Annotated in this window: 60 protein-coding genes (2 of these 60 only partly in view); 23 read left to right on the top strand and 37 right to left on the bottom strand. The window is 37.4% G+C overall.

Annotated elements, in window-relative coordinates; genetic code table 11:
* Positions 1-568 carry the 5' portion of a glutamic-type intramembrane protease PrsW gene (prsW, locus tag AC1RFD_RS02040; RefSeq protein WP_004232588.1) on the bottom strand. Its footprint begins 107 nt before the window's first position, so only the first 568 of its 675 coding nucleotides appear in the window; the start codon lies at positions 566-568; its stop codon lies beyond the left edge, outside the window.
* 83 nt (positions 569-651) lie between these two features.
* On the opposite strand from prsW, the gene AC1RFD_RS02035 reads away from it, so the two are divergent.
* Entirely contained in the window at positions 652-1,620 is a 969-nt protein-coding gene (locus AC1RFD_RS02035) for an asparaginase (RefSeq protein ID WP_048389794.1), read from the top strand.
* On the opposite strand, the gene AC1RFD_RS02030 is transcribed toward AC1RFD_RS02035, so the two are convergent.
* The 7 genes from AC1RFD_RS02030 to AC1RFD_RS02000 form a co-directional block, all read right to left on the bottom strand.
* On the bottom strand, positions 1,600-3,165 hold the full coding sequence (locus tag AC1RFD_RS02030; RefSeq protein ID WP_115673541.1) for an aminotransferase class V-fold PLP-dependent enzyme: 1,566 nt from the start codon (positions 3,163-3,165) through the stop codon (positions 1,600-1,602). The two genes, AC1RFD_RS02035 and AC1RFD_RS02030, sit on opposite strands and share 21 nt — an antisense overlap.
* Positions 3,166-3,170: 5 nt before the next feature.
* On the bottom strand, positions 3,171-3,731 hold the full coding sequence (locus AC1RFD_RS02025) for a glycerol-3-phosphate acyltransferase (RefSeq protein WP_048389792.1): 561 nt from the start codon (positions 3,729-3,731) through the stop codon (positions 3,171-3,173).
* Positions 3,732-3,789: 58 nt separating this feature from the next.
* A complete protein-coding gene (locus AC1RFD_RS02020) occupies positions 3,790-4,755 on the bottom strand; it encodes a YpdA family putative bacillithiol disulfide reductase (protein ID WP_048389790.1) in 966 nt (321 codons plus the stop codon).
* A 113-nt stretch (positions 4,756-4,868) separates the two neighbouring features.
* A complete protein-coding gene (locus AC1RFD_RS02015) occupies positions 4,869-5,627 on the bottom strand; it encodes a metallophosphoesterase (protein ID WP_048389788.1) in 759 nt (252 codons plus the stop codon).
* A gap of 144 nt (positions 5,628-5,771) precedes the next feature.
* Positions 5,772-6,509, bottom strand: coding sequence for a LysM peptidoglycan-binding domain-containing protein (locus tag AC1RFD_RS02010; protein ID WP_048389785.1), 738 nt, complete (start codon positions 6,507-6,509; stop codon positions 5,772-5,774).
* A gap of 86 nt (positions 6,510-6,595) precedes the next feature.
* A complete protein-coding gene (locus tag AC1RFD_RS02005; protein WP_115673446.1) occupies positions 6,596-8,038 on the bottom strand; it encodes a RecQ family ATP-dependent DNA helicase in 1,443 nt (480 codons plus the stop codon).
* Positions 8,039-9,070, bottom strand: a complete 1,032-nt coding sequence (locus tag AC1RFD_RS02000) for a YpbB family protein (RefSeq protein WP_115673447.1) — start codon at positions 9,068-9,070, stop codon at positions 8,039-8,041.
* Positions 9,071-9,176: 106 nt separating this feature from the next.
* On the opposite strand from AC1RFD_RS02000, the gene AC1RFD_RS01995 reads away from it, so the two are divergent.
* From AC1RFD_RS01995 to fabI, 3 genes are all read left to right on the top strand, one after another.
* The gene (locus tag AC1RFD_RS01995) at positions 9,177-9,425 is read left to right on the top strand and encodes a ferredoxin (protein ID WP_004232564.1); all 249 of its coding nucleotides are present in this window, start codon (positions 9,177-9,179) and stop codon (positions 9,423-9,425) included.
* 137 nt (positions 9,426-9,562) lie between these two features.
* Positions 9,563-10,156 (top strand): hypothetical protein, encoded by a 594-nt coding sequence (locus AC1RFD_RS01990; RefSeq protein ID WP_048389781.1) that lies wholly within the window; start codon positions 9,563-9,565, stop codon positions 10,154-10,156.
* A 164-nt stretch (positions 10,157-10,320) separates the two neighbouring features.
* Positions 10,321-11,103, top strand: coding sequence for an enoyl-ACP reductase FabI (fabI, locus tag AC1RFD_RS01985; RefSeq protein ID WP_004232559.1), 783 nt, complete (start codon positions 10,321-10,323; stop codon positions 11,101-11,103).
* 52 nt (positions 11,104-11,155) lie between these two features.
* Here the strand turns inward: fabI and AC1RFD_RS01980 are convergent, their stop codons facing one another.
* Together AC1RFD_RS01980 and AC1RFD_RS01975 are read right to left on the bottom strand one after the other, a co-directional pair.
* The gene (locus AC1RFD_RS01980) at positions 11,156-11,884 is read right to left on the bottom strand and encodes a sulfite exporter TauE/SafE family protein (RefSeq protein WP_066037604.1); all 729 of its coding nucleotides are present in this window, start codon (positions 11,882-11,884) and stop codon (positions 11,156-11,158) included.
* Positions 11,885-11,898: 14 nt separating this feature from the next.
* Complete coding sequence (locus tag AC1RFD_RS01975; RefSeq protein WP_492474442.1) at positions 11,899-13,098, bottom strand: MFS transporter; 1,200 nt, start codon at positions 13,096-13,098, stop codon at positions 11,899-11,901.
* Positions 13,099-13,397: 299 nt separating this feature from the next.
* Between AC1RFD_RS01975 and AC1RFD_RS01970 the strand changes: the two genes are divergently transcribed.
* On the top strand, positions 13,398-14,222 hold the full coding sequence (locus AC1RFD_RS01970) for a methyl-accepting chemotaxis protein (protein WP_048389774.1): 825 nt from the start codon (positions 13,398-13,400) through the stop codon (positions 14,220-14,222).
* Between the two features lie 17 nt (positions 14,223-14,239).
* Positions 14,240-14,785: a GNAT family N-acetyltransferase gene (locus AC1RFD_RS01965; protein ID WP_131519653.1), complete on the top strand. Its 546-nt coding sequence runs from the start codon at positions 14,240-14,242 to the stop codon at positions 14,783-14,785.
* Positions 14,786-14,821: 36 nt separating this feature from the next.
* Here AC1RFD_RS01965 and floT read toward each other — a convergent pair whose 3' ends face one another.
* Together floT and AC1RFD_RS01955 are read right to left on the bottom strand one after the other, a co-directional pair.
* Positions 14,822-16,366: a flotillin lipid rafts scaffold protein FloT gene (floT, locus tag AC1RFD_RS01960; protein ID WP_004232547.1), complete on the bottom strand. Its 1,545-nt coding sequence runs from the start codon at positions 16,364-16,366 to the stop codon at positions 14,822-14,824.
* A 15-nt stretch (positions 16,367-16,381) separates the two neighbouring features.
* The gene (locus AC1RFD_RS01955; protein ID WP_004232545.1) at positions 16,382-16,912 is read right to left on the bottom strand and encodes an NfeD family membrane protein; all 531 of its coding nucleotides are present in this window, start codon (positions 16,910-16,912) and stop codon (positions 16,382-16,384) included.
* A 154-nt stretch (positions 16,913-17,066) separates the two neighbouring features.
* Here AC1RFD_RS01955 and AC1RFD_RS01950 point away from each other — a divergent pair, with 154 nt between their 5' ends.
* A complete protein-coding gene (locus AC1RFD_RS01950) occupies positions 17,067-17,423 on the top strand; it encodes a hypothetical protein (protein WP_403019601.1) in 357 nt (118 codons plus the stop codon).
* Positions 17,424-17,591: 168 nt separating this feature from the next.
* On the opposite strand, the gene AC1RFD_RS01945 is transcribed toward AC1RFD_RS01950, so the two are convergent.
* The 5 genes from AC1RFD_RS01945 to AC1RFD_RS01925 form a co-directional block, all read right to left on the bottom strand.
* Positions 17,592-18,326, bottom strand: a complete 735-nt coding sequence (locus AC1RFD_RS01945) for a hypothetical protein (protein ID WP_048389726.1) — start codon at positions 18,324-18,326, stop codon at positions 17,592-17,594.
* 351 nt (positions 18,327-18,677) lie between these two features.
* On the bottom strand, positions 18,678-19,469 hold the full coding sequence (locus AC1RFD_RS01940) for a GNAT family N-acetyltransferase (RefSeq protein ID WP_288582169.1): 792 nt from the start codon (positions 19,467-19,469) through the stop codon (positions 18,678-18,680).
* Positions 19,462-21,261, bottom strand: coding sequence for a ribosomal protection-like ABC-F family protein (gene abc-f / locus AC1RFD_RS01935; RefSeq protein ID WP_257961443.1), 1,800 nt, complete (start codon positions 21,259-21,261; stop codon positions 19,462-19,464). The genes AC1RFD_RS01940 and abc-f overlap by 8 nt, the downstream gene beginning before the upstream one ends.
* Positions 21,262-21,365: 104 nt before the next feature.
* Positions 21,366-21,506, bottom strand: a complete 141-nt coding sequence (locus AC1RFD_RS01930; protein ID WP_004232534.1) for an RAxF-45 family protein — start codon at positions 21,504-21,506, stop codon at positions 21,366-21,368.
* 155 nt (positions 21,507-21,661) lie between these two features.
* Positions 21,662-22,690, bottom strand: a complete 1,029-nt coding sequence (locus AC1RFD_RS01925) for an AbrB family transcriptional regulator (RefSeq protein WP_288582172.1) — start codon at positions 22,688-22,690, stop codon at positions 21,662-21,664.
* A gap of 205 nt (positions 22,691-22,895) precedes the next feature.
* Between AC1RFD_RS01925 and AC1RFD_RS01920 the strand changes: the two genes are divergently transcribed.
* From AC1RFD_RS01920 to AC1RFD_RS01895, 6 genes are all read left to right on the top strand, one after another.
* A complete protein-coding gene (locus tag AC1RFD_RS01920) occupies positions 22,896-23,345 on the top strand; it encodes a LytTR family DNA-binding domain-containing protein (protein ID WP_115673452.1) in 450 nt (149 codons plus the stop codon).
* A 1-nt stretch (position 23,346) separates the two neighbouring features.
* Positions 23,347-23,748: a DUF3021 domain-containing protein gene (locus tag AC1RFD_RS01915; RefSeq protein WP_103117705.1), complete on the top strand. Its 402-nt coding sequence runs from the start codon at positions 23,347-23,349 to the stop codon at positions 23,746-23,748.
* Positions 23,749-23,754: 6 nt separating this feature from the next.
* Positions 23,755-24,675, top strand: a complete 921-nt coding sequence (locus tag AC1RFD_RS01910) for an ABC transporter ATP-binding protein (RefSeq protein WP_288582175.1) — start codon at positions 23,755-23,757, stop codon at positions 24,673-24,675.
* A complete protein-coding gene (locus tag AC1RFD_RS01905) occupies positions 24,675-25,550 on the top strand; it encodes an ABC transporter permease (RefSeq protein ID WP_288582177.1) in 876 nt (291 codons plus the stop codon). Before AC1RFD_RS01910 ends, AC1RFD_RS01905 begins: the two co-directional genes overlap by 1 nt.
* A gap of 135 nt (positions 25,551-25,685) precedes the next feature.
* On the top strand, positions 25,686-26,441 hold the full coding sequence (locus tag AC1RFD_RS01900; RefSeq protein ID WP_048389708.1) for a DUF2087 domain-containing protein: 756 nt from the start codon (positions 25,686-25,688) through the stop codon (positions 26,439-26,441).
* A gap of 17 nt (positions 26,442-26,458) precedes the next feature.
* Complete coding sequence (locus AC1RFD_RS01895) at positions 26,459-26,800, top strand: GIY-YIG nuclease family protein (protein WP_054550689.1); 342 nt, start codon at positions 26,459-26,461, stop codon at positions 26,798-26,800.
* A 39-nt stretch (positions 26,801-26,839) separates the two neighbouring features.
* Here AC1RFD_RS01895 and AC1RFD_RS01890 read toward each other — a convergent pair whose 3' ends face one another.
* The 8 genes from AC1RFD_RS01890 to AC1RFD_RS01855 form a co-directional block, all read right to left on the bottom strand.
* Positions 26,840-27,220 carry an MmcQ/YjbR family DNA-binding protein gene (locus AC1RFD_RS01890; RefSeq protein WP_048389704.1) on the bottom strand — a complete coding sequence of 127 codons (381 nt, stop codon included), beginning with the start codon at positions 27,218-27,220 and terminating at the stop codon, positions 26,840-26,842.
* 80 nt (positions 27,221-27,300) lie between these two features.
* On the bottom strand, positions 27,301-28,119 hold the full coding sequence (locus AC1RFD_RS01885; RefSeq protein ID WP_004232517.1) for a YitT family protein: 819 nt from the start codon (positions 28,117-28,119) through the stop codon (positions 27,301-27,303).
* An 87-nt stretch (positions 28,120-28,206) separates the two neighbouring features.
* Positions 28,207-29,505, bottom strand: coding sequence for a M48 family metallopeptidase (locus AC1RFD_RS01880; protein ID WP_054550688.1), 1,299 nt, complete (start codon positions 29,503-29,505; stop codon positions 28,207-28,209).
* A 157-nt stretch (positions 29,506-29,662) separates the two neighbouring features.
* The gene (locus AC1RFD_RS01875) at positions 29,663-30,469 is read right to left on the bottom strand and encodes a hypothetical protein (protein WP_054550687.1); all 807 of its coding nucleotides are present in this window, start codon (positions 30,467-30,469) and stop codon (positions 29,663-29,665) included.
* Positions 30,462-31,532 (bottom strand): MBL fold metallo-hydrolase, encoded by a 1,071-nt coding sequence (locus AC1RFD_RS01870; protein WP_492474441.1) that lies wholly within the window; start codon positions 31,530-31,532, stop codon positions 30,462-30,464. The genes AC1RFD_RS01875 and AC1RFD_RS01870 overlap by 8 nt, the downstream gene beginning before the upstream one ends.
* On the bottom strand, positions 31,525-33,186 hold the full coding sequence (locus AC1RFD_RS01865; RefSeq protein WP_281216757.1) for an ABC transporter permease: 1,662 nt from the start codon (positions 33,184-33,186) through the stop codon (positions 31,525-31,527). Before AC1RFD_RS01865 ends, AC1RFD_RS01870 begins: the two co-directional genes overlap by 8 nt.
* A gap of 56 nt (positions 33,187-33,242) precedes the next feature.
* Positions 33,243-34,268: an ABC transporter substrate-binding protein gene (locus AC1RFD_RS01860; protein WP_279494386.1), complete on the bottom strand. Its 1,026-nt coding sequence runs from the start codon at positions 34,266-34,268 to the stop codon at positions 33,243-33,245.
* A complete protein-coding gene (locus tag AC1RFD_RS01855) occupies positions 34,265-35,230 on the bottom strand; it encodes an ABC transporter ATP-binding protein (protein WP_054550684.1) in 966 nt (321 codons plus the stop codon). The genes AC1RFD_RS01860 and AC1RFD_RS01855 overlap by 4 nt, the downstream gene beginning before the upstream one ends.
* A gap of 138 nt (positions 35,231-35,368) precedes the next feature.
* Here AC1RFD_RS01855 and AC1RFD_RS01850 point away from each other — a divergent pair, with 138 nt between their 5' ends.
* The 6 genes from AC1RFD_RS01850 to AC1RFD_RS01825 all read left to right on the top strand — a co-directional run bounded on the left by AC1RFD_RS01850 (position 35,369) and on the right by AC1RFD_RS01825 (position 41,259).
* Positions 35,369-36,280 carry a LysR family transcriptional regulator gene (locus tag AC1RFD_RS01850; RefSeq protein ID WP_054550683.1) on the top strand — a complete coding sequence of 304 codons (912 nt, stop codon included), beginning with the start codon at positions 35,369-35,371 and terminating at the stop codon, positions 36,278-36,280.
* Between the two features lie 61 nt (positions 36,281-36,341).
* A complete protein-coding gene (locus tag AC1RFD_RS01845; protein ID WP_054550682.1) occupies positions 36,342-36,800 on the top strand; it encodes a PTS sugar transporter subunit IIA in 459 nt (152 codons plus the stop codon).
* Positions 36,797-37,060 carry a PTS sugar transporter subunit IIB gene (locus AC1RFD_RS01840; RefSeq protein WP_004232490.1) on the top strand — a complete coding sequence of 88 codons (264 nt, stop codon included), beginning with the start codon at positions 36,797-36,799 and terminating at the stop codon, positions 37,058-37,060. Before AC1RFD_RS01845 ends, AC1RFD_RS01840 begins: the two co-directional genes overlap by 4 nt.
* Positions 37,061-37,093: 33 nt before the next feature.
* The gene (gene ulaA / locus AC1RFD_RS01835; RefSeq protein ID WP_054550681.1) at positions 37,094-38,362 is read left to right on the top strand and encodes a PTS ascorbate transporter subunit IIC; all 1,269 of its coding nucleotides are present in this window, start codon (positions 37,094-37,096) and stop codon (positions 38,360-38,362) included.
* Positions 38,363-38,614: 252 nt separating this feature from the next.
* Positions 38,615-39,601 (top strand): BMP family lipoprotein, encoded by a 987-nt coding sequence (locus AC1RFD_RS01830; protein ID WP_115673461.1) that lies wholly within the window; start codon positions 38,615-38,617, stop codon positions 39,599-39,601.
* The gene (locus AC1RFD_RS01825; protein ID WP_054550679.1) at positions 39,598-41,259 is read left to right on the top strand and encodes a methyl-accepting chemotaxis protein; all 1,662 of its coding nucleotides are present in this window, start codon (positions 39,598-39,600) and stop codon (positions 41,257-41,259) included. The genes AC1RFD_RS01830 and AC1RFD_RS01825 overlap by 4 nt, the downstream gene beginning before the upstream one ends.
* 59 nt (positions 41,260-41,318) lie before the next feature.
* Here the strand turns inward: AC1RFD_RS01825 and AC1RFD_RS01820 are convergent, their stop codons facing one another.
* Entirely contained in the window at positions 41,319-42,077 is a 759-nt protein-coding gene (locus tag AC1RFD_RS01820) for an SDR family NAD(P)-dependent oxidoreductase (protein ID WP_054550678.1), read from the bottom strand.
* A 164-nt stretch (positions 42,078-42,241) separates the two neighbouring features.
* Here AC1RFD_RS01820 and AC1RFD_RS01815 point away from each other — a divergent pair, with 164 nt between their 5' ends.
* The 3 genes from AC1RFD_RS01815 to AC1RFD_RS01805 all read left to right on the top strand — a co-directional run bounded on the left by AC1RFD_RS01815 (position 42,242) and on the right by AC1RFD_RS01805 (position 45,494).
* A complete protein-coding gene (locus AC1RFD_RS01815; RefSeq protein ID WP_492474440.1) occupies positions 42,242-43,423 on the top strand; it encodes an AraC family transcriptional regulator in 1,182 nt (393 codons plus the stop codon).
* A gap of 134 nt (positions 43,424-43,557) precedes the next feature.
* Complete coding sequence (locus AC1RFD_RS01810) at positions 43,558-44,556, top strand: permease (protein WP_326140480.1); 999 nt, start codon at positions 43,558-43,560, stop codon at positions 44,554-44,556.
* Between the two features lie 11 nt (positions 44,557-44,567).
* The gene (locus tag AC1RFD_RS01805) at positions 44,568-45,494 is read left to right on the top strand and encodes a TIGR03943 family putative permease subunit (RefSeq protein WP_492474439.1); all 927 of its coding nucleotides are present in this window, start codon (positions 44,568-44,570) and stop codon (positions 45,492-45,494) included.
* 34 nt (positions 45,495-45,528) lie between these two features.
* Here the strand turns inward: AC1RFD_RS01805 and AC1RFD_RS01800 are convergent, their stop codons facing one another.
* On the bottom strand, positions 45,529-46,791 hold the full coding sequence (locus tag AC1RFD_RS01800; protein WP_492474868.1) for an NtaA/DmoA family FMN-dependent monooxygenase: 1,263 nt from the start codon (positions 46,789-46,791) through the stop codon (positions 45,529-45,531).
* A 220-nt stretch (positions 46,792-47,011) separates the two neighbouring features.
* Between AC1RFD_RS01800 and AC1RFD_RS01795 the strand changes: the two genes are divergently transcribed.
* Complete coding sequence (locus AC1RFD_RS01795; protein WP_054550673.1) at positions 47,012-47,482, top strand: hypothetical protein; 471 nt, start codon at positions 47,012-47,014, stop codon at positions 47,480-47,482.
* A 31-nt stretch (positions 47,483-47,513) separates the two neighbouring features.
* Here the strand turns inward: AC1RFD_RS01795 and AC1RFD_RS01790 are convergent, their stop codons facing one another.
* The 10 genes from AC1RFD_RS01790 to AC1RFD_RS01745 form a co-directional block, all read right to left on the bottom strand.
* Positions 47,514-48,644, bottom strand: coding sequence for a CamS family sex pheromone protein (locus tag AC1RFD_RS01790; protein WP_288582199.1), 1,131 nt, complete (start codon positions 48,642-48,644; stop codon positions 47,514-47,516).
* A 260-nt stretch (positions 48,645-48,904) separates the two neighbouring features.
* Entirely contained in the window at positions 48,905-49,300 is a 396-nt protein-coding gene (locus tag AC1RFD_RS01785; protein WP_048389675.1) for a VOC family protein, read from the bottom strand.
* Between the two features lie 220 nt (positions 49,301-49,520).
* Positions 49,521-50,438, bottom strand: a complete 918-nt coding sequence (locus tag AC1RFD_RS01780) for a D-alanyl-D-alanine carboxypeptidase family protein (RefSeq protein WP_054550670.1) — start codon at positions 50,436-50,438, stop codon at positions 49,521-49,523.
* Positions 50,439-50,526: 88 nt separating this feature from the next.
* Entirely contained in the window at positions 50,527-51,708 is a 1,182-nt protein-coding gene (locus tag AC1RFD_RS01775; RefSeq protein ID WP_054550669.1) for a sensor histidine kinase, read from the bottom strand.
* Positions 51,644-52,336, bottom strand: a complete 693-nt coding sequence (gene vanR / locus AC1RFD_RS01770; RefSeq protein ID WP_199768326.1) for a VanR-ABDEGLN family response regulator transcription factor — start codon at positions 52,334-52,336, stop codon at positions 51,644-51,646. Before vanR ends, AC1RFD_RS01775 begins: the two co-directional genes overlap by 65 nt.
* A gap of 220 nt (positions 52,337-52,556) precedes the next feature.
* Positions 52,557-53,144, bottom strand: a complete 588-nt coding sequence (locus tag AC1RFD_RS01765) for a pyridoxamine 5'-phosphate oxidase family protein (RefSeq protein ID WP_066038246.1) — start codon at positions 53,142-53,144, stop codon at positions 52,557-52,559.
* A gap of 159 nt (positions 53,145-53,303) precedes the next feature.
* Positions 53,304-54,104 (bottom strand): DUF817 domain-containing protein, encoded by an 801-nt coding sequence (locus tag AC1RFD_RS01760; RefSeq protein WP_288582202.1) that lies wholly within the window; start codon positions 54,102-54,104, stop codon positions 53,304-53,306.
* A gap of 203 nt (positions 54,105-54,307) precedes the next feature.
* Entirely contained in the window at positions 54,308-55,735 is a 1,428-nt protein-coding gene (locus AC1RFD_RS01755; protein ID WP_004232450.1) for an amino acid permease, read from the bottom strand.
* Between the two features lie 268 nt (positions 55,736-56,003).
* On the bottom strand, positions 56,004-56,909 hold the full coding sequence (rocF, locus tag AC1RFD_RS01750) for an arginase (RefSeq protein ID WP_054550666.1): 906 nt from the start codon (positions 56,907-56,909) through the stop codon (positions 56,004-56,006).
* A gap of 375 nt (positions 56,910-57,284) precedes the next feature.
* A protein-coding gene (locus AC1RFD_RS01745) for a TetR/AcrR family transcriptional regulator (protein ID WP_054550665.1) crosses the window boundary here: on the bottom strand, positions 57,285-57,671 show its 3' portion. Its footprint extends 201 nt past the window's final position; only the last 387 of its 588 coding nucleotides appear in the window; its start codon lies off the right edge, out of view — the gene reads right to left on this strand; the stop codon is at positions 57,285-57,287.

The raw sequence follows: 57,671 nt of genomic DNA, 5'->3' as shown, positions 1-57,671 counted from the left end.
AAACCCAGTGACCTTTGAATGATAATATTGTATTGTATAGAATGTGAAGTACGACTGGTGCACAAAGCGCCATAGCAATCATCTCTTTTGTCTTAACAAGTTTCGAAAACTTAGCCCGTCCATAATAATAGCCCATTACGACACCGAACAAAGCATGACTCGATACTGGTAATAAGGCTCGCATAAATGCCGTGTCTAAGCCAAATGAAAGTAAATAAAGAACATTTTCAATCGTAGCAAAGCCAAGTGAAATGCTTGCCCCGTACAATATACCATCGTAAGGGTCATCAAATTCTATATGATTATAGATGGCAATTAATAGCACAAACCATTTAAAAAATTCTTCAATGACACTTGAAAATAGTACGTCTTGAAGATAAAGATATCGAAAAACCCCTTCCTCTGTTAATACATACTGTAAAAACATGATTGGGAACGTTAAAAATGCGCCGTATAAAAACGTTTGTAGTAAAGTTCTTCTTGGCTCCGTAGCCATCTGATTGCGCAAATAGAAATAACTAAAAAGCGCTAGACCGGGAGCAATGGCAGCAGATAATAAAATGATCATGATGCCGGCTCCTTTCAACAATAGACTGCTATTATTATACCATGTAATGACAAAAAAACTTTTTAAAAGGAGATTTATTTTTTATGAAAAAAACAATTTTATTAATTCATACTGGCGGCACAATCTCCATGGCGATGAGTGCTGAAGGAGCGGTCATGCCTAATAAGGAAAATCCTCTAATGAAGGAAAGTAATAAACTGGCTTCACTAGCAAGCATTATCGAAATAGAAGCTTTTAACCTTCCTTCTCCACATATTACACCGAAAGAGATGCTTTTATTGCGTAACTTGATTTTGGAACAAATTGACGCACAGCCAATTGACGGTGTGGTCATCACACACGGTACGGATACATTGGAAGAAACCGCCTATTTCTTAGAGCTAACTACGAACTTAGCCATTCCGATTGTGCTAACAGGAGCAATGCGTTCATCTAACGAACTTGGAGCAGATGGGATTTATAATTTAGTAGAAGCAGTCCGAGTAGCTGTTGATGAAGAAGCACGTGATAAAGGTGTGCTTGTTGTGATGAATGATGAGGTTCATCTTGCTGTAAATACAACAAAAACAAGCACAAGTTCAGTAAATACTTTCCAATCTCCACAATATGGACCGATTGGCCTTATTACAAAATCCCGAATCTTATTCCATCACGCACCAATTCGTCGACAATATGTAGATGTTAACAATTTACCTAAGCGTGTCGCAATGCTAAAAGTGTACGCTGGAATGGAAGAAGATTTATTGGATGTCGTGCTTGCATGTAAATATGATGGTGTTGTGCTAGAAGGACTAGGTCAAGGGAATGTCCCGCCATCTGTTGTAAAGGGAATTGAAAGCCTTATACAACGAGACATCCCAGTTGTACTTGTTTCCCGCTGCTTTAATGGAATTGCAGAAGGTGTTTATGGCTATATGGGCGGCGGTAAAATGCTAGAAGACTTAGGCGCCATATTCGCCACAGGTATTAATGGTCAAAAGGCACGCTTAAAATTATTAATAGGCCTTAACACAACTGGCTCGCCTTTAAATTTAAAGGACTTTTTCTTGTAACGCTAAAGTCTCGATCACCTGTTCATAATAGCCCAGTATTTCGCTAAGTCGAGCCAAAGCTTCATCAAAATCTGGCTGTATCACAGAAAATTGAATGAAATTCTTTTGGCGTAAATACTGGCTTTCACCATGAACGAATAGCCCGTTTAATGCTAAATCAATAAGTAGGTTGGCATAATTATTAGGCAATTGAACCGTTATCAACATCGGATATTGAGTAGTTGGATATTGAAATTGCATGATTGGTAGCTGCAGCAGTGATTGAAAGCGTTGCTGTAGCTGCTCATAACGTGCTGGATAGGCTTGCAATGCAGTCTCCACATTGCTCAGTAATACAGCAGGTAATGTAAATGGTATGACACCTTGCTGATAATTTGCTAAATCAAGATAAGCGGGTAGATCGGCAGATGGGGGTGCAAGTGATTGCGAAAATACAAATGCTAGCCCACTTAACGCACCAATGGCCTTACCACTCACAGCCGTAGCTAAATAGCAGTCCTGTAAAGAGAACGGCATGGCACCGAACGAACTAATACAATCTATACATAACTTTACATTGTATTGTTTAGCAAGCTTTTTAAGAATATCTAAGTTATTACAAGTTCCCGTGGAAGTCTCACCATGTACTGCCAACATCCACTGATAAGACCCCGTCTCAAGCTGTGAAGCCAGTTCTTTGTCATCAAATACTGTTCCCCATTCTTTTTCTACCACATCATAATGTAATGACCAACGAGCGGCTTGCTTCTGTAAACGTTCACCGAATTCTCCATTTGTGAGAATAAGCCCTTTTCCTAATTGCTGTGCCTTTAGTTGTGCAAGCATTACTTCATTTGCTAGCGTTCCCGTTCCTACGATTACACCAACATGATTGGACTTCGATAAATGCAGTAACCTCTTCTGCACTCGTTCATAAAGCGCATAAAAAGGTAATGAACGATGTGATAAATCTGAATGAGCAATTGTCTCTAATTGCCTCACCGGCCCAGGATAAAATGTAGAGGGTTCCGTCGTTAGTCTATGTTGTAATGATTGTTCAAATTCATGTCTAGTGAGCACCATCGGTAAAAACATCGCACCCTCTTCCCCGACAGCTGGTGCAAACTGCTTAAAACCCATCTGCTTATATAGTTTTTCCTCTCTCGTTGTACCTGAAATCACTGCAGCAGAATAGCCTTTTTCGTAGGCAAATGTAGTTAAGGCCTGAGTAAGCTTCAATAGAACTCGACCCGTTCGATAACCTTTCTTCACGGAAAGCAAACGAATTTCACAAAGCTTCTCACAATTTTCCTTCGATAAATACTGCTCGACCTTACCAATCTTTTCATCAATAGAAAATGGTCGTTGATCTCTAAACGCCACCATGCCAATTAATTCTGTTTGCTTATAAACAACGACATAGGTATTCTCCTGATGAAATCGATCTACTTTTTTTCGCGATGCATTTACCTCATGCTGAGGAATTTCTTCTACAAATGTTTCATAATTCAATCGAGCAATCGCCTCAAATTCTTCATTTGTCTTGGCAATTTTACACCAATACATTTCCTTCACTTCCCTCTTTTCAATGATTCCTGAATATTAGACATATGCTTAATAAGCATACACACGATTGCCATGATTAAAAGTCCATATGGCTCTAATTTCCCTGCTTGTATAATTGCGGCTATATAAAAAGCAAAGCCCCCAACCATGCCAAGTGTCAGACTTCTAGTAAATGCAGATATAAGTGCTGTACCAATAATCATCCATAAAAAAAGACTTGGCGATAAGGCGAGACCCACACCAATAAAAGTAGCTACACCTTTCCCTCCATTCCATTTCAGCCAAATCGGAAATAGATGCCCTATTATCACCCATGCAGCTCCGCCAATAAGGACCCATTCATCCAATTGCCACATGCGTCCTAATCCGACAACAAGTACACCTTTTAATGTATCGCCAAGAAGAGTCAAAATAAACGCTGTTTTCCCAATCACACTTCCCGCATTACGCGCGCCTAAATTTTTACTACGCTCTTCCTGCAAATTTACACCGTATATCTTACCAACGAAATAAGCCGTCAAGATGTTTCCTATTAAATAACTCAAGAGCCAATACAAGCCAATCATTGAGCTGCCTCCTTGCTAAAAAGGCTGTATAAGCTACATGCCTATACAGCCTCGATCGTTATTTTTTTCTCTGCTCAATAGTTCGAGCGATACATTCGCCATGGAAACGACCATTTTCAATAAAAATTTCATTGGCATTATTTCCTGCTGCAATAACACCTGCAATGAATAGTCCTTCAACATTGGTTTCCATCGTTTCAGGCGTAACATAAGGACGACCCGTTTCTTCCTCTATGTCCACTCCCATCGCTTTAATAAAGGAGTGATCAGGATGATAGCCAGTCATAGCAAAAACGAAATCATTTTTTACTATTTTCTCTTGGCCCTCTACTTCTAAAACAACTTCGTGCTCACGTATTTCCAATACATTTGTATTAAAAAGCATGTCAACTTCTCCAGTTTTGACTACCCCTTCAAATTCGGGTAATACCCATGGCTTGATGCTTGGAGAGTATTCGCTGCCACGATAGGCTACGGTTACACGAGCCCCGGCTTTATTTAATTCTAACGCGGCATCTATCGCTGAATTTTTGCCGCCTATAACTAGAACATCCGTATCAAAAAATTCATGGCCCTCTTTAAAGTAATGGAAAACTTTAGGTAACTGCTCACCATGGATATTTAAATAATTCGGATGATCATAATAACCTGTTGCAATGACAACATAGGGCGTTTCATATATTTCCTTATCGGAGGTAACCGTGAACAAATCATTATTTTTTACAACACTTTGTACTTTTTCGAAGCGATTAACTTGTATATTTTTTAAACGGACGACCTCTCGATAGTAGACAAGGGCTTGATTGCGTTTCGGCTTACGTCCTTCAATAATAAATGGTACATCACCAATAGCTAACCGTTCACTCGTACTAAAAAATGTTTGATGTGTAGGGTAATGATAGATGGCATTGACGATATTTCCTTTTTCAATCACAATAGGTTGTAAACCAATATTTTGCAAAGCTATTGCTGCTGCTAAGCCGCATGGGCCTCCTCCAACAATAATTGCATCTGCTTGCTGCATTTCTTGACACTCCAATCGAATTTGAACAGCAAAAATTGCTGCTCCATGCTTTCACATTATCATAGAATAGACGATACCTTTTTATTATACGCCTTCTCACACGATTTGGTTGTTTATTTACTCGAAATATCAATGTCAATTATATGACATTGGGGCTTTGCACCAAATCGAAAAGGTACTAATGTCGTCCCATAGCCATTGCTTACTAAAGTCATGACACCATCACGCTGACGATAGGAACCATTTGGATGAACACCATATGGACCGAATCTGATTTGCCCTCCGTGTAAATGTCCCCCCATCATTAAATCCGCACGATATTTAGCCCGAACTTTCGCAAAAACCTCTGGATTATGGGCGATAAAAACAACTAAATCCTGATCTCCTATCTTTGCAAAAGCTTTTTCAAAACTATATTCTTTAACAGTTGTATCCTCAATAGCACTTAACCAAAAGCTATTTTTAAGCGGAAGCTGTACGGCATCATTGACAATAATTTGAACATGGTATGCCTGTAAAATGTCCTTCAGTCTTTCTTCCCCAATTTCTCTGTCATTATTGCCCCAAATAAAATAGGTTGGTCCAAGGGACGTTAATAATGATAAATTTTCATGAATACGATCAATCGGTGTACGGCTATCCGCAAAATCACCGCCAATAATTACTGCATCAAAATGATGTCCCTGTAACTGTGCAATCATTTTCTTACTTATTTTACGTAAATGAACATCTGAAATAAAAAATAATCGTACCTTCTCCTGTTCACCCTGTAATGAAAGCTGGTGAGACAATACATTATTTTCATGTGCCACCTTCCACATATAAAGTGGAGGGGCGATGACTACCAAAAGAAATAGCCCTAAATATAGCATTTTCTCACTTCTCCTTACGACAGCAAAAAGGCGATTCTTCTTAAAAAACGAATCGCCTTTTTGCTAAATCAGACGTACGTTTTGGTGTGAACGTTTGTCTGTAATTTTATACTAGAAAACCTATATAACGATAAAAAAATTCTATTAAGGTAACTTAATGACTTGCCCAACCATTACAGTATTAGAGGACATCCCATTAGCAGCACGAATTTTAGCTAAAGTCGCTTCACTGCCATCGCCATAGTGATTTAATGCAATTCGGTATAAGTTCTCATTTGCTTTTACAGTATGTGTCGTTGCTTTAGCATTTTGTTTTGCTTCTTCCGCTTTTCTAGCCTCTTCTGCTTTTCTTGCTGCCTCTGCTTGTTGTTGAGCTATTCTTGCTTCTTCAGCTTTTCGAGCTTCTTCGGCTTTTTTTGCTGCCTCTGCCTTTTTCGCTTCTTGAGCCTTTTTCGCTTCTTCAGCAGCTTTTTGCTCCGCTGCTAACTTATCAGCATCTTTTTGAGATTGCTCTTGAGCCTTCTTATCTCCCTGAGCGTCTTGACCCTTATCATCTTTTTCCTTATCTTTATCTGACGCAGATGCTTCTGAAGGATCTAATTCGACAACCTGTTCAGCTGTATCCTTTTCGGCTTGTTCAATCGTTTTTCCTGGTTCATAAAATTTCCAAAAATAAATAAGAATTGTTAATGGTATCAAGATAAAAATAACAAACAGAATCGTCATTAACGGTGTCTTACGTTTCGAATTTTTTGGCTTTTTGTTTTTATTACCGTTTTTATTCATTCTGGAAACTCTTGATAAGGATTGCTGTTCTTTTTGCTCATCTTCAAACGATTGACGATGCTCTTCTATTTTATCGCGATAATCTTCTTTATTCATTCGCCTTTCCCCCAACCTTACTACGCTTTCTATCATCTCTATTATGACGAATTTTACGAAAAAAGTAAATGACCGTCAGTTTTAGTCTAATTACCCATTAATAGTTGTTGCAATCGACTTTCCCACGTTGCCATTTCTACTTTCTTTTTCTCTTTTAAGCGTACTTTCTTGATTACATCATAATGGATTCCACAATTTTCACAACAGTTTTCCGGCTTTTTCTGCAATTTTTGCCCAAAATACCCGACTAAATGTTCACGAATACAGTCTTTTGTCTGTATGATTTGAAGCATTTCATTCACTGCATTGTATTTCTCTAGTGCTAAATGATTTAATCGGACCTTCACTTGTTCCGAAGACTCTCGTTGCAGCCAATAGTCTAACACACGGAAGGCTGTCTCACTTAACTCCCCATTTTTCAGCATTTGGATGGGCTGTATTTGCTGAGATAGCAGCTCCTGGTAGCGGTCAACATGATGTAAAGTTGGTAAATCGCCTGTCACAACAAATTTAGCCAGCTCCTCATCACCTTCAGCATACAGTAATATAGCAAGTGCAGAGTGACCATCCCGCCCTGCACGTCCAATCTCCTGCATATAATTCGCTATATTGGCAGGCATTGATTCATGAATGACCTGCCGTATATCAAGCTTATTAATGCCCATACCAAAAGCGTTTGTTGCAACAATCCAATCAAGTTCACCAGCTATAAATTGCTGTTGAATAAATTGCCGGTCCTCCACCCCATAGCCAGCATGATATGCAGCAACACGAACGCCCTCTTGTAATAAGGCTTCGCTATATTGTTGCGCACGTTTACGTGAGGAAACATATAAAATACCAGGTCCTGCCGTTTCCGTAACATGGTGCATGAGCCATCTAGCTTTATCAGCCTTATCCTCCACTACTACACGACCTAAATGAATATTCGGGCGGTCAACATTATACATAAACTCGAATGGTGCTTTGAGAGATAAAGTTTCCCGTATATCTCGAACAACCTTCTTTGTTGCCGTAGCAGATAATGCCAAAATTGGCGGACGATTTTCTCTCGATAGCCAGTCACCTATTCGTAAATAATCTGGTCGAAAATCAAAGCCCCATTGTGAGATACAATGTGCCTCATCTACTACGATTAAACCTAGCTTCATCTGCGCCAGTTTCTCTTGTACCTGTTGCTGGAGCAGCATCTCTGGGGAAGTAAAAATAAAACGATATTGCTCTAAAAAATGTAATACATAACGTTTCTCTGTTAGTGATAAAAAGGAATTTAAAGCTACCACCCTCTTTTCCCCAAAACGCTTCAGCTCTTCTACTTGATCCTGCATTAATGACAGTAAGGGTGAAACAATTAGTACAGGTTTCTCTAATGTATAGGCTGGTAGCTGGTAGCAGAGTGATTTTCCCATTCCTGTTGGCAATAAGGCAATAACATCTTGTTCTTGTAGTAATGCCTCAATGACTTCTTTCTGTCCTGGCCGAAATGATGAATAACCAAAATGCTTATGCAATAATTGTTCAAGTTCCATTTATACTTCTCCTTTCGCAAGGACAAGCCTTAATTGAAAATAACTCATATCGTTTAAAGCTTCATGTAATATTTTCAATTTTTTTGTTTGATACTGCTTCGATGCCTGCCACACTTTTTGGGCTTCATCATAGGAGACGAATGGGCCAATAGAAAAGTTCGGTTCATACATAGCTAATTCCACAAAATGATCCTCAATTGTACTTTGTTTTAGTTTTCTCATTTGAACAATTTGCTCCATCGAATAACCTTGTTCATATAATTGTGCGGTTTGTTTTGCAGAATCTGTTAGCAATATTTTAACTTTTAATCCTTCTGCCACATGCCCTAGCAATGGGTAATCATCTATTTTTTGATGCACTTCATTTAATAATATATGTAGGGTTTCAATAAAAGCTAATTGACTATCCAGTACAGTTTCCTTCCGTTCATCTGCAAGCTGTTGCCACGTCCATCCTGGTAATTGATAACCACTTAAACGATACAGAACAAGCTGTTTGCTTGCATCTGACACAGGGAGAATAGTTAGCACATGATTACATTCTGTCAATAATTGCTGCTGTAAATGACCTTCCTTATAATGATGTGCCTGTAAAAAAGTTCGCACCCACGCTTGAATCATTGTATCTCTACTAATCGGTGAAAAGGTACGAACGGCTGCGGCTTGATGTGACAAACTTTGTACAATGAGAGAGAGCCTCGCAAAAAACACATGCTCATTTCCCCGATAGTGCCAACCATCAAAGAAAAAGGTTGGCGTTTGTTGTGCACGTTGTAATCCTAGCGTTTCCATGTAAAAATGACCAGATTCCTGCACATTTAACCAACTATTCTGCATAAATAAGTTTACAGCCTCATCAAATGTAGTACGAGATAGTTTTGGCAAGAGGCCAAAATATTGATGCAGTTGAAAAAGACCAATATCTTGAATTGTCTGGCCTGAACGCTTCCCTCTTAGGACATGATAGGCAGCCGAAATCGTCCGCTCTTTATTGAGTTTTTGAAAGATTTGCAATAAAATTTGATGAAACATTGACGCAAATTCCTCCAATTTAATAGTATTTAAGTTGAAATGTAAGATAAACATCTTTAAAATGAGTATGAAGCTTTGTAGGAACATCGTTAAAGGAGAGAATAAAATGGCTAAATACACAATAGTTGATAAAGATACATGCATCGCTTGTGGCGCATGTGGAGCCGCAGCGCCAGACATTTATGATTATGATGATGAAGGCATTGCCTTCGTTATTTTAGATGATAACATGGGAACTGCTGAAGTTCCAGAGGATCTATTGGAAGATATGCAAGACGCTTTTGAAGGTTGTCCAACAGACTCTATCAAAGTAGCAGATGAAACATTCGATGGTGACTCATTAAAATTTGAATAGTCTTCCGTTGATGTATATCTTAAAAGGCATCCTTCAGGGGATGCCTTCTTATTGATTAAAATATTGGCTATCTTTTGCATCAAGATAATAGGCATATGGTCCATTGCTATACATACCAATCTATTGGAGGAATGTGAATGTTTGAGCAGTTACAAGTTGAGCATAGTTTATTTTATATTGATCAAGACCATATGAATAGATTTAAAAATCTTGCTGCAAAGTGGCAATCAATATTTCCAGATGTTTGTGCGAAATGTTTGAATACTGTGGACGCATGGGCAAACGTGTTAAATAACTGGGTTTTCTTAAAATCGCAGCAGACCGATGAGCTCATTCTAAATCCTTCTAAAGCCATCTATTATTCCATCAATACATTCTTATTAGATGAGCTCCAAAAAATTCAAATAATTCAGAAAGTAAAAGAATGTGAGAATGATGATTTTCAGTATTTTGCGGCCTTCCACTTAGGAAATGCCATCGATTTATGGGTGTACGATACACTTGAAAAAAGTGCAGAATCTGATTTGTTAAAACCACAAAATCGAATACCTTATTATCTTGCCTTTTTAGACGATGATTTTCAAACAGACAATGCTTTATTCCATAAAAATCAAACAAGAGCAATCAAAATATTGGCACAGGTCATTCGGTCACAAAATTGCTTTAGAATCACTGTCAGTAGTGCTGTTAATCGAGCAGTAGATATGTATGATCATTATGTAACAAAATAAAATAGCACACTTTTTAATTCGTCTCTACTGTAAAGAGATGAATTTTTTTTGCTCTCTCAACTACTTCTCTTTTCATCTTGTTATTGCAACGTTATTTTATGTATGATAAGATTTTAGTAGTTGGTACTAATAACAGATATTATCTCACAAAGGAGTTCTTCATAATGATGGATAATTTATTACAATTAAAAGATAAGAACATTGTTGTCATGGGCGTAGCAAATGATCGCAGTATTGCTTGGGGCATTGCTAAACGTTTATTTGACGTTGGTGCAAATGTCATCTTCACGTATCGTCAAGAACGTTCATTAAAAAAATTACAAAAACAATTAGAAAATATCGGACAATCCGATTCTCTTGTTGTTCAATGTGATGTGAATAGTGACGACAGCACAAAAGCAGCTTTTGAAGAAATCGGCTCAAAGGTTGGTGTTATTCATGGGATTGTACATTCAGTGGCTTTTGCGCATGCAGAAGATTTACACAACCGCTTCCTTGAAACAACTCGAGAAGGCTATGCATTCGCACAAGATACAAGTGCCTATTCACTTATTTCCACTGCAAAAGCAGCTCATCCATACATGACAGAGGGTGGCTCTATCGTTACAATGAGTTACTTAGGTGCAGAACGAGTACTTGATGGCTACAATGTGATGGGCGTTGCAAAAGCTGCGTTAGAGGCTTCTATGCGCTATCTTGCTGCTGATATTGGCCAAGATAATATTCGCGTCAATGCTATCTCAGCTGGTGCTATTCGTACACTCGCTGCAAAAGGTGTTCCTTCTTTTAACACAATCTTACACAAAATTGAAGAAACAGCTCCTTTAAAACGTAATGTTCAACAAGACGAAGTAGCAGATATGACGATTGTTATGCTATCTCACCTATCACGTGGTGTGACTGGTGAGACGATCTACATCGACGCTGGCTACAATATTATGGGTTAACAATAAAGAAGTATGGGAGGATGTATTATCCTTCCATACTTCTTTTTGTTGTTTATAGCATTGTCCATAAACTTTGGATCAACAAAATTAAGCCTGCTGCTACTAATAGAAAATAAATTAAGATTTTAAACAATTTTTGATTTAATCGAGTAAATAGCATTTGTCCAAAAATAAGTCCTAAGAAAACAATTGGCAAAGCATACATACTATATATCCAAACCATTTTACTTGTACCCTCAAAAATGACTTGAGAAAGTAAGCTAATTAGATAGATAAATATATAGTAGGCTAGTGAAACAGCTCTAATGGTTTCTTTATTTCTATGTGTGCTCGCAAAATAGAGCAACAGTGGTGGTCCAGCCATCCCAATACTTGTTGTGAACATACCTGATATAAAACCAACGCCATAATCTCTACTCCTTGTTTGTTGAATAGAGAGATTTTTAATCAATAGAATCGTAAGCCCTATAAGAAGGATAGCGATGAGCAGCTTAAATGTCGTCACATCGACTAAGGCAAATAGTATACTACCAAAAGGAGCACCTGCAACACTACCGATCATCACCTTTTTAAGCAACGCTACATCAATATCATGTCTCACCTTCCATATGAGAGAAAACGAAATAACAAGGGACAGTATTATATTTATTTGCATCGCCTCTTGTGGTGTAAAAAGCAACAGTAAAAAAGGCGTAGCCATAACGGAAAAACCAAAACCTGTACTGGTTTGTAAAATAGAAGCTGCTAGGATAATGAAAAAATAGAAAAGTAATTCCTGCAAAATGACACCTCACATCATGTTGTGATACGTTGTCTAACAATGAATCTTTTTAATAAAAATGATAGGACACAAGCAATGAATAAAAACAGAGCGATCATCACTATAACACCCATCCACCCATATTTCATCCAAAAAACGCCTCCTACTGTTCCTCCAACACTTGAACCAAAATAATAGAAAAATAAATAGAGAGAAGATGCTTGTGCTTTATCGTGGGATGCTCGTTTGCTCACCCAGCCACTTGCGATTGAATGAGCTGCAAAAAAGCCAAAGGTAAAAACTGTTATCCCTATAATCTTTAAAGTAAGGAGCCCATTGAGCGTTACTATAGCTCCAGCTAACATAATAGCAATGGCCAGTAAGAGCATTCGTTGGCGACCATAACGATCGGCTAAACTGCCAAACCATGCCGAGCTAAATGTCCCAACTAAATAAATGACAAATATCCAACCTACAATTGTGGCACTTAAATTATAGGGAGGTGCCATTAGTTTAAAGCCAATATAATTATAAAGTGTGACAAAGCTTCCCATTAAAAGAAACCCCATCCCATAAAGACACAGCATAGAAGGATCTCTTAAATGTTGCAGTAGGGTTTTGGTCAATGCTTTTAATTGTAAAGGTCGCGCGCTGAAATGTTTGGAGCTTGGTAACATCCAGACAAACAATAAACTAACTAGCAGGCTGATTCCTCCTAGTACCATCATGCCTGTATGCCAGTTATAATGGTCCGTTAAGGTACCAATAATAACTCGTCCACTAAGTCCCCCTACTGAATTACCGCTAATATATAAGCCCATGGCAAACCCTAAGCTTGCTGGTTCCATCTCTTCTCCCAAATAAGCCATAGCGATTGCTGGTAAACCTGCAAAAACGATGCCTTGTACAACACGTAAAACTAAAATTGTTTCAAAGTTAGGTGAAAATGCAAGAGCTAGTGTCAGGACAGAAGCTGCAAAAATAGAAATCGTCATCAATGATTTTCTTCCCCATGCTTCTGATAACGAACTGACAATTATTAAACTCACCGCTAATGCAAAGGTAGTTACTGAAAGAGATAAACTTGCTACAGCTGGTGAGACGTGAAATGCTTCTGAAAATGTTGGTAGTAATGGCTGCGTTACATATAGGTTAGCAAACGTAATAAAGCCTGCTAAAAATAAGGCCCAATTCGCTTTATGAAACGCCCTCGTACCCTTTTGTATATAGTCCATGAAACTCTCTCCTTAACTTCTTCCACATGCTACTATTATTCTAATACAATATTTCGCAAAACACACGTCTCCTTGTCAAAAAATAGACAAAAAGGCCTTCATTTTCACCGCTGCAAAAAAATAATAATTGACAAATAAAAGCACTTCGGATTTGTATGTTCTTCTTTTAATAAAAAATATAAATAGCTATTTTGACTTGGCAAATATTGTGCTACAGTAAAAGTAATCATCTAGAACCATTGTCACAATGAAGACAGATGACACAACCATTTTCATTGACGAGACTTGGAGGAATTTTTATGAAAATTATTGAAGCTTTAGCCCTCGCAACACCTTATATTCATCTAGCATTAAAACAAGAAGCCATTGTAGCTGTTGTTGAAAAGGAAAATGAAACAGTCGTTAAATACTTAGCAGGTAAACGTGTGGATTCCGGCTACCATGATGGACAAAAAGTTAACGCCAATGACCAAAATGTTTTCATCGCCTTTAATGGACAAAATGCAGATGTGGTGATACCAGAGGATGTTTACGGTGTAGCAATCAATGCTTTTTCATTCCCCATTCGTGAAAATGGTCAAGTAGTAGGTGCATTAGCTTTTGGCTTACCAATAGATAATGAGCTCAAACTTGAAGATTATATGGCTACGATGGATAAGATCGTCAACAGTCTACAGGATAAAGTACATACAATCGCTTCCCATTCTGAGGAATTAGCGGCCACTAGTGAGGAAATTAATAAGCAGGCACAGCATGCCCTAGAGGACTCTGAAAAAACAAATGCCGTGACAGATTTAATTAAAAGTATATCTCGCCAAACTAATTTACTAGGTTTAAACGCATCCATCGAGGCTGCACGTGCTGGACAGCACGGCGCTGGCTTTAATATTGTGGCACAGGAAGTTCGAAAGCTGTCCTTTGAGACGTCTAGTGCTACCGAAAATATAGAATCATCATTACGGAATATCAATAGAAATCTAGATAATCTAAAGCAAAATATGGGACAAATCAATGATGCAACAAATGAGCAAGCACAGCTCGTACAGGATTTCAGCGAAATTATAGAAGAATTAACTTTACTTAGCCGAGAAATGAAAGGCTTTATGCACAATGCGTTAAAATAATAATGAGGTGAACAATAATGCAAATTACCATTAACCAAGATTTAGCTTTACGGATGATCGCACCTGAAGATGCAGAGAAGGTTTTTGCATTAACGGATGCCTCGAGGGAATATCTGAAAGAATGGCTACCATGGCTAGATTTTACAAAAGAACTGGCGGATACAAAAGCCTATATTGAGGGCTGTATTAAGGGACATGAAGCGAACAGTAGCCTCTCCCTAGTCATTCTCTTTAAAAATGAAATTGTTGGCATCGCAGGCTTTAACGCAATTAACCCGAGCAATAAAATCGGCACTATTGGCTATTGGTTGAGCGAAGGAGCACAAGGACATGGCATCATGACGAAAACGGTAAAAGCTTTACTGCAATATGCCTTTGAAACATTGAAGCTTCATAAAGTTGAAATTCGTGTTGCTGAAGCGAATCACAAAAGTCGCGCAATCCCAGAACGTATTGGATTCATGCAAGAAGGAACCATTCGAGCTGCAGAATGGCTCTACGATCATTATGTAAATCACGTTATTTATGGCATGCTTGTAAGTGAATGGCAGCAACAACTATAAAAAAACGACCTGATGAGATCATCAGGTCGTTTTTTGTTAGGATTGTTCTACCGCTTCTTTCGTTTCTTCAGGTGCTTGCTTTTTTTCAAGTCCTAAAGCAATCTGCTCTAATTCTGGACGCAATGTGTGCTTCCCAGCATAGCTCTCGATCAGCTCTTTTACATCGAGACCAGAAGTTTCTTTTAATGTTTCTTGAAGTGTAGACATTAAATTGGTTGCGTAAGATGTCACCTTATTCGCACCACTTCCCTCTCCACCACCAGTATCGACCACTGTAATCTTATCGATATTGCCAAGTGGACTTGCAAGCTCTTTTGCATACTCTGGCATCATGCGTACAACCATATCCAGTACAGCTGCTTGACCATAGTATTCAAAGGCTTCGGCAATCTTACGTTTAGCTTCAGCTTCAGCCAGACCACGTAGACGAATGATATCAGCCTCCGTCTCCCCTTGTGCTCGCTCTGCATCAGCTTTGGCAAGACCATCCAAACGAATTTTCTCTGCCTCTGCTTTTGCTAATGATTCAATACGATATTTTTCCGCATCAGCCTGTGCAAGCTCACGCATTTTTTCGGCTGCGGCATTTTGCTCCACTGCATAGCGATCTGCATCTGCTTTCTTTTTAACCTCAGAGTCATATTGCTTTTCTCTACGTAAAATCTCTTTTTCTTCTAATTCAATTTGCTTTTGACGCTCGATAATGCGAATTTGCATTTCTTGCTCCGTTACTTCCTGCTTAGCACGAGCAGTTTCAAGCTCATACGCTTGGTCAGCACGCGCTTTGGCAATATCCTGCTCACGTCGGAACTCAGCTACTTTTAATTGATTTTCTTTTTCTGCTTCTGCAATTTCCGTCGCACGCTCTAGTTCTGCCTTTTGTGCTTCCTTAGACGCTTCTGCACGTTTAATACGTGTTTCTTTTTCTGCATCTGCTGTCGCAATATCAGCATCTCGCTTTACCTGTGCGATTCTCGGTTTCCCTAGTGAGTCTAAATAGCCATTTTTATCTCGTACATCCTTGATCGTGAAGGATACAATGACAAGACCCATCTTTGCTAAATCTTGTGAAGCAACACGTTGAACTTCCTGTGAGAATTTATCGCGGTTTTTGTAGATTTCTTCAACCGTCATAGATCCTAAAATGGAACGTAAATGACCTTCTAATACTTCACGTGCTTCCCCTTCGCGCTCTGCTTTTTGCTTGCCTAAAAACTGCTCTGCTGCTGTCGCAATTTCTGAAATGGAACCGCCAATTTTAATAATGGCTGTACCATCTGCCATAACAGGAACACCTTGCTCTGTATACACCTCAGGCGTTGTCACTTCTAGTTTACTAGAAAGTAAGCTTAACGGCTGTGCTTGTTGGAAAATAGGGAATACAAATGTACCGCCCCCACGAATGATTTTAATGCGATTCCCCGACTCATCCTTATGTACATTTTTAGAGCCGAGATAGCTACCTGTCACAATCAGTGCTTCATCAGGACCCGCCGTACGATACTTTGTCACATATAAGCCGACTAGGGCAATTAATACAAATGCTACAATTCCTAAAACAATTAAGATATCGGTTGACATAGACATATCTCTCCTTTAAACAAATTTTTTCTCGTACGTTCTAACAAAAAGTGTTCCGTCCTTCACATCCACAACAAGTACGGTTTCATCATAGTCAATGGCTTCATTATCATAGCCCGTTGCCCGTTTTGAAATCATGCCACTAGTCGTTTCGATAACAACCTCGCCAAAACCATCTACTGGAATTGGCACAATAACTCTTCCTAATTGCCCGCCTAGCGATTCCTCTGTATAAGCTAAAGAAACATCAGCGGAACGTAGCGGAACGAGAACAAATAAATAAAAGATGGAACTTAAAATAGCACCGATGATACATGCAGCAATGATGTTCCAAACGCTAGAGAACCAGGCTAGTTTTTCTAAAATAAAACCTGCTGCTGACATCAACGTAATGAAAGATAGAATGACACTCGGATTAAAAATGGGTAGTCCTTCCCCAATACCTTCGACTGCATCACCAAAAAACATAACCAATACTGTGGCAAGGCCAGCGAAAATCAAAACCACCAAAAAGATCTGCTCGAGTGAATAGCCAAATAGCGTCAAGTTGCTCACCCCTTTTCATCATATTACCTACTATACGGATGTACCTCAGGAAAAGTTTCAAAATTTTTCAAACTCTTCTTTAAAGTATTATTTTTTGCTTTCATTAGAACCATGTTACAATAGAAAAGTATTCTGACAACTAAGGAGAAATGGCATGAAGCTTTCGACAATCTTAAATTTTGTAATTTTAATATTTTTCACGTTATTATTCGTTAATGATTTCTTCCCTGATACAGCTATTGCTGCGATGCTGACTAAAAAAATAATATTGCTTATATTAGTTGGGCTTGTCATCATTCAGCTAGCCTTCGACAAGGGTAGATATAAAAGATTATCAAAAAAGGCTTATATCGGATTAACATTGTATACAGTTGGATTATGGATTGTTTTAACATTACTTGGCGGTCAATCACAAATTGGCTTATCGTTCACAAGTCCTCTATTCTATATCATTGTTGTGCTTCTTGGATTGGATTTAATCCGCCTTTCACGCCAAACTAAGCGGGATTAAACAGAGGAGAAAGCGAAGTAAAGCACAGCTATCCGTCAATCTTACGAAGCTATCCACCACTTTCGCACTGCTAACCGCTACATTCACAGCACTAACCGTCACTTTTGTCCTTCTATCCGACGACAACATAAAAAGCATGTCTCTGATTTTGACAGAGACATGCTTTTCTTATGATTCTAATACATTTAAAATGGCATCCAGTTCATGGACAGCTAGATCTAAACGTTCCTTCGCTTCGATATTTTGCTGTTTTAAGTGACTAAACTCTAGTAAATTTTTCTCATGCTTTAACTTAATAGATGATAAACGTTCGATTCGTGCTTCTACTTTTTCTATTGCTTGCTCACAGACAGTTGTCCAGAGCTTTTCTGATTGCTGCATTTCCGTTGTTGATGGGTTGTGCTGACGCATAATTCGTGCGTAAACCATTTCAATTTGTTCAATTAGCTCCGAATAAAAATGGCGCTCAACGCGTGTTGTTTGGAATGTTGGATGTTCTACCTCTTTGGCATATGGCGTTATTTGACGAAGTAGCTTGCCAGCATTTTCTCCAAAAGCATGGGATAAATTCAAGACATTCATTAATTGCAATAATAAGCGTATTTCTTCTAGATTAATAAGTTGGGAATCGATGCTTTCCTTTAACTTTAATGACTCCATGTAGCGTCGATCAAAATGTTCAATTTCACCGTTGCGCTGCTCTACTAAATGGACACTTGCATTGTCTTTCAAGCTTTTAATATAGCGAATGGCATGGTTTTTTAGCTCTTCTTTTGACAGCAAGTTATCATTGTCTTGTTGTGGTTTTTCTCGTTGAACATACGCAAATGCATCCATTTTTTTGGGCCATTGTGCTGCTTGGGTTTCATCTGAGACATTATAGCGTATATAAATTCCGTGCATTTCATATCCTCCAAGTCCATTAAACAAGTATCTCTAAAGACAATAAATCGAATACGACATTTTTTCAAGTAAAAAACTTTTAATAATTGAAAATCCTTCTTTTTAACAATAAAACAAAAATCCCGAATAGTCGATACTATTCAGGATTTTACTAGTTTTCATTCTGAGGAATTCGATGTCGTAATGAGCAGCTATCGTGCTACAGGAGCAGGAAATAATTTTTGCTGATTATATTTTAAAGCATCCCTTCATTAAAGCAACCTGTAATCAAAATTGACAAGTACAGTTCTAAAAAATCGCCAAATTCCTTGTAAGCACTACAGGAATTTGGCGATTTTTATGTGTAGCTATTTAAGCCTGTTGGCGGATATCTTGAATGCTCTTCCCTTCAGTAAACGCATGAATCGATGCAATGGAGCCCACCGATTTAAAATTTGCCTTCTCATAGACTTTGGCAACCTGTTCACTAATTGGTAATATCCAAAGATCGTCCAATCCCAGCTTGACTGATTGCTGTTGGATATGCTGCAGCATATAGCCGATTAAACCTCGACCACGATAGCTTTCAGTTGTTGCAACACTTTCAATCCTACCTTGATTTTCTGACACAAAAATATTTGCTGAGCAGCACGCCACCCCATCTAGTCTTAGTAGATAATACGTAAAATGTGAAGAATGATAGGTTTGTTCAAATGCCTTTTTTATTAATGAAGGCTCCCCAAATGCAGAAATGCTCATTTCTACTGCTAATGCTTCCTCCATATTTGCATCCGTTACACGCTCAATTTGAATAGCAGGATTAGGTGGAAGTATCGCATATTCACCATCCCAGTACTGAATTTCATTAACAAAATGCTCATATTGAAAGCCATGCGTCTCTAATGCTTCTATACATAACTGATTTTCTTCCAGATTATATAAATAAATCCGCGGAATCAGGGACTTTGATTGGTAGAAATCTTTGATGTCTTGTAAAAATAAATCAGGTTGTTCAATCTTTCTCCAAATCTGTGCATGATTTGCATCGTAATAGGTTGGGATAGCCTGATTGTAAAATAAGACCCCCTCCTTACAAACCTCCACTTCACTGAAACTCTTCACATACTCTATATCAAGCTGCATAATGCGTTCTAAATTAAACATGCTCTGTGCCCCCCTCTAACCATCTTTCATATAAATTTTCTAATTGAAGTTCAAGCTTCTGCCGTTGTTCTTTAGCAAGCGATGGTTGTTGTAGTTTTGTCTCTAATTTTTCAATTTGCTGTTCAATCGGTAATTCTTTTTTTGGTGGCTGCGTTTTATTTACTGGTTGTTTTTCAACCATTTTCATTGCAAGTTCCTGTCGTTTTTCTCTAGCCCACTCATAATCTCCCTCAAAAACTTGAATAGTCTGGTTTTCAATCCACGCCGTTTTCGTAAAAATTTTCTGTAAGAAATAGCGGTCATGTGACACCCCAATAATCGTGCCTTCAAAGGATTCTAGTGTCTCTTCCAATACTTCTCTTGCTTCAATATCTAAATGATTCGTTGGCTCATCTAAGATTAAGACATTGATATCCTCATGCATTAATTGTGCTAAACGAAGACGCATTTTTTCTCCACCACTTAAGTCCTTCACTTTTTTAAAGACATCATAGCCATAGAACAAAAATCGTGCGAGTATATGGCGAGCTTCCGCCTCTGACACGGCGACACTTTCACGAAAGGCATCAATTAATCGTATAGCAGGATTTGGATGTTCAAATTGCTGGGAAAGGTATCCAAATTTCACATTACTTCCAATCTGACACACTCCCTGATTAGGAATGATTTCCCCTAACATCATTTTTAATAATGTTGATTTTCCACTACCATTGCTCCCAACAATCGCTAATCTTTCGCCAAAATAAATAGCTAGATTGCTTTCCTTCAATAAAGGCTTATCAAAGCCATGATCAATGGCTTGCAAAAGCACTACCTCTTTACCACTGCGTTCAGCCATCGTTAACGCTAAATTCATTTTCTTTTTAGTGAGGGGCTTCTTTACTCGCTCGATACGTGCTAATGCTTTTTCCATACTTTTTGCACGTCGATGCATCGAGGCGTTTGGTGGATTCGCCTCATTCGCCCACTGCTTTAATCGTTTAATTGTTTCTTGCATCTTTTTAATTTTCTTTTGTTGCTCTTCATAATTTGCAAACTGTTGTTCAATTTTTGCTTCTTTTTGTGCTATAAAGGCATCATAATGGCCGTTATACGTAAAAGCCTCTCCATCCTCAATTTCGATAATCTTCTGGGCTATTTGATTCATGAATTGACGATCATGGGATACGACAATGACAATCCCCTCAAAGTTTCGCACATAATGTTCAAGCCACTCAATAGCTTGCATATCCAGATGGTTCGTTGGTTCATCCAATAACAAAATAGAGGGCTTTTTCAATAAAATTTGTCCAAGCATAACCTTTGTTTTTTCACCACCACTTAAACTACTAAATGGCTGCTCTAGCATATCTGAAATACCCAGTCCATTTGCAATCATTGCTAGCTGTGCATCTACTTCATAGCCCCCTAATAGCATAAATTGCTCCTGCAATTGCCCATATTGCAGTAATATTTTATCCGTGACCGTCGACTGCATCTCTTGCTCAAGTGCTGTCATTTTTGCCTTTATTGCATAAATATCCGCAAATGCTTCCTCCAGCACTTCTTTCACAGCATGGAGTGGATAATGTGGAATCTGATGTAAATAGCCAATCGTCGCTTCTTTACTTTTAATTATTCGTCCCTTGTCAGGTATCTCTACCCCTGCAAGCAGTTGTAATAAAGTCGTTTTTCCACTGCCATTTACACCAACAATCGCCACATGTTCACCACTATTTACCTCTAGCTGTAAGTTCTCGAATAATATATTGCCACCCATAATTTTTTGAATTTGTTCAGCTTTCATTTGCATCGTTTTTTCCTCCAATGAAACGTGCGAAAACATCTTTAGAACACAAAAAAGACTGCTCATTAACAAGCAGTCCTCTTCTCAATTAAATGTGTGAAAAAGAATGGTTAATTCGCTACGTTTGTTATTTGATTTTGCTTAAAAATGGACAGACCTATCCCGTTGTTCGCAAAATCGAAAGTAATCACACGTGCAAAATACATAGCCGTATCCACTTTTACACATGTTTTCGTAGCGTTTTTATTCATTCCTTCTCACCTCCGTTCATAGTAGTTATGGCTATCATAACATTATTCGGATTATTTGGAAAGGGAAAATTTAACGTTCATTTATCATCATTCAAAAGTTCTATTTGATCGAAATTCGCACAAAGAAAAACATGAGTGGTTGATTCATAGCCCCCTCATGTTTTCACTTTTTTTACAAATACTTTTACCACAGGCACCAGAAAAATCGAGACAACTAGTACACGAAAAAGCTGAAAGGCCGTGACAATCGTGACATTTGCATGGACCGAAGCGGCAATAATCCCCATTTGATCAAGACCACCAGGAACAATACTTAAAAAGCTTGTCCTAAAATCAAGGCTGTACAACGCTGCCATCACAAATGTTAAACCATAGGCTGCCCCAATAAAAATGCCTGCCGAAACAAACGCATAAAAGATATGCTTCTTCGATAAATGTAAATCCTCTTTTTTTAATAATAATCCAATATAAATTCCTAGCATGAGTTGGGCAATATGCAGAAGCGATAATGGTAATTTTGGTACTTCTATCCCTGCCATATTAACGCCCATTAGTAAAAACACCGGGCCTAGCATATAGCCTGTTGGAATTTTTAGCTTTTGTGCTAGCCACCCTGCGCCACCACATACCACAAGTATGCCAACAAGGTTCCATGTGTATGTTCCATCAATCATAGAACTATTGCCACCTGCCCCTGCCACCATTAAAGGAACAAAGCCAACGATTAAAAGAACGCGAAGGATTTGAAAGAATGTGATGACCACCATATCCATCTCTTGTTGCTCTTCCGCAAATGCCACAACCTGCGACATGCCCCCAGGAACACAACAAGTTAAGGCAGTCGCAAAATCTAAATCTGTACGCTTGGCAACAAGGAAACTTACCGCAAAAAACAACAAAATAAATATGATATTTAACAGGACCATGCTTCCTAAAAAAAGCTTGATGTCCTGTACAGCTTCTGGTGTAAAGGCATAGCCGATAGAATAACCTGCTACGACTAAACCAAAATTGCGGAAAGAATGATGCCATTTTAATTGGACATTGGTGGATAGCTGCACGATGAGGACCGCTGTAATCGCTCCTAACAGCCAAGGCATCGGTATATGGAAAAATTGAAAAACTACAGCACCTATTAAACCAATGCATAATGTGATGAACATATGCTTATCAAAAATAAACATGGTAGCAACCCCTTCAACTCGATAAGCCTATTATGACCTTTATAAACCGCTTTTTCTACTGGACCGACTTTTGAACTGTTTGCTATCGTTGAAAAAGAACCTGTTATCCAACAAATAAAACCTCTTATCGAACAATTTATCCTTGCTAAAATTTTCTATGCTACATTAGTAATACCTGATTCAGCGTTTTTAAAGGAGGCCTCCTATGAAAATTCATTTAACCATCAATCATGAGCTCGAGGAAACTGAGATTCATATTCATGCCAAGGAATATAATGAGCAAATTGAAAGATTGATGAGACAGCTTCAAACATCCCAAAGTACGATGCTAGATGGATATGACCAACAAGAAATTCATCTCTTAAAAATTTCCGATATTTATTCCATTTACGCAGAGGATGCCAAAGTATTTTTACAGACAGATGAGCAAGAGTTTGAGTCCAAGCGAAAATTATATGAGCTTGAGGCTCAGCTCGCCAAAGATTTTGTACGCGTGAGTAAGTCTACACTCGTCAATATCCATAAAATATCCTCTATTCAAATGGGCAAAATCGGCACTACACAGCTATTACTTGAAAATGACGTAGCCATTCATGTCAGCCGAAAATATTTAAAAGAATTAAAGAGACACTTAGGTATTGGGAGGGATTCATAGCATGAAGTATTTACGCATGATGATTATCGGTCTACTCATTTCCCTTAGCTCCTCTTATGTCTTAGTGACACTTAGCGTCCTATCAAATAATGCGGTGGCCACAGGAACAGAATTATTGGAGCAAATTGTGATCGCGGCCATCCTTGGCATTGCCATTGGTTTGCTATCCGTCATTTTTGATATGGAGCAATTGCCTTTTACAGTTCAGCTTCTTCTCCATTTAGTAGCGGTGACAGCATGTGTACTAACCGCAGGCTATTTTGGTAGTTGGTTTGATTCAGGTGTATGGTATGTACTTATTGCGGAAGCCATTATTTACTTGATTGTTTGGTGTATTCTATATGTTCTTCAATTAAATGATATTGAAAAAATCAATAAAGAAATTCAAAAGAGAAGGGATTAACCACTTATGACGTTTGCGATAAAAGTTGAAAATTTATGTAAACAGTATGGAGATCAGCAAGCTGTCAAAGGTATTTCTTTTACAGTCGAACAAGGCACCCTATTCGCTTTTTTAGGTGAAAACGGTGCAGGTAAATCTACAACGATTGAAATACTTTGTACTTTACTAAAAAAATCGAGTGGTCAAGTAACTATTAATGGTTTCACACTCGACGCAAGCAATGGTAATGCGGATATCCGTAAATCTATTGGTGTCGTTTTCCAGCAAAGTCTATTAGATGAGCGATTAACTGTACGTGAAAATATCCTCCATCGAGGGAAAACATATGGTTTATCGAAAGCACAGCTTACCGATAACTATCAATTTGTTTCCACCTATTTGCATTTAGAGGATATTGAAAAGAAAAAATATGGAACATTATCAGGGGGACAAAAAAGGCGAGCAGATATTGCTCGTGCACTGATTCATCGTCCAAGTATTTTATTTCTGGATGAACCTACAACGGGTTTAGATCCACAAACACGTCAATTTGTTTGGCAGGCGATTAAACAACTTCAACTGGAAACCAATATGACTGTTTTTTTAACGACCCACTATATGGAGGAAGCGGCAGTCGCTCACCAAGTCACTGTCTTAAAGCAAGGTAAAATTGTCGCACAGGGAACGCCCGATGCACTAAAAACAAAATATGCCTATGATTCAATGGCTCTCGTTTTTCAAAATGCACAGGAGGGTGTGAAGTTTCTTGAGGAAAATGCGATCTCCTACACAGAGAATCAAGGGATATACACCATCCGTTTAACGTCTACCTTACAAGCACTTCCCCTTTTAAAAAAAGCTGAGCCACTTATCGCCTCCTTCGAAGTCATTAAAGGATCAATGGATGATGTCTTTCTTCATATTATGGCAGAGGAGGAGGTTGCGTAGTGGAAGCATTAATTAGTTTAGTTCTGCGTAATAACAAAATTTTTAGACGGGATAAAACACAGGTGTTCTTCTCCCTACTGTCAGTCATTATTGTCATTGTGTTGTACGCTGTCTTTCTCCAAAAAATGCAGGTAGATGCCATTGAACAACTAACAGAAGCTACACCTGAATTGATCACCATGGTCAATGAGTGGCTAGTAGCAGGTTTACTATCCATGATTGCTGTTTCGACTACACTTGGTGCCTATGGTATCGCTGTTAAAGACCAAGAATCCAAAGTACAAGCCGACTTTTTAACAGCTCCCCTTTCTCGTGCAACTATTCAGTTGAGCTATGTGCTCAATGCATTTATTATCGGCTGTATTTTTTCCTTTATTGCGCTCCTTGGCTGTGAAATCTTTATTTTCACAACGGGAGGTAAAATTCTAAGTTTTGGGGATTTTATTCAGGTATTGAGCATACTGTTTTTATCTGTCTTGCTTGCGAGTGTTTTTAATTTATTTCTTTCGTTATTTGTGTCGACCCAAAATGCTTTCTCAACACTCGGCACAATTGTTGGTACATTACTTGGATTTTTATGTGGTGTTTATGTACCTCTTGGAGCTCTACCAAGCTTTGCACAACATATAATCATGTACTTTCCAATTAGCCATACAACACTATTATTACGCAATGCATTTATGGAGAGCTCTATTGCAAATGTTTTTGATGGTGTGCCCGTTTCTTATGTGGAAGATTATAAAATGAATTATGGCATTGTTTATGAACTAAATGGACATATACTTAGCTCCACAACAAGTCTAATTGTGATTGTCTGTACAATTGTAGTTCTTTCTCTAGCATCTATGATCTTATTTAAGAGAAAGTATAACTAAATATGAGCCAACCATTTTACACATCGTTTAGAATACGATGTGTTTTTTATTGCTTTAATACAAACATTTTGTTATTTTAATTATTAAATAACAAACAAATTTATAATTCGTTTGTTTTATCAAGGAGGAATTGCAATGGATGTAAATGAATTATTTTGGCAAGCTCCTATCGATGATCTAAAAAAGGGATATATCGATCAAGCGACACACTTCACCTGCCTACTATGCGGTGAAAAAGTAGAAAAAGGCATTATTTATCCTCAAGAGGGCTTATTATATGAAGCAGAGAAAATGATGCAACACCATATTACATTGGCTCACCATTCTGTTTTTCATTATTTAAACGGTCTCAATAAAAAAATGACAGGCTTAACAGAACATCAAAGTCATATTTTACGCTTATTTTATGAGGGAAAATCAGATCAGGAGATAAAAGAAGAATTAGAGATTGGCAGTGCCACAACGATTCGCCATCACCGTTTTGCTTTAAAAGAAAAGGAACGCCAAGCCAAAACATTGATGGTGATGATGGAGTTACTAAAAGAACAAGATCAGAAGGAGGAACCATTTGTGCCTATTCATAAAACAGCTACTATGGTCGACGATCGCTATAACGTAACCCTCACGGAAGAACAGCAATTATTAGAGAAGCTATTTCCAAACGGTGTTGGCAAGGAACTGGTTCGCTTTCCAAAGCGCGAAAAACAGAAAATTGTAGTGCTGCGTGCAATTGCAAATCTTTTTGACCAAGAAAAGCATTATACTGAAAAAGAATTAAATGAAGTGATTAAACCGATGTATGAAGACTATGTACACATACGTCGTTACTTAATTGAATACGGTTTTCTTGACCGGAAAGCAGATGGCAGTGCCTATTGGGTAAAAAAATAAGAAAGTAGGTTATAAAAATGGATCATAAAAAAGAGTTAAAAGAAATGTATAAAGAGATGAAAATTGAAGCTGGCGTTTTTACAATGACCAATACACAAACAGGCAAATTATTTGTGGGGAGCTTTAATAATTTAAAGCGTTTAAATGGCTTTCAATTTATGCTAAAAACCAATACACATACGAACAAGGTGCTTCAGGCAGATTACAATTTATATGGTCAAGAAGCTTTTGAGGTGGAAATCGTTGAGTATTTAAAGAAAAAAGAAGAAGGCTATTTCGATGAAAAAAAAGAGCTCGAAAAGCTGGAGCAAAAATGGCTTGAGACACTAAAGCCTTATGGTGAGCGTGGTTATAATTAGTCATTAGCGCATTTGCCAAAAAGGTAAATGCGCTATTCATTACTTGTTTGATGGGTTGCCAATCAATTGAATTTCCTGCTGTGCTTTCTTCGTTAATTTATTGAAAACAAGCTCATAGGAATGCTTAATAAGATTCTCTACCAAATCCATCGGGACATCCTCAGCATCCATATAAATGGAATTCCAATGGGTTTTATTCATATAGTAACCAGGTATAATGCTTGCATAGGCTTCTCGTAATTCCTCCGCTCGAGAAGGCTCACATTTCAATGTAAGAACAGGCTTACCTGTTCTATTTCCTCCAAGCATGGCATACATTTTTCCACCGATATGATAGCGATCTGCTTGCCACTCCTCTTGATAGTCATACGTTGTTCCATGAAGCTGTATACAGTAAGCATGAATTATTTCTTTTTCCATCTTTACAATCCCGTCCCCTCAAATAAAAACACACGTTCGATTATGGTAAGTATAACCTAAAACGTGTGTAGAGAATAGCATTATTTAGTTGTACCACGATCAAACATTCCGATTACTTCCGTCGTCTGTAAAATATTCACAAACGACTTTGGATCAGTCTCCTTAATCGTGCTTTTCACATCAGCTAGTTGGTAACGCGTAATAACAGTAATTAATACTTTCCGACCCTCGCCTGAATACGCTCCCTTTGCATCGATAATCGTTACTCCACGATGTAGCTTTTCTAATAGTTGCTGTTTGACCTCGTCCCCTTTACTCGTAATAATCATCAGCGTTAATTTAATATGGCTTGTATGAATTGTATCCACTACTTTTCCAGTTGCATAAATGGACACAAGGGTTAACAACGCCGCATCCCAGCTAAAGACAAAGCCAGAAGCAGCCACTACGATTCCATTCATAGCGGCAATTAACGTTCCGAGCGGAAAATCACGTTTCCGGCTAAGTAGCATAGCAATTATATCAAAGCCCCCTGAGGAGCCAGCTGCTCGGAAAATCATGCCCATTGCAAACCCTACAATAACACCACCAAATAAGGACGCGAGGATTGGCTCTTGTGTCGCTTTGTGTATTGGAATAATATATAAACTCACTGACAACACAGCCACCGAAAGAATGGTGTAGCTAATAAATCGCTTGCCGAGCTTCATCACACCTAAAATCAGTAAAGGCAGGTTAAGCAGTAAATTTAACACGCCTGTATTTAAAGGGGTAATAATCCCAAGCATGATGGCAATACCACTCAACCCACCACTCAAGATTTCATGGGGAATCAATAAATAATTATAGGCAAAGGCCACTAAAATGGAAGAAAGTGTAATTATAATCACATTTCGCATAATGCTATCCCCTATCAATCAACGACCAATTTTTGATACATCTTTGTCATAGACTACCCAATTTACACTCCTGAAAAACCTATCCTCTTACTTTTTCTTCTGTTCTTCCTTTAAAGGCATATTTTGTTTATGTTCCCCTGTATCCGCAACTTTATAGATTCGCTCAAGCATCGGTGGATGTGTATAACGGAACCACTTCACTAAGAGCGGCGGGTTCACTTCACTTAAGCCTGAAATCGTTAGCTTTTGAAATGCTGTTACAGCCGCTTCTCGATCATTCATAAGGTTAATAGCATATTGATCGGCTCTCGTTTCTTGATATCTCGATATAAAATTGGATACTGGATTGGAAGCAAATAGTAAAATAGAAGTAATGAGTAAAAATAATGGATAGGAACGAATGCAACTGATTTTATTAATTTTTAAAACCTGTCCATATCGTGAAATCAAGCGACGCATAATTTTCGCTGTTAGCCATAGCCCTATTAACATTAAGAATAAATAGCCTGCAATGCCAAAATAAATATGCTTTTCAACATAATGTCCCATTTCATGTGCCATGATAAATAAAATTTCATTGTCCGTTAGTCTATTTAATGTAGTATCCCATAGCACAATTCTCGAATTGCTCCCAATTCCTGTCACATAAGCATTTAAAGCATTTGTCTTTTCTGCCATGTTGACCTCATAAACATGCTCTGCTGGAATATTGGCCTGTGTAGCAAGTGAAAGTATCTTTGTTTCCAGTTCTTTATTTTTTAGTGGATAAAAATCATTGTACAAAGGATCAATGACAACTGGCTGAATGAACATCACAAAGATTGTAAAGGGGATAGTTAAAAGCCAAGCATAGAGCCACCATCTTTTTTCGCTCTTTTTAATGAGCCAATAAATCACCGTAACAATAATCAAGCTAGTGCCAAAATTCACCCAAAAATCAATGACACCATCCTTCATCCAAGATGCAAATGCTTGTGTACTGATGCCATAGCTTTTGCTTAGATGATAGCGATAATAATCAAGCGGGAATAGCACTATATAGAGCAATAAAGATAATAGGAATAAGTAACCCGCATTTTGCAATAGCTTCCACTTCGTTTGGGAGGTCGTCACTTTTTCGAAATAACGAGATACACCCAATAGTAAAATCAAGAAGTAAATAAGCCATTCTAAAGGTGTGGCTACAAAGAATACAAAGTTCCGTATTTTTGAATATTCACCACTTAAAAAAAGCTCCTTGCCAGACATAAACATCACTGGATCTGCCGCCGTTCCTTGTAAGGCACTTGGTATTTTACCACCACCGCTGTGGAAAATATACCAGTACATACAAAGCACGTAAACACCGAAAAGTAGTAGTGTAACAATGCCCATTTTTTTCGCTATGTTATTTCCCCCTCATATCACCCAAAGTTCGTCCTATAGTAAGTGTAAGCGAAATTATCAAAGTTAGAACAAACATGGACCTACTTTTTTAATCTCTCTGTTGCCAAAGAAAAATTTCGCCTCATTTCTATATGAGGCGAAATCATTATCGTCCTATTCATTTATCCATAACAAATGCCGTTTTACCACGTTGATCCCCGCTTAGATAGCCAGTGGATAATAGTTGCTCATACCATTGCTTTTCTATAGTAGCTGCTTGAGCCGCATCATCTACCTTCGTAGAAAGTTCAACCATAATATCGCCTTTGTACTGCCATACCTCTATATCCGCTTCATGTCCTAAAAAGCTTCCTTTATAGGTCGTAGCATTAGCAGGCCCATATACGACAACTTGAGACAACGTATTTTTATACCATGCTTCGGAGTTCCAATTTACAATTTTCTTTGGCGCATTTTCAAGAATGAATTTTTTCGCAACATTTGTAGCAACTGAATCATAAGAGACATCAGCAGAAGTCTTCAAAGATTCCTTTCGGCTTATCGTAAATGTACGATGATCTCCCTTAATATCTAGCTCAAACTTATAATTTGACTCAGAACCAGTAAAACCATGATTCATTGTTTCTGCCATTGCTTCACTTAAAGGTGTGTTTAAAAAACGCTTTTTGTAGGTTATATCCATTTTATTACTACCCTTATATACACGTAAGCGGTGTATATAGTCATGACGTAGAAACAATTGGTCAAGCGTATCATAAAAATAAACTTTTACGTCATCTTTTTTAGTTGCTTGAAAAGCCTGGACAATAGTTGATTCATTAAAAATCTCAGGTTTAATATTGAATTTAATTTCATGTCCTGGCTCAATGGCTGCTTTCGCTTGTGTTGTATTCACACCCATCATACTAATCACTATCAAGCCCAAGACACACAGATAAAATGCCCATTTTTTTAGTTTAGTCACGCTTTAATTCCTCCTTCGGAAATGTTGTTGTTAAATTTGTATGTGTACTGTGAAAATAGATCGTTTGTCGTGCCCGAAGTCTCTGTGACAGTGCCACTAAATCCCAATAGTCTGGATGTGTTTTATAGAAGAACTCCTCAGAGATATGCTTTAAGCTAGCTGGATTGTAAGCATGACGAGAATAGCCTGTATGAACAAAAATTGCCGTCGGATAATCCTTTGCAAGCTCCTCCACTTGAGCCACATCCTGCTCTGAGACAAAATACAGTACATGGTGACTGTCCTGTTTTTGCTTGAGTCGTTCTAAAAGCATCACTTTATTCGGCCAAATATTTTCATGTTCTTCATCATAATGCCCCAATAAAGGTTGTAGCTTGGCATCTACCCTAATCGCTCGAGTTGTATGTTCGGAAAGATACGTCATAATATCGACTGTTTTGCCCGAAAAAGAGGAGGGGAATATAAATGAATGATTGGGATGAGCCTTTACGTACATAGCCATCTGCTCTAACACCTCAAGATTTCGAATGCATTTTTCCGCATGTCCACTATCAATAAACGCTACATCATAAACCGTTCCATCCTCCTCTGGCAAGGTCGCCTTTAATAAATACGAATCGACTACATAATCACCAGAGAAAAAAATCATTTCATCAAAGAAACGAATTTTGTACCACACGCTTCCAATTAAATGCCCGCTATATCCCCATTGAAAGGCAAGATATTCATTGACCTCTATCCATTTTCCAATCGTATCTGGATAGAAAGTTCTGACTTGTGGGATAAGCAGTGGAAGCTGCTGAGCAGTTGTATGACTCATTAGTATCGGTCCCGTATAGCCCATGTTCTGTAGTATTGGCAATGCCCCTACATGATCAATATGCGAATGAGAAATAAAGACAGCAGCTAGCTTTTCAATATGATTAAATGTAATATTTGGTGGCGTTTTTTGTGTATTTTTCATAATGCCACAATCCAATAAAATGGCCTGCCTCTGATTTTCTATATAAAAACAATTGCGCCCATATTCGCCTACACCACCTAAAATTTCAACACTAAGCATTGGCCTGCCCTCCTCGTTTTTGCAGCCAACCCAATAGGAACATAAAAATAACAGTCATAAGGACGGTTATAACAGCTACTGCCATTCCAACCCCTACATTACCTTGCTCAAATTGGCTATAGATAAAGGTTGCCCCTGTCTCTACGGATGGTGGCAAAATTAAAAGGCCAGCTACAAGCTCTCGCATTGAAATAATAAAAGTCATCATCATTCCTGTTAAAATACCCTGCATCAAAAGTGGTAGGATAATGCGACGATAAACCGCAATGTTACTACGACCAAAAATAGCAGCTGATTGAAAAATAGAGGCATCCAATTGTGAAAAAGAAGACTTTATATACTGCACCGAATAAGGTAAAAACAGTACACAGTATGTGACTATTACCATTGCCTTTGTGTTATAAATTGTTGCGGGAAGCCAAGGAGCATTCCAAAACATAATTAAACCTACAACAAAGACAATTCCCGGAATAATATTAGGCATTAAACTAAAGAAGTCTAATATTTGCTGCTTTCTGGTTTCTCCTTTTTTAATATAAAGAGCGATGAATAAACCTATTATGGCGGTTATCAAGGCCGTCATGATAGAAAAAACAATGCTATTTAAAAATGCTGTCAATCCTGCACTTCCACTAGTGAAGACCTCTTGATAAGAAGCCAAACTGAAATTCCCTGCCTGTAAACCATCTCCCCGTACCTTTTGCAAAGAGGTCACGATAATAGAGAAATAAGGAATGCCGATAGATAGCAATAGAACAAGCCCTACAAAAGTCCACGAAGCTGTTCTTATATACCACTTGTCCTTGATCTCACGTCTAGCAGGTGTTTTTCCTGATAGCACACCATATGTATATTTGCGTCCAATGAGATTTTGGAAATACCAAATGACTAAGCAAACTGACAATAAGAATAAGGATAGCGAGGTTGCCATGCGAATATCAACTGGCCATCTTGATAAATAGGCATGAATTTCGGTTGTAAACACTTGAAACCCAATCCGACTGCCGAATGTAGCTGGCGTTCCAAATTCAGCAAGCGTCTTAATAAAAATAAGGAGACTTCCCAAAACATAGCTCGAAAGTAAAAGAGGTAACACAACTTTTAGCCAATTTTGCAAAGAACTTCGCCCAAAAATCAGCGCTGCATCTAAAAATGAGCCATTTATGCGAAGCAATGTATTTTTCAGCATTAAATACAAAAATGGAAATAGGTGTAGGCTCATGATCACTACCATGCCAAATAAGGAAAAGAAGGAATCTGTCATCCAAGCAGCACTTGGAATAAGCTGCTGTAAAAAACCATTGTGCTGCATAAACAAAATCCAGCCCATCGAACCAATATAGGGAGGTGTCATAAATGGAATCGTTAACACTATATCGAGCCATTCATATTGATATAAACGTGTTTTCGTGCGAATGAAAGCCATAGGTAATGCGATAATTGTTGTCCCAATAATTACGAAAATCCCTAAAACCATCGAATTTCCAAGCGTTTTCCATATTCTATCGTGTGCAAACATTCGACTAAACTGTGATATATCAACATGACCCTCTTTTATAAAGGTATAAAATAAAATGGCCATCAACGGTGCGATAGCAAATATGATGACAATTGTCAGTAAAAATCCAAAAGCTCGTCTTCCTTCCATTATCATGGCATGTCAACCCTTCTCTATGAAAACTAGAAGGAGGTAAATTAACCTCCCTTTATTTAACGAAATATATCCGTAAACTTTGTTAGTACTTCCAGCTGTTTCGCTTCCGCACCCATCCAATCAACTGTTAACTGTGGAATTTCATCTAATGCTGCACGATTTTTCACAGCAATATCTTTATTCCCTGGTAATAAGTAAGCATCTGCTACTAGCTTTTGCCCTTCATCTGACAATAAAAAATCAACATAGGCTTGTGCAGATTCTACATGTTGTGCATCCTTTAAAATACCTACTGCTCTTGGACTAACTACTGTCCCACTCGTCGGATAGATAATTTCCACTGGCTCACCGTCTGCTTTTGCTTTATAAGCCATATAATCTACACCTGCAATCGTGGCATTTTTCTCGCCTGTTATAACCGCATCCAAGGCTTCTTTATTCGCACCATTGACTTGTAAGCCATTTTTCTTCCAACTATCAATCGTACTCCAAGCTGTTTTTTCTGCTGCTGTGTAGCCAAATAAGAAATCAACAGCAGAGCCTGACAGACTTGGATCTGGTATATTCATTTTATTTTGCCAATCAGCTTTTGCTAAATCAGACCAATCCGTAGGCGCCTGTGTCGTATTTTTCGTATTATAGGCAATACCTAAAGCAGAGGCACTGTAGCCATAAAAATATCCATCTTGATCCGACCAATCACTGTTAATTTTGTCCTTGTTTTTAGCCGCTTCGTAGCTTTGCAATTGATCTGTTGCTTTTAACCCATCCATTGAGGCAACAGAGGCAAGTACAACAATGTCAGCTACAGGATTATTTTTTTCCGCTTCTAAACGAGAGAGAATTTTACCCGTAGTTCCTTGAAACATTTCCACTTTAATCCCTGTTTTTTCTTCAAATGCTTGCTGAATATTTGCAGCTAAACCATCTGGCCCAGCAGAATACACTGTCAGAACTTTCTCCTCCTGTGTCTTTGCACTTGCTTCATTCGTCTCTTTTGCCTCTTTATTACCACAGCCAGCTAATGCTAAGGCCAATAAAATGCCAGCAGTTGCCCAAAATTTAAAATGTCGTTTCTTCAATGTAAACCCTCCAATTGATAGATTTGTTTTTCATCAATAAAAACTTGCAACCTTTTTCCATGCTCTAATGGCTGCTTCTCATAAAAGTTCCAATACTGTCCTTCTACCTGTGCTTGTACTAGATAACGATCGCCAACAAATGTACTTTTCACAATCTGCGCTTGTTTGGCAATCGTACCAGGACGCGATATTCTCGAAACACCCTCAGGTCGCACAATTGATTGTCGATTGTGAAGCCAATTCACTTTGCCAATAAAATCTGCCACATAGGGCGTTGCTGGTGCACGATAAATTTCCTCAGGCGAGCCAATTTGAGCAATCCTCCCTGCCTCCATAACGATAATTTGATCAGACATTGTCATGGCCTCTGTTTGATCATGTGTTACGAAAATGGCTTGGCAATTAAGCTCATGAATGAGGTGCATGATTTCATCTTGCATTTGCTCTCTTAAAACAGCATCGAGAGCGGATAAAGGTTCATCAAATAAAATTAATTGCGGTTTGGTCGCTAAAGCTCTAGCTAATGCCACTCGCTGCTGTTGTCCACCCGATAATTCACCTGGCTTTCGTTTCTCATAGCCTTGCATTTTTACCAATCGCATCACATGCTCGACTCGTTCAGGAATAGCTGATTTCGGAATAATGCCCTTTAAGCCAAAGGCAATATTTTGGAAGATGGTCATATGTGGCCATAGAGCAAAATCTTGAAAAACCATGGCAATATTACGCTTATTTGGTTTGACATTTTTACGAGACCCCGAAGAATAAATGACGGTGTCATCAAATCGTATTTCTCCTTTTGATGGCTGTTCAAGGCCAGCTATCAACTTTAATAAGGTTGTTTTGCCACAGCCTGATTGTCCGAGAATCGTAATAAATTGCTGATCTAACTCCACATCAATCGGCCACAATGCTTGAGACTGCCCATATTTTTTCTCGATATTTTTTAATGAGATTTTCATAAGTATCCTCCTCGTTACTTACAACTATAAATTCCAGATATTTAGAAAATATTAATCTACTATTAATAACACGTTAAAAAAAATCTAATAAACTAAAGCAAATACAAGATTTTTTCTAATTTCCTTTAGGAGGATAAAATGAACAATAGTAAATTACAGGCATTTTGCTTACTTGTAGAATTAAAAAAATTAGCCCCTGTCGCCAAAGCACTTGGCATTACAGCCCCCACCGTATCATTTCATATTCGCTCTATAGAGGAGGAATACGGTATTCATTTATTTCGAACAAATGCTGGAGGATACCGTTTAACAGAAGCGGGCGAAGGTGTGTATCATTACGCTCGTCAAATGGTTCAACTTCAAAAGGATATGGATCGTTTTATTGAAAATCTTTTAGCAGGCCATATCGGTTCATTACGACTAGGGGCGAGTGGCTTACCTGCCCATATTTTTATGCCAGATTTAATTCATCAAGTTTCAACGACCTGTCCTGAGATTCGCATTTCATTAGAAGTAAAAACAGCACCTGAAATTGAAAAAAAGGTAGCACTACAAGAATTAGATTTCGGGCTCATCATGGAGACTAAGCAGGAAAATCCTTTACTTCATTACGAAACAATCGGTGAAGATGCACTTGTATTGGCATTCAGCCCATCTCACGAGCTAGCAGCACAAAAAGACATCACCAAAGAAGATATTCTTAAATACAAGCTATTGTTGCATACATCATCTAGCTCCACGAATCACTTCATTGAAAAGTGGATGGACCCATTTCAGCCTTCTATTTACACAATTGAGTTGGATTCTGTGAGCACGATTAAAAAGATGCTGACCTTTGGCAAAAACTTGGCGTTTCTATCTGTTTCCTTAATAGAAGAAGAATTAAAATCAGGTGTACTGCTGAAGAAAGATCTACATGATGTAACACTAAATAGAAAAATTCAATTGATTTATCCGAAAACGCGCTTAGATCATAAAATGGATGAATTTGTCAAAACGTCGGTTTATGAAATAGCAAAGCAATTAAAAATGTCTTCTACGATGACATAATTCCACATACAGTCGTAATAACATGGAATGGGAAGATATTTTTATGAAAGGAGGGTTGTCCTTGCTAACCAAGCTGTTGACAAAAGATTGTATACAGCTTGCAAACTTTGTCCGATCATGGCAAGAAGCAATTCATTTAGCGGCTAGCCCATTAGTACAACAACACAAAATTGAACAGCGCTATGTCGAAGCCATGATTCGATCTATTGAACACTATGGTCCTTACGTTGTCATCACACCCAAAGTAGCCATTCCTCATGCACGGCCATCTGATGGGGTTCTTGAACTAGCCATAAGCTTGCTACGATTACAAAAGCCTGTTTTTTTTAGCCCTAATCAGCCTGTCTACCTACTAATTGTGCTAGCTGCCATTGACAATGCTTCACATCTACAGGTGTTGGCTGATTTGGCATTAGTCTTACAAGAACCCGATCAGATTGATGACCTAATCGCCTGTCAACATGCGGACATGATATGGGAGAAAATCAAACAATATACGACAAAGGAGTCAACAGAATGAAAATTTTAGTCGTGTGTGGGAGCGGTTTAGGAAGTAGCTTTATTTTAGAATTGAATGTTAAAAAAGCATTAGAAGTATTGGGGAAAGATGCAGAGGTAACGCATACAGATTTAGCGTCTGCCAAGGCGGAGAAAGCAGATATTTATTTAGGGGCAGCAGATATCGTGAATGAATTAGCGAAAGACAAAGGAATCATTGTGAGCATCGTAAATATGATGAGTATTTCAGAAATAAAAGAAAAGCTTGAACCGTTGCTTTAAGCATTAAAAATTTGGATAGGATGAGGTGTTGGTATGTTAGATGTTATCATGCATGACATTTTAGGAACACCAGCTATATTAGTCGGCCTATTCGCTTTTATTGGTTTACTTATTCAAAAAAAATCAAATTCCACTGTTCTGTCAGGTACATTAAAAACGATAATGGGCTTTGTCATCCTCGGAGCTGGTGCCACTGTCTTAATTGGCTCTTTAGATCATTTTAGTAAAATGTTCGATCATGCCTTTCAAGTACAGGGAGTCATTCCCAACAATGAGGCCATCGTGGCAGCTGCTCAGACTAATTTTGGTACAGCTACTGCACTAATCATGGTATTTGGTATGATTATGAATCTACTATTTGCGCGATTTACGCCATTAAAATATATCTTTTTAACTGGACATCATACATTATTTATGGCTTGTTTAATCGCCGCTTCATTATCAGTTGGAGGGATGAGTGGTACACCTCTTATTCTTGTTGGGTCTATCATTCTTGGACTTTGTATGGTCGTGTTCCCTGCCATTTTACAGCCGACAGTTCGACAAATAACAGGGAGTAATGACTTTGCTGTTGGTCACTTTGGCAGTGTTGGCTATTATGTTTCTGCAAAGATTGGTAAGCTCTTTGGTAATAAAATGAAATCCACAGAAGATATACAGGTTCCGAAAGCATTAGGCTTTTTACGAGATACCTCAGTTGCTATTTCTTTAACAATGAGTGTGTTCTTTGTAATTGTTGCCCTTTTTGCTGGCCCTTCCTATATTGAGTCACAATTATCAGCTGGCTCAAATTTTATTATTTTCGCTATTATGCAAGCGATTACATTTGCAGCGGGTGTTTATATTATTTTAGCAGGTGTACGGATGTTAATTGCTGAAATTATTCCAGCCTTCAAAGGCATTGCAGATAAACTTGTACCAAACACAAAACCAGCACTTGATTGTCCAACCATCTTTCCTTTTGCACCAAATGCCGTTATTATTGGTTTCATTTTTAGTTTTATAGCAGGGCTGGTTTCCATGTTTATACTCCCCTTCATCGGACTAAAAGTCATCGTACCAGGTCTTGTTCCACATTTCTTCACAGGTGCGGCGGCGGGTGTCTTTGGAAATGCTACTGGCGGTAGAATTGGTGCGATGTCCGGAGCCTTTGCCAATGGTTTATTAATTAGCTTTATTCCAGCCATACTCCTTATCTTTATGGGAGACATTGGCTATGAGGGCACAACCTTCGGTGATTCAGACTTTGGGGTAATCGGCATTATTATTATTAATTTATTAAAATTATTCGGCGCTGTTTAGAACATATAAAGCCTGACGCTATTTGCGTTAGGCTTTTATAGTGCTGTACATACAAGAAGTGCTACGAAAACCTTTATAAATCAATTACTTTATTAGTAATCTAGCTTTATATTATTAACTTATTATGTATATAGAAATGATTCATTATTCTTAGACATCCTAAAAATTTTTTGCACGGATGTCTGACATCAGACTAAAAATATTAAGTTTTTGCCGATATATATTTTATACACAACAGGAGGTACACAAAATTTGAAGAAATTATTCACTAGTTTTCTTTTGATCACTCTGTTGATAGCAGGCTGTTCCTCAGCACCGACAGAAACATCAACTGAAGGATATAAGATAGGAATTTTACTATCAGATGCAGGACTAGGCGATGAATCATTTAATGATTCCGCTTTTAAAGGCTTAGAAAAAGCGCGCGACGAGCTAGGCATTTTGTTTGATTACAAAGAGGCTCCTGATGGTAAATACGAGGAAAAGCTGAATGAACTTGTAGCAGAAAAATATGATATCATCATTGGTCTCGGGTTCTCTGTACAAGAAGCACTAGAAAAGACTGCAAAACAAAATCCCTCTCAGCAATTTATACTGATTGACGGGCAATCTGATATTAACAACATCATTTCGATTACCTTTAAAGAACAAGAAGGTAGCTTTTTAGTTGGCATGATTGCCGCTATGACAAGTAAAACAGGAAAAGTTGGCTTTATTGGTGGAGCAGATGCTCCTGTTATCCATCACTTTGAAAATGGTTTTATCGAAGGAGCACGTTATGTACAGCCATCGATTGAAATTATGAGTGACTATGCTGGTACCTTTGACGATACCCAGGCTGGTGCAGCAATAGCAGAAAGGTATATCAAAAATAACGTTGATTTTATTTACCATGCAGCAGGCTTTACTGGCTTTGGGGCGATAAAAAAGGCAGAGGAAATGGGGATCTATGCAGCAGGTGTTGATATCGATCAGTTTTTTGTTGCCGAAAAAACAGTTGTCACATCCATGCTTAAAAATGTTGATCTAGCCGTCTATCAACTCGCTAAGACATTAGTAGAAAATGGTAAAATTACAGAAAAATCCTTTGCATTAGGTTTAGCGGATCAGGGTGTGGGACTAGCAGATATTCGTGTAATTCAACTGACAGCTGAGCAACAGACTGCTATCGAAAAAGCCAAAGAAGCCATTATTTCAGGTACGATAAAAGTTACTGCGGAAAAGAGGAATGACCAGTGACACTACGTAAGAAATTATTTATGAACACATTGATTCCAATCGTATTGGCTATGGCTATGATTGGCTTTATTATCCTACAAACATTCACGATCCAAACAACAGCACAGGATGATACGAAACTTTTACTTGCAGTGAAAGAACTAGAGCAAAGTTTAGTTGTTGCCAGCCAATCTTTAAATAATTTTACCTACCTGGATAGTGAAGCCAATAAAAACGAAGCGCTCGCTATTTTACAAGAAACAAAAAGTAATTTAGAGGCATTAGCCTCTCTAACGAGAATACCTGAACATCAGACAATCGTCGAAAAAATAGCTAGTAAATTTGAAAATCTAGAAAAAGCGACTGAAAGCGGGTTTCAAGAAAACAATCGCTCTGAAATTAAAAAGCAGTCCATCAGAATTAAAGGAATTTTAAACGATATGTATTTGCTCAAAAAAGAAACGAACGAATGGTATCAAGAAATGATCCAAGTAACGAAGCAAAAAATAGGTTTCATTACAACCTCTACCATCATAGGTAGTGTGCTATTAATTATTGCTACGATACTTTATTCCTATGTAGCTGCGAAAAGAATTACCAAACCCATTAATCAGATTGTAGATTGTGCACAGGCTGCAGCAACAGGAAACTTAACAATGGATACTTCTACCCTCTCCTATCAAGCAAACAGTCGATATGAGATTGATCAATTAACAAAAAGCTTTGCAGACATGATGAATAATTTAAAAAATACTGTACAATCCATTGATAATATTGGAAAGGATGTTAATTTGTTTACACAAGAAGTGACGAGCCATATGAACAATATTCATGAAAGTAGTAATCAAGTCGCTACCTCAACCGACGAATTAGCAAAAGGCAGCTATACGATGTCAGAAGACATTCAATCAGTGGCACTCCAAATGAATAATATGGCAGATCAATTTAGGGATGTTATGCGTACGAGTGAGCAATCGGCTGACACTGGTAAACAAGCTCTGGAGGCTGTTCAAAATGGTCAATATTCATTAGAAAAACAATCTTCCATTGCAAAGGATATATCAACCACATCACTTGATATTAAGGAAGCTGTAACTCAATTTTCTCAATTCACTTCGGAAATTGAAGGCGCAGCCAATGCTGTCCATACGATTGCTAGCCAAACAAATTTATTAGCACTAAATGCTGCCATCGAGGCTGCAAGAGCTGGAGAAGCAGGCAAAGGGTTTGCCATTGTTGCCGAGGAGGTTAAAAAGCTCTCTTCTGAAACGGAGAATGCTACGAATTTAATCACTTCAATGGTCTCGCATATTCAAGATGGCATTACGCACATCCTTACTACGGCTGAACGAGGTTATCTGCTGTCAAATGAGCAATCTCAATCCATGGTAGAGACAGAACAATCATTCTCTGTTATTACCATGCACATAACAAATATCCATCGCGATTTACAAAACCTCACAAGAGAAATGGCACAAACGAATGAAATGAGCCAGCAAGTAAATAGTACCATTGAAAATATTTCTGCTATTACAGAAGAAACGGCTGCTGGCACAGAAGAAATATCGGCATCAACGCAAGAACAGCTACTTTCCTTCCAAAAAATTAGTGCTAAGATAGACGATCTTGAAGCTATGACTAATACGTTGATGAATGAGCTCAAAAAATTCACCCTATAGCGATTCGATTCATTACCGCAAAAAATCCAGTGAAATGATTCACTGGATTTCTTCTTTCATTATAAAGTTAAACCACCATCTACTAACACAATAGAGCCTGTCATATAGCTTGCTTTGTCTGATGCTAGGAATACTACCATTTCTGCTAATTCCTCTGGTTTTGCATAGCGTCCCATTCTCATATTTGGAATCTCCTCTGGCACATAGCCACCTGTTTCAAACATCGCAGTTACACTGTTTGTTAATGCCGTTTCTACTCCCCCTGGACAGATACCATTGATCCGAATACCTTTTTTTACATACTCCAAAGAAGCTGATTTTGTTAAACCCACTACTGCATGCTTACTTGCAGAATAGACAGCCATACTGTGCTCACTGCGAACTCCTGCTGTAGAAGCTGTATTTATAATTGAACCGCTTCCTTGTCCCTCCATTACTTTTAAAACATATTTTAAGCCAAGGAATACACCCTTCACATTGATTGACATAATACGGTCATATTCTTCATCTTCAATCTCTGTTAGTGGAGAAATTTTCTGAATAACCCCAGCATTATTGAAAAATACATCAATACGTCCGTACGTATCAACAGCAGTATTGACATATTTCTGAACGTCTTCACTTTTTGAAACGTCTGCCTGAACGAAAATACCTTCCCCGCCTTGTTCTCTAATCAAGCTTACTGTTTCTTCCCCTGTTTCTTTGTTGAAATCCACTACCACCACTTTTGCACCATTGCTAGCAAGTTTCAAGCTGCTAGCTCTTCCAATTCCGCTTCCTGCGCCTGTTACAACTGCAATTTTATTCAAAAGATCCATCTTCTATTCCTCCCTAACATTTTAAAGTCACTGTCTATTTTATTGCTACTTCTCCTTTATTTATTGTATTATTCTACACAAAATAGTACTTTCTCAATGTCTATCCAATAAAAATGTAAATGCTTTCATTTTAATAGAATTATTACGAACTGGAGTGTAGGAACATGAAAATTAACACTATTGATCTTCAATACATCAGCCAATTAATCTATGAAACACATCATCTTCCAGTCACTTATATTAATTCATTAGGAAAAATAATCTTTGACTATTCATCAACAAATAATCCATCTTACATTTCTTTAAAGGAACAATTGAAAACATATCCTTACCATAAAGATTCTAATGCCTATCCAATTTTTTTCTCTTATGCTGAGTTTAATTTTTTCTATATTAATGTGCAGCAAGAGGATCAATATTTAGGTGCAATTGTAGTTGGCCCTTCCCTTTCTCCAGAAGTGGAAGACATAAAGACAAGTGTTAATCAAGAGCTGATTCCTATTCTTCATTATCAACAAAGTTTAGCCATTAGTTTATTTGTGTATTACGCCATCTATCAAAGGAAATTAAATAAATCTGCTGTCATTTATCACAACCAAGCATTAAGACCTCTCATTCGTCATGAGGAAAATACTACGCTTGAGCTCTCCTATGCAAGAAGAAATGATATTGTTCATACAAATCTTTACTATGAAAAAATATTGTTAGACAATGTGAAAAATGGGCGTATAGAGAAACTAAATGAAGTTTTGAATTATTCCATTGTTGAGCAAGCAGAACTTGGAATACTATCAAAACGCAATAATTTAAGAAGTGTTCAATATTTGATGATTACAGGCATTGCACTTATTTGCCGTGCAGCAATTGAGGGTGGTTTAAATGAAGAAACAGCCTTTACATTAAATGATTTTTACATTCAAAAGCTAGAGGATCAAAACAGTTTAATCGAAATTCTTTCGTTAATGGAGGAAGCTATTTACGACTATACAAGCCGTGTATCACAGGCAAATACAAGGAAGTATTCTGGACCCATTACTACCTGTATCCATTTTATTGAAAATGAGTTGTATGGGGATCTAACACTCGACCAACTTTCAGCAATTTGCCACCTAAGCCCCAATTATCTTTCCTCCTTATTTAAAAAGGAAGTAGGTACTTCCTTTAGTGAATATATTCAGCAGCAAAGGATTGATGAGGCGAAAAAACTCTTAACATTTACCAACTATCCAATCCTAGACATCGGTTCATTACTTAATTTCACAGATCAAAGCTATTTCATTAAAGTTTTCAAAAAATTTACGGGAATTACCCCTAAACAATATAGAACTAAGTATTCTCATAAATAATTCGATATAGAGGGAAAGTAAAAAGATGGTAGAAATCAATTTTTACTTTCTCTTTCCTTTTTTGAAGTACTAACAATATCATCTATGTCATATCTTGAATTAAAACGTAACCATTACACTTTAAGGAGGTATATGTGGAACGTCTCCATTTTTCTAAATATGTATTGAATTTTTGGTTGCTCTTCATTTTATTCCTAGGCATGCTACCACTACTGTTATACAACGTCTCAGCTTTAAACGACCTTAGTTCCTCTCTACTCAATTTAAATACGATATTTTTAAGTATTTTAATTGAAGCATTACCATTTGTCTTAATTGGAATACTGATTGCTGGCTTTATTCAGATTTTTATAACAGAGGAACATATCCAAAGGTGGATTCCTCGAAACCCTGTGATGGCAGTTATCATGAGTTGTCTTGTAGGTGCATTATTTCCAGCCTGTGAATGTGGGATTGTTCCGATTGTTAGAAGATTGATTGTCAAAGGCGTACCTATACATGCAGCTATAGGCTTTATGTTAACTGGTCCACTTATTAATCCCGTTGTTATTCTTTCTACTTATATGGCATTTGGAAATGATTTAAGAATAGCGAGCCTTCGAATGCTTGTTGGCTTTGTCATCGCTATTGTAGTAGCATTACTTATCAGCTTATTTTTTAAAGGCTCCCAATTTAAGAGCTCTTTACAGCCCTACTCATTAACATTCCCTAGTCAACAAACATCCTTCTTCACCAAATTATTAAATATGGTCAAACATGCCATCGATGAATTTTTTGATATGGGTAAATACTTAATTATCGGGGCATTTTTAGCTGCCTTTGTACAAACCTATATATCTACCAAAACACTCGTAGCCATTGGAGAAGGTGAACCCTCCTCCATTCTAGTTATGATGGGCTTAGCCTTCATTCTGTCACTTTGCTCTGAGGCAGATGCCTTTATTGGCGCATCCTTTAGTGCTATTTTCTCCACTCCATCCATTCTAGCCTTTCTTATTTTTGGCCCTATGATCGATTTGAAAAATACCATTATGTTGATGAGCGTATTTCGTTTAAAATTTGTTTTTTGGTTAATCGCCTTAGTGGCTACAGTTGTCTACATTAGTATATGGATTCTTTCAGCGTATCTCTAAGGGGGAAAACTATGAAATTTCACGTTCAACAAGCGCTAAGAGCCTTCATGTTACTCGCCTTTTCGGCTATGATTGCCAACCTGCATTGGACCGGAGAACTAACAAAATTTATCAACCCTAAATATGAAGGGCTGAGTAAAACAGCCGCCATTTTATTTTTTATACTATTTCTTGTTCAAGTGACAAGAATTATATCTTTTTCAAAGGTTCCCCACTCATGTGATCAAACGGGACAAGCATGCTGCTCCCATCACGACCATGGTCACACAGCCTTTACCCGAAAAAAAATGATAGCCTACCTCATTATCATGACACCAATAATGACAGGCTTCTTCGTGCCAGCAAAAATTTTAGATGCATCCATCGCTGATAAAAAAGGTGGTGCATTTATTCTCACCCAGCAAAATCAATCATCTAAAATAGAGGATTACCTCACTTCAAATGAAACGATTGATGAAAACATCTATGATGAACATGAAGCTGATCCCCGACTGACAGAGGAAAAACAGGAAAGGACAAAAAAACAATATGAGCAATTAAAGCAACAGCTATCCCAACAATCCATGCTAAAAATGACCGATGAGGACTACACGATTTATTATGAAGAAATTAATCAAAATTTGGCTAACTATTTGGGGAAGAAAATACAGTTGAAGGGCTTTGTTTTAAAAGAAGAAAATTTTACAGAAAAGCAACTAGTGATTTCAAGATTTCTTATTACGCATTGCGTCGCCGATGCCAGTATTGTCGGCTTTCTGACAGAGTTTTCGGACGCTCCTACACTCACAGAAGATACATGGATTGAAGTGGTCTGTACAATTAGTCAAACAACATATGAAGGTGCAAGCTTACCTGTTATCCATATTGATGATTGGGTAACAATCGAACAACCTGAATCACCTTATCTTTATCCTATTAATATTCGAATGAGTTTCTAGCAATAAAAGGGCAAAGCTTATGGCTTGCCCTTTTTCAGCTATTAATGGGGGATCGCACATCTAAGCCTAAATGGGAACGTAATGTGCTACCTTCATATTCAGCTCTGAATAAACCCCGCTCTACTAACATGGGAATAACATCGCTAAAGAACAAATCCAAAGATTTCGCAGGTCCGCCTGGTATGGCAATAAAGCCATCTAATGCACCCTCTTCATAAAAAGTAACGATTTGATCGACAATATCCTGTGGTGTACCGATTGCTACAAGGTGGGCTGAGCCAATTACCTCTGGGCGTGCTAACAATACTGCGACTGTTGGTTCATTGTTTACAATATAACGACGTACCAAATCTGCATGTGTTTTACTACGTACTTGCTGATCTTTTGATGGCAGCATATCAACCGTTACCTGATCTTCAAGTGCCAAATGACGAACATCCATGCCAATCACAGATTCTAAAGCACTGTAGCGCCGCTCAAGTGTTAAATGTGCATGTGCTTGTCGGTGCATTTCGAGTGCTTCTTCATATGTATCCCCTATAAAGAAATAGAGTCCGGGTAATAAGCGAATATCGTCGGCTGAACGACCTACTTCTATAGCCTGCTGACGCAAATCATTACGCATCTCAATACCCACCTCCATGACTGGTGTAGCCGCAAAAATCGCATTGGAAACAGTAGCCGCAAATTGCCGCCCAACATCCGACGCTCCTGCTTGGAAGAGTGGAATCTCTCCTGCTGGATGCATTGGGAGATTTAAGGGACCTTTTATATGGAAAAATTCTCCTTCATACTCAATTGGCTTAACAAGCTCTTTTATTTTCTCTAAATTCCCATCCATTTCTAATGTTTCATAGGGATAACTATGCCATAGCTGCTTGACCACCGCTGTACATTCTGCCGCTTTAGCATAACGCTCCTCGGAAGAAGGCATGGGCTCATTGCTGAAATTATGGGCGCCATCTATAGAGGTTACGATATTCCATCCAACTCGTCCTTCGCTAATCCAATTTAAGGACTGCAATTGACGCGCAATCAGATAAGGTGGCGTAAAGGATGTGGAAATCGTTGTTACTAAGCCAATCTGTTTCGTTTCTCTTGCCACCATCGCCATTAAAAAGTTAGGGTCTAAGCCAACTGTTCCTTTCATTTTAGCCATTAATTCTGGATGAGCTGTTAAATAATCCGCCTTAAATACAAAATCTAATTTCACTGCTTCAGCACGCTGCGCAAATGCAATATGTTCTTCTATCAAGGCACCCTGTTTGCCATGATTACCGTAAACAGCTAAATGCATTCCAATAATAAGGTGTCTTTTCATTGCTACTCTCCTTCTTTTTAATTGATAACGATTATCATTTTCATAATAATCATTCATGGCAGAGATTGCAATGAATGTCTATTAAGTTTTTGAAGGTCCTCTAACAAATGAAAAATAAGCAACCAAACTAATATTTACTATAAAGTTAAATAAAGGTATTATTGAGATAATTCAAAAATATTTAAGCGGAGGAATCATGAGAAAATTTACCTCTTTATTTATAGTTACTCTTTTTATATTTCCAATTGGTGGAGCATCTTTTATAGAAGATCCTATACTCCAACCATCTATTCCGCCGAACCTTGGTGCTTCTGCTGAGGAATCTTATTCTACCCCCACAGCTGAAAAAAGTGATGATTCTCTTCTTACAACGTCTTCTACCTTTCCAACTGGTCAGGGTTCGATGAGCTTTAATTTTAAAGCACCTAGTAATGGCACTGATACAATTCAAATTTATGTGAAAAATAACAGCTCACAATCTATTAGGTTTATATTAACTGCACCTAATGGAACGGTTTGGATAGACGGAGAGATCATTAAATCTGGACAATCATTTACTTCAACTTACGAGTTGGATGCAAGCCAAGCTGGTCAATGGTTCATGAAATTTGATAATAATGATGGTTCTTCAATTACAGTAGATATAAATACAAGTTACGAAATTTAATATGGAGCTTCACCCTTTAGCTTTTTTCTATTCAAATAGGTGATGCAAAAATTTGTTTTTCCGTTGGGTCCCAGAGAACAATTCCAACATCCTGCTTCTGATCGATTACCCGAATGGTGATGGGGATATAGTCAAATAAAATTGTATTTATTTTTGTACTAGTGAGCTGTAACAAGCCAATTAATTCAATATCATTAACCAGTGGTACGTGTATTTCTAGATTAATATCTGTTAATTTGCCATCTTCATAACGAAGTTTTCCCATGATTTTAGGATTTAAATGTTTAAATCCACCTTGAATATCCTCTTTAAAAATTAATAATTTATTATACATATTTTGGTCCAAACTATATAAAGCATCTGATGGGAATATATAATGCTTTTTATCTATATCAAACCATTTTGTTATGGTATCTGTATCTTTAGGAATAAAGGTTTCAGCTAAAAATATGCCTGGAATAATATCGTTTATATTAGATTCTTGATATAAAGTTAAATAAATAGGGACTCTCGGATATTTTTCATTTTTTCTAATATCCTCAAGAATCCTTTTAGCTACTTCCTTCCCATAATTTTTAACATCGTTGATATCATCATCATTTTGGTCTACTTTCACTTGGCCTGTGTAAATTAAACCATTGGCATCGGAAACTCGTATATCATAAAATTCATTTAACGAGATCGCGATCGATAGTCCCTCTACTTTGTTATTTTCTTTATTAATAAAATTTTGTTCTAACACATGTGAGAGAATCAAAGGATACTTTTTTTCATCCTCTAACACATTGTCACTTCTAGTTTCAATGGCTGGATTTAACCCAATACCTTCATCTGTTTTTCTACTTAACCATTGGCTGATCATTTTCTCTTCCAGATATTGACCTTCCTGCATATAAAACTTGTCAGTTGAGAAATAATTCACCGATAAATTCATGAGTCCTCTTTCAATTTCATTAATATTTAAAGCATTATTCATATTATTGATGATTGAACCTCTAGCAATATTGACTTTTGCAGGCTGTTGAATCTCATAGACCTCCTTTTTCTGTATCGATGAAATATACTTTTTCTCATTAGCAGTAACACTTTCGTCCTCACTACTACAAGATGCTAAAATCAATATTGGTGCGAATAAAAATAACATAAAGCTTCTTTTTTTCATTGCTATTTCTCCTTGCATACTATGTATCATTTGATAAATTACCTCATTCAACGATACCAAATTTACCAAAATAAAACATTATATATTTACAAATCTCCCCATTTACCTATCAGATAATCAAAAAAGACCTATGCTCGTTTTCTCGAACATAGGTCTTACTGCTTTCAACTGCTAATGAGTGGGTTTTTCACTACATTGGAGTGGCTCTCACACTTTTAAGAGCGGGTTCCCTCCTTCTTAGAGCGATTTACCCCTCAATACTATTTGGCATTTTTATCGGGCTGGTGAATACCAAATACATTGCCTTCCGTATCAATATAATAGCCTTGCCATGCCATTCCTGGTAATGCGTACTTTGGCATGGCTACTTTGCCCCCGTTTTCAAGAATTTTTGCTTCCGTTACATCATAACTTTCAACACCCATTGTACAAGCAAAGCCATTCAACGCTTGGTTTGTTTCTGGTGGAGGCCCTTGGCGTTGCATTAAAGCACCGTTAATGCCAAGTTCACCATCTTCACCTGTCACGGCACCGAAATAAGGCATGCCTGCATATTCACTCCAGTCCTGAAATGACCATCCAAAAACTTCCCCATAAAAATCCTTAGCCCGATCCATATCACTTACATGAATTTCAAAATGAACTAATCTCCCCATAGTATCCTCCTTAAAGATGAATGTATTTGATCATATTTACTATATATCATTTTTCTGAAGATTAAAATTAATAAATTATTTCTGCCATACCAACAACACGTTGGTTTATAGAGACTTATATGGAATCTCCCATCTATTATTCCATTCTATTATTTTTAGAACTACAAAAAAGTGTGACTAGAAAATGAATTATTCTCTAATCACACACTATTAGGGCTAGTTATAATTGACTATATACCGAAATGGCATCGGTAATATTATATTGCTCCGTTCTAGGGCTGCCGTCCGCTCCTACTGTCACTAGCACATATTCTTGTCCATTTATAAGGGCTAAGCTTGCTAAACATAAGCCTGCATCTTCTGTATAGCCAGTTTTTCCACCTAAAATTTCCCCTCCTGGCAATGCACTTGACGTCATATGCTGAAACATGCGACTGGTAAAAGTAATGCCTTCCGGATGAAGGTTTGTTGATTTTATAGAATATCTTTCTGCTGTATAAACATTTCGAAAATCATCGTTTGTTAAGGCGTATTGTAAAAGTAAAGACATATCCTTTACAGTTGTATAATGATCTGAATGGTGGAGTCCAGTTGTATTCACAAAGTGCGTATTTTTCATGCCTAGCTGCTGCGCCTTTTCGTTCATCAGTTTCACAAATCCACGTTCTGACCCCGCAACATATTCAGCTAAACCTAGTGATGCCTCTGCACCTGATGGCAACATAGAGCCATACAACAAATCTTCTACTGTCAGCTTTTCATTTGGGAGAAAGCCCGCCACTGACGCATTTTCCTCTAATAAATCCCGAAAGATATGTTTAGGTAAAATGATTTCTTCTTGTAAATTGGAGATCTGCTCTATCGCGACTAGAACCGTCATCATTTTTGTCAAAGAAGCAGGATAAATCTTTTCCTCACTTTTTTTATCTAAAACAATTTGATTTTCATCCAAATTCACTAAAATTGCATTCGAACTGTACATATCAAGATCGAGCATATGCTGACTGGCTGTTTGTACTACTTTTGGTGCATGATCTATTTCCTGACGTAAAGTCATTGGCGATTCTTTCAATAGTAAATAAACGAAAATCAGTATGGATAAGAACAATAAACTCAATATACCTTTTCTATTGAACATAAAAACAACTCCTTCTCTTTATGCTTTTATTCAACCATAAAAAAAGGAGCTTATTTTTAACTTACTATTAGTGAATTCTTAAGGTTTCTTAAGAATTGGTTGGAATCATCACGGTGAATACGGTTGTATCATTACTAGAAGTTGCGGTAATGGTTCCGCCATGGGCCTGTACAATTTCATTAGAAATGGCTAAACCAAGCCCAGCACCTCCTGTTTGGGTAGACCTTGCACTATCTAAGCGGTAAAACTTTTCAAATATCATTTTTAATTTTTCAGGAGGGATCGTCTTCCCTGTATTCGTAAACGAAATAAATGTCTGATTATTTTCGCTTTGCGCACTAATTTCAATTGTACTATTTGGATCACTGTAGGCAATTGCATTTTTTAAAATATTATTAAATACCCTTGCTATCTTATTACCGTCTGCATAGATAGTAATATCTTCATCTAATTTGACGATGGCTTTTTGACCCTTTGGTGCCAGCAATGGATAAAACTCGTCGGCCACTTGCATTAACATATGTTGTAAAGGAATAGAATCTTTCTCTAAAATGATGGATTGTAAATTAAACCTGGTTATTTCAAAAAATTCATTGATTAGTTGTTCCAGTCTATAAGATTTATCTAATGTAATCGTCACATATTTTTCTTTCTGCTCTACCGGCATATCCCTCGCTTCATCTAAAAGACTTAAGTAGCCAATAATGGATGTTAAAGGTGTTTTAATATCATGCGCTAAATAGACAACTAAATCATTCTTTCGTTGCTCAGCTTCTTGTGCATCCCTTGCACGCTTTTCTAATTTATATTTCACGTTATTTAATTTTTTTTCCAAAAAATCGAGTTCAGCTGGGAGCTCAATTTCCTTCCCTGACTCATCAGCAAGCATGGTAATACTTGAACTAATTTGATGAAAATATCGGGTAAATCGAGACAAGGCGATATAGAAAATAATCAATAATAATAAAATAAATCCTATCGCAAGCCAAAGCGATTTATTTTGTCGAAATAACACATGATAGGCATTGCTTGCAGCATAATAATCAAGTTGCAAGACATTTTCACAAAAAGCAATAAAAGCATCTGCAAAGGGAGCTTGTAAGACCCCATCAATAAATGCAAAATTAATAAAAAAGCCTATGATGCTAGCGATGACAAGTATCGAAATAATTTGTAGAACCATTTTCCTTTTCAGTTTGCCAAACTCATTTTTCAATGGTATACCCCACTCCCCAAACCGTTTTAATATACTTTGGGTTCTCCGCAGCATCCTTCATTTTTTCCCGTAAATGTCGAATGTGAACCATTACCGTGTTATTGCTGCTAAAGTACTTTTCCCCCCAAATTTCTTGGAATAATTGCTCTGAGCTAATAACTGTCCCTCGATTTGCACATAAATACCAAAGAATAGCGAACTCCGTAGGTGTAAGGGATATGGACCTTTCATTTAAAAAGACTTGTCGTGTGTTTTTATTAATCACCAAGCCAGCAAAATCAATGATATCTTCCTGTTGCTTCGAACCTTGGTTGTAGAAAGTAAACCTTCGTATTTGTGCCTTTACACGAGCAACCAACTCTAATGGACGAAATGGCTTTGTTATATAATCATCTGCTCCCAGAGAAAATCCATTTATTTTATCGATTTCTTCTTCCTTTGCCGTAAGCATTATCACTGGAAAATTTAGTGTTTCTCGGATTTTTCGTAAAATAGTAAACCCATCTATATCAGGCATCATAATATCCAGAACAGCTAAATCTACTTTCTCATGCTCAATACATGCCAAAGCCTCTTGAGCCGTATAAAACTTAAATACATGATAGTTTTCATTTTTTAAGTAAAGTTCTATTAAATCTGCAATTTCCTTTTCATCGTCAACAACTAATATATTCAACTGTATTGCCCTCTCCTTCTCCCCACTTGTTTTCCAATGATTTTTCACAGGCATTATAGCACTTACGCATGACTATATCTATTATTAGGGTAGTTAGATGAAAACATCTTTCCAGCTCTACTTTTAATAAGTTTATATTAACAAAATCATAGATAGCTTCATAATGAACTATTACTACATCAAAAATAGGCTTAGGTTATATCCCAAGCCTCGCATTTTCTGGTAATTAATTTGTTGGATTGATTGCTGTAGTAGTAGATTTTCGACTCATATCCTGTGTTACCACTCTACCTGCGTAATATAGCATTTGTTTATTTAATTTATTCTCTTTTACAGTTATACTGGTCGGTTTCACTTTGAGAACAAGCGTTTTGCTCCCTAAAGATGACTGATATTTTTCGATATGCTTTTTTGATAAAGGTGCTTGGTAATAATCTGGTACATATTTATCAAGCATTGCCTGCATAGCAGCAGTAGCTTCATTTAAATCTGTAACAAATTCCACCAAACCATTTGCTACTACACTTATATAAGCCGTATCAGTCTTAGCAGGAATAGGGTCTACCATTGTTCCATAATTTTCACTTATTGTGATACATGCATTCCGATTATTTGTTAGAATATCTATTTTTCTTCCTTCGTTGGCACCATGAAAATAAAAACTTCCGTCTTTGTAAACATAATTTAGCGGAATAACATATGGCATATGTTGATCTACCAAACCAAGAAATGCAGTTTGTGCGCCTTCTAATAATTGTTTAATTTGTTTTTCATCTGTACAAGCTCTATTTATCATCCGAATATCTGTTACCATTATCATTCCCCCTATCCTCTTCTAAAAAGGAGTCTACAGCAGTATTGCACGTTAAAAAAGGGACAGTTTGATGAAAGGGCATGGGTACAAGGTAAAAATACTAGTTTATCAAAAGCCCATACTATTTTCTTAGAAGTTCTCTAGTTCTACAAATGAATGTCATATATTGAATGATTTCTTCTCCAAATTTTCACCTACATTACGATAGAATAGTTTAAGTTGCGCAACAATCATAATGCTAATGACTACAAGTAAAAACCATGAACTGATTTTACCAAAATGAACAATCGACCAAGACACCTCTTGATTTGGATAGGACCATGCTCCAAAGAACGTTGCAATATTTTCAGCAATCCAAATGAAAAAGCCAATCAAAAAGAACGATACAACGATGGGCATTTTAAAGACTTTGTTCCGTACTGTAAATTTTACAACAGTACGATAAAACACAATAAATAGTAGTGCCATTAACAGCCATCTAAAATCATAAATAAAATGGTGTGTGAAAAAATTCAAGTAGATAATGGCTCCAAGTGGAATAGCTACATAACTTTTTGGCCAGCTTACAATTTTTAAATCAAACCTACGCCAAGCTTGGCAAATATAACTTGCTACACTCGCATACATAAATCCGCTATATAAAGGCACACACCCTATTTTTGTCCACGCCTCTTCAGGATATGACCATGAATTGAAATTCACTTTATATAGTTCGAGCACGAGCCCAATAATGTGAAACAAGCAAATGACTTTTATTTCATCCTTTGTTTCTAAACCAAATTTATACATCAAGTACTGAGTCAATAGACAGATTGCCAGAATAAAGTCATATCTTCCTACCCCAGGTATTTGAATGGCTTTAGAGAGTGCAAGTGTAGCAAATATCACAACGGGAAAAATACAAGATAATGATTGATGATACGTAAAGACTCCTAAGTCTTTAATAAAATTCTTCAACATGAATCCACCTCAAATGAACTTGTTCATAATTAAATTGCTTCTTGTATGAAGAATAAATGATAAATTATCTTATTTCAATATTTATTTATCGAAAAACAATAAATTTTTTCTCTTATTATTGGAACTATTCTTTGTTAAATACGTCTTTGTTGTTGCTTCTCTATGAAGAAAAGAGTAGCCATGTAAGTAGCTACTCTTTGATATTAAAGATATATTTTTTGATTTAATTTTAATTGGACTTCTTGTTGGTTTATTTCTAAATTCGTCACTTTTTTCACTTTTAAATAATAAACGATATAACAACCAATGAAGAATGCTCCACCACAGTAGAGTGCTAAACGTTGAGCTGGATCAAAAGCCAAGCTTGCCATAACAATACAGTTCGCTAATAAACCTAAAATAGGGATCACTGGATACAGCGGCGCTTTGAATTTTAAATCCTCTACTTTTCCTCCTTGGCGTATATAGGAGCGTCTAAATGCAATTTGAGATGCTGTAATCGCAATCCAACCAATTTGTGCACCTAAGCCTGCTAGAGATAATAACCACACAAAGACTGTATTAGCAGCAAATACACTTGACAGTAAAGACAGACCTGCTACAGCGAGTGTGATTAGTAATGCATTCATTGGGATACCTCTTTTATTAACTTTCCCTAAAACGGGACTTGCCATCTTTTCGACAGATAGTGAAAACAGCATACGTGTTGCAGCATAAAGACCCGAGTTTGCGACAGATAATAAGGCTGTTAGGATAACAAAATTCATAATATCTGCTGCATATGGAATACCTATGCTATCTAATACGACTACAAATGGACTTTCCACCACCCCTGCTTTATCCATTGGTATCATTGCTGCAAGTACAAATACGGATAACACAAAGAAGAACAGCGTACGCCAAACAGTTTGCTTAATAGATTTAGGGATAGTCTTTTCAGGATTTTCACTCTCCCCAGCAGCAATACCAATCAATTCTGTACCCTGGAATGAAAAATTCACGGTAATCATTGTAATAAGCAGTGCTGTTACACCATTAGGAAACAATCCACCCTCATAAAAATGAGTAAGGAAAGGGGCATTTGTTCCATCTTTCATATCGATTAGCCCAAACATAGCTGCTCCACCAACCGCAAGGAACATAATAATTGCCAATATCTTAATGCTGGAGAAGACAAATTCTGCTTCACCAAATGCTTTTGCTGATAAACCATTCAATACAAAGAGTAGTGCTGCAAATATTAGGCACCACATCCATACTGGTGAATCAGGAAACCATCTTTGCATTAGTTGTCCAGCCCCTAAAAACTCAAGAGCAACAGTTACTGCCCAACCTAGCCAGTATAGCCATCCAACGGCAAAACCAGTAGCAGGACCGATAAATTTCGTTGTGTACGTTTGGAATGAACCTGATACCGGCATAGCAACAGACAATTCACCCAAACATAGCATTGTTAAATACATAACTGCTCCGCCTACTAAGTAAGCTAGGATGGCACCAGTTGGCCCAGCTTGGTTAATCGTGTAGCCTGATCCAAGAAAGAAACCAGTTCCAATACATCCGCCAAGTGAAATCATAAATAAGTGTCTTGCTTTCATACTTCTTTTTAATTCATATTGTTCTGCTGCCATAAAAAACTCCTTACATTCATTATCTGTGTAAGCACTTTCTTTTTTTCGTACAAAACAGATAACAATCTAAAATTTGAATGTTAATAGATAAACTGTTTTATATATTTTATGAACTGTCAATTTTCTGACAAAATAAAGGCTATTGAATAGCTAAATTGTATTGTAAACTTACTATAGGGAGAGCTATTTTCTTATAGTTGGTTGTCGCGACCTAATTTTTTAAGAAAAGTTCTTCCTTCTGGGATACAAAATGACTTCTATTCATGGCTTAAAGTAATGTATCGCCAAATAGTGAGCTGATTAAAGCTACCGCAGCAATAGCCGTTTTATTGTATTGATCTAATACAGGGTTTGTCTCAACAAATTCTGCTGAAGTAATAATATTTGCTTCTGACAGCATTTCCATAGCTAAATGACTTTCACGATAGCTAATACCACCTGCTACTGGCGTGCCTACACCTGGTGCATCATTTGGATCCAGTCCATCTAAATCTAATGATAGGTGAACACCGTCTGTGCGCTCCTTTAAATAGTCAATCGTTTCTGACATTACTTTCGTCATTCCTAAACGATCAATTTCATGCATCGTGTATACTTTAATACCAATTTCCTTAATAAGCTTTTTTTCTCCAGGATCTAAATCTCGAGCACCAATGATAACAACGTTTTCAGGCTTTACCTTTGGAGCATAACCTCCGATATTTGTAAGTGCTGGATGTCCAAGGCCCAAGCTTACAGCTAAAGACATGCCATGGATATTTCCTGAAGGAGATGTTTCACCAGTATTTAAATCGCCATGGGCATCATACCAAATAACACCTAGATTCTCATAATGCTTGGAAACTCCTGCTAATGTTCCAATAGCAATACTATGGTCTCCACCTAAAACTAAAGGAAAACGGTTTAAAGAAATTTCATGGTCTACTTTTTGGCCTAGCTTCTCGTTACTTTCTGTGACAGTTTTTAAATTTTTTAAGTTTGTCTTTCCTTCTGCGTCTTTATCTTCGTGTACGAGGTCAATAGTTAAATCCCCTTCGTCGTAAATCGAATAACCAAGTCTCTCAAGTCGTTCAGTTACCCCCGCATATCTGATAGCACTTGGTCCCATGTCTACGCCTCTTCTTGTTTGACCTAAATCCATGGGCACCCCAATAATTGTCACTTCTTTATTCATGATGTTTTCTCCTCTCCAATAATTACTTTCACAGTATAAAGAAATTGCAACATTGACTCAACTCGACATTATTTTAAATTTTTATACAGTTTAAATTATTAAAAACATAGATTTATTCTTGTATAAACGATTGCATAAACGCTATTTCAATGCATAACAAAACATTTTTTTCCTTTTAAGTGCGTATTTTTGTAAAAAATTACTAAACAAAATATTAAAACTGTTCTTTTTTTATAGTTTTTTCCGAAAATTTTGACGGTAATTTTATCTATAAATGCAATATGTTAATAAATATTTTCCAAAATCATTCAATTATTCTTCTTTTTTACGGCAAAAAAAAGCCTTACTACAATAGTAATAAGGCTTTTCAATTGCCTATTTTAATAATCGCACAATACTATTCAAACAGGTTTCTTTATAAAATTTATGTTGTTCTTCTAAATCGCAGGTTAACCACTGAATTAATGAACCATCAATCATTGCCCTCATCATTTTTGCATAGGTTAAGGAATCAATGTCTGAACTAAAGACACCTTCTCTTTTTCCTAATTCAATAATTTCTTGTCCAATTCCCCAGCAATTCTCATAAAATTTTAAGTTAATTCTTTTGTACTCTTCATTGCTATTTGCCTGAGCTAAAAAGTCTAAATAAACCCTGTAAAATTTTTTATTTTCTATAGGCGATACAAATACAGCATTTAAGTAGGCATGAAGCTTGTCTATAGCTGTTTGATGCTTGCCTATTTCCTGTATTTCATAGCT

It is taken from the genome of Lysinibacillus sp. GW823-FHT02G10 (genome assembly GCF_058797135.1).
Note: the sequence above shows the minus strand (reverse complement) of the source record. Positions and strands in the feature narration are given on the sequence as shown.

Coding starts and splice junctions, on each gene's coding strand:
- AC1RFD_RS02035 (WP_048389794.1), top strand. CDS start 652: ATGAAAAAAACAATTTTATTAATTCATACTGGCGGCACAATCTCCATG.
- AC1RFD_RS02030 (WP_115673541.1), bottom strand. CDS start 3,165: ATGTATTGGTGTAAAATTGCCAAGACAAATGAAGAATTTGAGGCGATT.
- AC1RFD_RS02025 (WP_048389792.1), bottom strand. CDS start 3,731: ATGATTGGCTTGTATTGGCTCTTGAGTTATTTAATAGGAAACATCTTG.
- AC1RFD_RS02020 (WP_048389790.1), bottom strand. CDS start 4,755: ATGCAGCAAGCAGATGCAATTATTGTTGGAGGAGGCCCATGCGGCTTA.
- AC1RFD_RS02015 (WP_048389788.1), bottom strand. CDS start 5,627: ATGCTATATTTAGGGCTATTTCTTTTGGTAGTCATCGCCCCTCCACTT.
- AC1RFD_RS02010 (WP_048389785.1), bottom strand. CDS start 6,509: ATGAATAAAGAAGATTATCGCGATAAAATAGAAGAGCATCGTCAATCG.
- AC1RFD_RS02005 (WP_115673446.1), bottom strand. CDS start 8,038: ATGGAACTTGAACAATTATTGCATAAGCATTTTGGTTATTCATCATTT.
- AC1RFD_RS02000 (WP_115673447.1), bottom strand. CDS start 9,070: ATGTTTCATCAAATTTTATTGCAAATCTTTCAAAAACTCAATAAAGAG.
- AC1RFD_RS01995 (WP_004232564.1), top strand. CDS start 9,177: ATGGCTAAATACACAATAGTTGATAAAGATACATGCATCGCTTGTGGC.
- AC1RFD_RS01990 (WP_048389781.1), top strand. CDS start 9,563: ATGTTTGAGCAGTTACAAGTTGAGCATAGTTTATTTTATATTGATCAA.
- fabI (WP_004232559.1), top strand. CDS start 10,321: ATGATGGATAATTTATTACAATTAAAAGATAAGAACATTGTTGTCATG.
- AC1RFD_RS01975 (WP_492474442.1), bottom strand. CDS start 13,098: ATGGACTATATACAAAAGGGTACGAGGGCGTTTCATAAAGCGAATTGG.
- AC1RFD_RS01970 (WP_048389774.1), top strand. CDS start 13,398: ATGAAAATTATTGAAGCTTTAGCCCTCGCAACACCTTATATTCATCTA.
- AC1RFD_RS01965 (WP_131519653.1), top strand. CDS start 14,240: ATGCAAATTACCATTAACCAAGATTTAGCTTTACGGATGATCGCACCT.
- floT (WP_004232547.1), bottom strand. CDS start 16,366: ATGTCAACCGATATCTTAATTGTTTTAGGAATTGTAGCATTTGTATTA.
- AC1RFD_RS01950 (WP_403019601.1), top strand. CDS start 17,067: ATGAAGCTTTCGACAATCTTAAATTTTGTAATTTTAATATTTTTCACG.
- AC1RFD_RS01945 (WP_048389726.1), bottom strand. CDS start 18,326: ATGCACGGAATTTATATACGCTATAATGTCTCAGATGAAACCCAAGCA.
- AC1RFD_RS01940 (WP_288582169.1), bottom strand. CDS start 19,469: ATGTTTAATTTAGAACGCATTATGCAGCTTGATATAGAGTATGTGAAG.
- abc-f (WP_257961443.1), bottom strand. CDS start 21,261: ATGCAAATGAAAGCTGAACAAATTCAAAAAATTATGGGTGGCAATATA.
- AC1RFD_RS01930 (WP_004232534.1), bottom strand. CDS start 21,506: ATGAATAAAAACGCTACGAAAACATGTGTAAAAGTGGATACGGCTATG.
- AC1RFD_RS01925 (WP_288582172.1), bottom strand. CDS start 22,690: ATGTTTATTTTTGATAAGCATATGTTCATCACATTATGCATTGGTTTA.
- AC1RFD_RS01920 (WP_115673452.1), top strand. CDS start 22,896: ATGAAAATTCATTTAACCATCAATCATGAGCTCGAGGAAACTGAGATT.
- AC1RFD_RS01915 (WP_103117705.1), top strand. CDS start 23,347: ATGAAGTATTTACGCATGATGATTATCGGTCTACTCATTTCCCTTAGC.
- AC1RFD_RS01910 (WP_288582175.1), top strand. CDS start 23,755: ATGACGTTTGCGATAAAAGTTGAAAATTTATGTAAACAGTATGGAGAT.
- AC1RFD_RS01900 (WP_048389708.1), top strand. CDS start 25,686: ATGGATGTAAATGAATTATTTTGGCAAGCTCCTATCGATGATCTAAAA.
- AC1RFD_RS01895 (WP_054550689.1), top strand. CDS start 26,459: ATGGATCATAAAAAAGAGTTAAAAGAAATGTATAAAGAGATGAAAATT.
- AC1RFD_RS01890 (WP_048389704.1), bottom strand. CDS start 27,220: ATGGAAAAAGAAATAATTCATGCTTACTGTATACAGCTTCATGGAACA.
- AC1RFD_RS01885 (WP_004232517.1), bottom strand. CDS start 28,119: ATGCGAAATGTGATTATAATTACACTTTCTTCCATTTTAGTGGCCTTT.
- AC1RFD_RS01870 (WP_492474441.1), bottom strand. CDS start 31,532: ATGCTTAGTGTTGAAATTTTAGGTGGTGTAGGCGAATATGGGCGCAAT.
- AC1RFD_RS01865 (WP_281216757.1), bottom strand. CDS start 33,186: ATGATAATGGAAGGAAGACGAGCTTTTGGATTTTTACTGACAATTGTC.
- AC1RFD_RS01855 (WP_054550684.1), bottom strand. CDS start 35,230: ATGAAAATCTCATTAAAAAATATCGAGAAAAAATATGGGCAGTCTCAA.
- AC1RFD_RS01850 (WP_054550683.1), top strand. CDS start 35,369: ATGAACAATAGTAAATTACAGGCATTTTGCTTACTTGTAGAATTAAAA.
- AC1RFD_RS01840 (WP_004232490.1), top strand. CDS start 36,797: ATGAAAATTTTAGTCGTGTGTGGGAGCGGTTTAGGAAGTAGCTTTATT.
- ulaA (WP_054550681.1), top strand. CDS start 37,094: ATGTTAGATGTTATCATGCATGACATTTTAGGAACACCAGCTATATTA.
- AC1RFD_RS01820 (WP_054550678.1), bottom strand. CDS start 42,077: ATGGATCTTTTGAATAAAATTGCAGTTGTAACAGGCGCAGGAAGCGGA.
- AC1RFD_RS01815 (WP_492474440.1), top strand. CDS start 42,242: ATGAAAATTAACACTATTGATCTTCAATACATCAGCCAATTAATCTAT.
- AC1RFD_RS01805 (WP_492474439.1), top strand. CDS start 44,568: ATGAAATTTCACGTTCAACAAGCGCTAAGAGCCTTCATGTTACTCGCC.
- AC1RFD_RS01800 (WP_492474868.1), bottom strand. CDS start 46,791: ATGCATTTAGCTGTTTACGGTAATCATGGCAAACAGGGTGCCTTGATA.
- AC1RFD_RS01795 (WP_054550673.1), top strand. CDS start 47,012: ATGAGAAAATTTACCTCTTTATTTATAGTTACTCTTTTTATATTTCCA.
- AC1RFD_RS01790 (WP_288582199.1), bottom strand. CDS start 48,644: ATGAAAAAAAGAAGCTTTATGTTATTTTTATTCGCACCAATATTGATT.
- AC1RFD_RS01785 (WP_048389675.1), bottom strand. CDS start 49,300: ATGGGGAGATTAGTTCATTTTGAAATTCATGTAAGTGATATGGATCGG.
- AC1RFD_RS01780 (WP_054550670.1), bottom strand. CDS start 50,438: ATGTTCAATAGAAAAGGTATATTGAGTTTATTGTTCTTATCCATACTG.
- AC1RFD_RS01775 (WP_054550669.1), bottom strand. CDS start 51,708: ATGCTGCGGAGAACCCAAAGTATATTAAAACGGTTTGGGGAGTGGGGT.
- AC1RFD_RS01765 (WP_066038246.1), bottom strand. CDS start 53,144: ATGGTAACAGATATTCGGATGATAAATAGAGCTTGTACAGATGAAAAA.
- AC1RFD_RS01760 (WP_288582202.1), bottom strand. CDS start 54,104: ATGTTGAAGAATTTTATTAAAGACTTAGGAGTCTTTACGTATCATCAA.
- AC1RFD_RS01755 (WP_004232450.1), bottom strand. CDS start 55,735: ATGGCAGCAGAACAATATGAATTAAAAAGAAGTATGAAAGCAAGACAC.
- rocF (WP_054550666.1), bottom strand. CDS start 56,909: ATGAATAAAGAAGTGACAATTATTGGGGTGCCCATGGATTTAGGTCAA.